A 56,987-nucleotide genomic window follows, 5' to 3' on the forward strand; every position below is an offset into this window, starting at 1 on the left:
ACGCCGGTCAGCCAGTACACGTGGCCGACCGAGCGCGCGACGGGCGCCGTGAGGTCGCCGTTGAACGCCGCATGAAACGCGAGCCACGCGAGCCCGAGCAACGCGATGCCGAACGCCTGGCCGAGCATTGCCGGCTGGATGTTCGCCAGCTGCAGCGCGTTGAAGAGCGACTGCCAGGGCGTCAGCACGAACAGCACGCCGAACGCCAGCAGCAGTACGGCATCGATGATCAGCACGGCTCGCAGTAGCGGTTTCATCGGCGATCAGTCCACGTGGTAGTTCGGCGCTTCCTTCGTGATCTGCACGTCGTGCACGTGCGACTCGCGCATGCCCGCCGCGGTGATCTGGACGAATTCGGCCTTGTCGTGCAGCTCGTCGATCGAACGGCAACCGCAGTAGCCCATGCTGGCGCGCACACCGCCGACCAGCTGGAACAGAATCGCGTTGACCGAACCCTTGTAGGCGACGCGGCCTTCGATGCCTTCCGGCACGAGCTTGTCGATGTTCGCCGAGTTGTCCTGGAAGTAGCGGTCCGCCGCGCCGTCCTTCATCGCACCGACCGAACCCATGCCGCGGTACGACTTGTACTGGCGGCCCTGGTACAGGAACACGTCGCCCGGCGCCTCTTCGGTGCCCGCGAACATGCTGCCCATCATCACCGCGTTCGCGCCGGCCGCGAGGGCCTTCGACACGTCGCCCGAGAAGCGCACGCCGCCGTCGGCGATGCACGGCACGCCCGTGCCCTTCAGTGCGTCCGCGACATTCGCGATCGCGCTGATCTGCGGCACGCCGACACCCGCGACGATCCGCGTCGTGCAGATCGAGCCCGGGCCGATACCGACCTTGACCGCGTCCGCGCCGTATTCGACGAGCGCCTTCGCGGCGGCGGCCGTCGCGATGTTGCCACCGATCACTTCGACGTGCGGGAAGTTCTGCTTGACCCAGCGGACGCGCTCGAGCACGCCCTTGCTGTGACCGTGCGCGGTATCGACGACGATCACGTCGACGCCGGCCTGCACGAGCAGTTCGACGCGCTCTTCGTTGTCGGCACCGACGCCGACCGCGGCGCCTGCGCGCAGCTTGCCGTGTTCGTCCTTGCACGCGTCCGGGTGCTCGGTCTGCTTCGTGATGTCCTTGACGGTCATCAGGCCGCGCAGTTCGAACGCGTCGTTGACGACCAGCACGCGCTCGAGGCGGTGGCTGTGCATCAGCGCCTTCGCTTCGGCGAGCGGCGTGCCTTCCTTGACCGTGACGAGACGCTCGCGCGGCGTCATGATCGACTTGACCGGCTCATCGAGGCGCGTTTCGAAACGCAGGTCGCGGTTCGTGACGATGCCGACGAGCTGCGGGCCTTCGACGACCGGGAAACCCGAGATGCCATGCTGGCGCGACAGCGCGATCACGTCGCGCACCTTCATTTGCGGCGGCACCGTGATCGGATCGCGGACGACGCCCGATTCGAAACGCTTGACCTTCGCGACCTCGCGAGCCTGTTCGGCCGGCGTGAGGTTCTTGTGGACGATACCGACACCACCCTGCTGTGCCATCGCGATCGCGAGGCGACCTTCGGTGACCGTATCCATGGCGGCGGACACGAGCGGCATGTTCAGGGAGATGTTGCGGGTCAGCTTGGTCTTGAGGCTGGTGTCGCGCGGCAGAACGTCGGAGAAGGCGGGAACGAGGAGCACGTCATCGAAAGTGAGTGCTTTTTGGATCAGACGCATGGCAAATCCTATGGGCGCAAAAGCGAATTATACGCGAAGCGCTGCGAATTTTCACAACACGAACAACGGCTTAGCCGTTTCCAGGCGTTCGGGGGCCGAATCGTTCGGATCGCCGTTCGGTTCGTTTTCGATCGCCTTTCGTTTCACCGCCGCATCGAGCCATTCGCGCAAGCGGCCGCGCCGCGGCACGCGTGGCTGTCGCGGCCGGGCCACGCGGCGGTGACGGCCGCGGTCGCACACGGGCCGGCGACGCACCGCAGCGGCCCGCAATACGGCTCGCTTCCCCGGTCTTACAGCAGCCCGGCCGCACGCGCGATCATCGCGATGCCGCCCCCGATCGCGACGCCGCCGACGATCCGCGCCACACGCCTGCCGGCCGGTACAAGACGCTCGGCGGCGATCGCGACCGTCACCGCGGCCATCACGCGCAGATCCATCACGCCGGCCGCCAGCGCGACCGCCATCAGGTTCCCGCAACAGGCGCTGCAACGCATGGCCGCTCGCACGCCGTGCCGCCATGCGGCGCCCGTATCCACGCTTGGCACGCACGCGTGCGGCGCCGCGTGCCGACAGCAAGCCAGCCGCCGCGCCTTCCACGCCGAGAACTGCAGCACGCCCGCGCCGGACACGACCGCGCCGGCCGCGAACGGCATCATGCGGGCCAGTGCCGGCAGCCGCGCCGCGGCAGCCGTCAGCGCGCCGCCGGCCGGAAAGGCAAGCGCGCCGAACGCCATCCACACCGCGAAATACCCGGCGCCCGCGACGACGACGAGCCAGGTCGAACGCGTCGCGGCCAGCGGACCGACGTGCTGCCGGTACTGCCAGAGCATCGGCGCGAGCACGGGCAGCATCATCGTCACCGTCATCGCGCCCCACATGGCGGCGAATGCCGCGAACGCGCGGCCGGCGCCCCAGCCGCACGGCCGCAGCCAGGTCGCCGAGATCATCCAGCCGCCGGGCATCGGTTCGCCGCCCATCGCGGCCATCGACGCGTGCTGCGCCAGCGTCGCCGTCGCGGCAACGGCGAACACGGCCACGAGCGCCACCGCGAACATCCGCGAATCGGGGCCCGTATCTCCAGTTGCCGGCCGTGTCATCGCACGCTCCCGCCCGTCGCCGGCACGCGCTCAGCCGCGCGCGTACTCGTCATGGCGGCGCCACCAGGCGCCCGCCTCGTTGCGCCCGAGCGGCGCGCGATCGAGCCACTGGTACATCCCCCACAACCCGTCGAGCCCGCGCGCATAGGTCGAGTACGTGTGATAGACAACGCCATCCTCGCGCACGAACGCGCTCATCCCTGGCCGGTCGAGCGCATACGTGGCCGCGTCGGTGCCGCAGGTCGCCGCGAACTGCGCGACCACCGGCGGCGGCGGATCCATGTCCATCGCATGGCCCGACCGCGCATAGTTGTATTCGACGTCGCCCGTGCGCTGCTGCGTTTCGGTGAACGACACGTTGAAGTCGAAGTTGAAATCGCTGCCGACCGACGACGCCCACGGAAAGGTCCACCCCATCCGCTGCCGGTAGGCGAGCAGCTTCGCGAGCGGTGCGCGCGACACGGCCGTGAGCGTCACGTCGTGGTTCGCCAGGTGCACGGCAAAGCCGGCGAAGCCGTCGGCAAGCGCCGAGCACGACGGGCAGCCGGCCTTGTAGTCGGGGCCGAACATGAAGTGATAGACGAGCAGTTGCGAACGGCCGCGAAACAGGTCGTCGAGCGTTGCCTGTCCGTCTTCGGTGTCGAACCGGTAAGTCTTGTCGACGCGCACCCATGGCAGTGCCTGGCGCCGCCGCGCGAGTTCGTCGCTTTGCCGCGTCAGCGCCTTTTCCGCGTCGAGCAGCGCCCTGCGCTCGGCCAGCCATTCGTTGCGTGTTCCGGTGAGATGGGTCGTCATTGCGGGTGCCTCCTTCCGTTGGGTATCCGGGCACGGCGTACGGGGCCGTGTGCGTGGTGCTAGATTAGTGCCGGGCATCGGACCGGAGGGAGTGACAAGTGTGTCGGGATTCGAATGGATTCGCTGATCACGGCAGCCGCGCGCGCGCTCGCGGCCGGTGACGCGCTCGGCGCGCTGAACCGTGTCGCGCTGCGCGACGATGCGCCAGCGCTCGCGCTGCGGGGCATCGCGATGGCGCAGCTCGGCGATTTCGAGCGCGCGCGCGTACTCGTGCGCAGTGCCGCGCGCGCGTTCGGCGCGAAGGAAGCCGTGGCGCGTGCGCGCTGCGTCGTTGCGGAAGCGGAGATCGCACTAGCGTCGCGCGATCTCCGCTGGCCGACACGCGCGCTCGATGCCGCCTGCGCGACGCTCGACACGCACGGCGACCATGCGAACGCCGCGCATGCCCGTTATCTCGGCGTGCGCCGGCTGCTGCTGATCGGTCATGTCGACGATGCCGAACGGATGCTCGCGAACCTCGATCCCGCGCCGCTGCCGGCCGCGTCGCGTACCGCCCACGAGCTGATCGCGGCCGGCATCGCGATGCGCCGCATCCGCACGCACGTGGCCCGCGCCGCGCTCGCCCGTGCGCGCGCGGCCGCCCGCGACGCCGGCATCGCCGCGCTGACGGCCGAGGTCGACACCGCGGCGCGCGTGCTCGACGCACCGGCCGCGCGACTCATCGCGCGCGGCACGTCGCGGCTCGTGCAGCTCGACGAAGTCGAAACGCTGTTCGCGTCGAATTCGCTCGTCGTCGACGCGTGCCGCCACACGGTGCGCGACGCCCGCACGACCGTGTCGCTCGCGCGGCGCCCCGTGCTGTTCGTGCTCGCCCGCGCGCTCGGCGAGGCATGGCCGACCGACGTGTCGAGAAACGCGCTCGTCGCCGCCGCGTTCCGCGCGAAACATGCGGACGAATCGCATCGTGCGCGCCTGCGCGTCGAGATCGGCCGGCTGCGCGCGGTACTGCGGCCGCTCGCAAATATCATCGCGACGCCGCGCGGCTTCGCGCTCGAACCGCTCGGCGTGCGCGAGACCGTCGTCCTCGCGCGCCCGGTCGACGATCGCCACGCGGCCGTGCTCGCCCTCCTCGCCGACGGCGAGGCGTGGTCGAGCTCCGCGCTGGCACTCGCACTCGGCGCGAGCCAGCGCACCGTGCAACGCGCGCTCGACGCGCTCGCCGAAGCGGACAAGGTGCAGGCGCTCGGCCGCGGCCGCGCGCGCCGCTGGCTGACGCCGCCGCTGCCCGGATTCGCGACCACCTTGTTACTCCCGGCGCCGCTGCCGGGAGATTAGGATGACCTCACCGAACCACGAGGTGACGAACATGAAACGCTCCAGCGCTGACATCATTCGCGAATACGGCCCGTTTCCGGGCGTCGACGGCGTGCACGGCGTCACGTTCGACGGGCAGCACGTGTGGTACGCATCCGGCGACAAGCTGAATGCGCTCGATCCGGAACGCGGCACGACCGTCCGCTCGATCGACGTCGCCGCGCATGCGGGCACCGCGTTCGACGGCCGCCACCTGTTCCAGATCGTCGAGGACCGCATCGAGAAGATCGATCCCGAATCGGGCCGCGTACTCGCGACGATCCCGGCCCCCGGCGGCGGCGCCGACTCGGGGCTTGCATGGGCCGAAGGCACGCTGTGGGTCGGCCAGTACCGAGAACGCAAGATTCATCAGATCGACCCGGAATCGGGCGCCGTGCTGCGCACGATCGAGTCGAACCGCTTCGTCACCGGCGTGACGTGGGTCGACGGCGAGCTGTGGCACGGCACCTGGGAGGCCGACCAGAGCGAGCTGCGGCACATCGATCCGCGCACGGGACAGGTGCTGGAACAGGTCGACATGCCGCCCGGCGTCGGCGTGTCGGGGCTCGAATCCGACGGCCGCGACCGCTTCTACTGCGGCGGCGGCAACAGCGGGAAGCTGCGTGCCGTGCGGCGGCCGGCGCACTCGCAGGCGCGTACGCCGGGCGACGGTGCCGCAGCAACGCCCGATCCGGCAGACGCCTGAGCCGCCGCCTGTCGCCGCGCCGCGCCGCCGTGCGCCAAGTGCAGGATTGAACAAGACACTGTCGGGACGGCGTCGCTAACATGCCCGCTCATCAGTCATTTGTTCGGAGCGATCGATGCAGCGCGGTGTGGTTTATGGTGTCCTGGCCGGTGCCATGTGGGGCATGGTGTTTCTCGTTCCGCGGCTGCTGACCGATTTCTCGCCGCTGCTGCTGAGCGCCGGCCGCTACACGATGTACGGCCTCGTCTCGCTCGCGGCTGCGCTACCGGCCGTCCGCTCGCTGCTCGCGCGGCTGACGCGCGAGGATCTCGTCGCACTCGTGAAGCTCGCCGTCGTCGGCAACGTCGCGTACTACATGCTGCTGTCCGGCGCCGTGCACCTGATCGGCATCGCGCCCAGCTCGCTGATCGTCGGCGTGCTGCCCGTCACCGTCACGCTCGCGGGCCTCGGCGACCACGGCGCCGTGCCGCTGCGGCGGCTCGCCGCGCCGCTCGGGCTGGTGATCGCGGGCATCGTCTGCATCAACGTCGACCTGTTCACGTCCGAGGCCGCGCACGCGACGACGCTCGGCCAGAAGCTCGCAGGGATCGCTTGCGCGGCGGGCGCGCTCGCGAGCTGGACCTGGTACGCGGTCGCGAACGCGCGTTACCTGCAGCGCCATCATCATTTCGGCGGCAACGAGTGGTCGGTGCTGTGGGGTGTCGTGACCGGCCTGATCGGCGGTCTCTGCTGGATCGCGATCCTCGCGCTGCCGGCCGGCACGGTGCAGGCGGCCGTCCCGGCCTCACGCTGGCAGCTGTTCTGGCTGCTGAACCTCGTGCTCGCGATCGGCGCGTCGTGGCTCGGTAACGGGCTGTGGAATGCCGCGTCGAAGCGGCTGCCTCTTACGTTGTCGGGCCAGTTGATCGTGTTCGAAACCGTGTTCGCAATGCTCTACGCGTTCGTGTACGACCAGCGGATGCCGCACGCGCTCGAGATCGCCGCGCTCGTGTTGCTGCTCGCCGGCGTCTACGGGTCGGTGCGACAGCACGGCGACACGCCCGCCGGCGGCAATACGCCGGGCAGCGCATCGGCAAACGCAAACGCCGCGGCCCACTGAGCGCCGCGGCGTTTGATCAGACGAATCGGAACGAAAGGCGCGAAACCGAGCGCGTCAGCGCGCGTCCTTGTGCATCCACTTGCGCCCCTCGACGGAGCCTGCGCGGCGGGATTTGTCGACGCGCCGCTGGCGCGCCAGTTTCGGATCGACGATCAGCGGGCGGTAGATCTCGACACGGTCGTGGTCGGCGAGCCGCGCATCGAGCGGTGCGAGCTTGCCGAACACGCCCGTCTTCGCGTGCGCGAGATCGATCTCCGGGTGCAACGTGAGCACGCCGCTCGCGTCGATCGCCGAGCGAACGGTCGCCCCTTCGGGCAGCGACAGCGGAATCAGCGCCTGGCGGTCCGGCAGCGCATAACAGACTTCGATCGACAGCATCGCGTCACCCCTTCCCGTAGCGCTGGTCGGCGCGCTTCACGAACGAATCGACGAACGTGTTCGCGATGTGGCTGAACACGGGCCCGATGATCTTCTCGAGCAGAATGCTCGAAAACTCGTAATGCAGCGCGAATTCGATCTTGCACGCATCGGCGCGCAGCGCCGTGAAACGCCACGTGCCCGTGAACTTCTTGAACGGACCGTCCGTGAACTCCATGTCGATCCGCGTCGGGCGCTCCTGCGTGTTGCGCGTCGCGAAATGCTGCTTGATGCCCTTGAAGTTGATGTCGATGCGCGCTTCCATCCCGCTCTCGTCCTGACGGCGAATCTCGACGCCGCCGCACCAGGGCAGGAAATTGGGGTAGTCGTCCACGTCGGTGACGAGGTCGAACATCTGTTCCGCCGAGTGACGGATCAATACGGTTTTCTGGACATCTGCCATAAATCGCGCGGCATCGCTTAAGGTGGGAACGCAAGCCGGGCGATTCTCGCCCCGCTTTGCTAAAATCGTGATTTTAAACGAGTTGGCCCAATCCATTCATGAGCATCATCGACAACAGGAAAGCGCACTTCGATTATCACATCGAGGAACGCTACGAGGCGGGGCTCGTGCTGGAGGGCTGGGAAGTCAAGGCGCTGCGCGCCGGGCGTGGCCAGATCAGGGAAGGCTACGTCGTGGTGAAGAGCGGCGAGATCTTCCTGATCGGCACCCACATCAGCCCGCTGCCCGAAGCCTCGACACACATCACGCCCGACCCGGTTCGCACGCGCAAGCTGCTGCTGCACCGCGACGAGATCAAGAAACTGATCGGCAAGGTCGAGCAGCGCGGCTACACGCTCGTGCCGCTGAACTTCCACTACAAAGGCGGTCGCGTGAAGTGCGACATCGCGCTCGCGAAGGGCAAGAAGCTGCACGACAAGCGCGAAACCGAGAAGAAACGCGACTGGGAACGCGAAAAGGCACGCATCATGCGCGCCGGCACCTGACGCGCGCAACCCGCATCACAAACGACACGGCCCGCTCGAAGCGGGCCGTGTTGCTTTGGGTTCCTGAATCGAGCGCGCCGGTCACCCGGAGGCTGCCAGCGGCATTCGGCGCGCAACGCCGGTGGTTTCGACTGGCGATTCGTGCCGAAGGCACCCTATGGGCCCCAGCCGAACTCGCCCGGCTGCGCGACGATTCGCCGCACGCGGATCGCCGCATACCGCGGCCACCCGCACACCGGGCGCACTGGCTCAGCCCTTCCCGCCCGCGGCCGGCGACGCGCTCTTGACGATCGTCAGCGCCGACGCGACCGCGGAACCGAGATCCGACAGGTTCGACGGCACGATCAGCGTATTGCCCTGCTTCGCGAGATTCGCGAACGCGCCGACATACTGCTCGGCGACCTTCAGGTTCACCGCATCCATGCCGCCCTGCGACTGCATCGCGTTCGCGATCTTCTGGATCGCCTGCGCGTTCGCCTCGGCCACGGCAAGAATCGCGGCGGCCTCGCCTTGCGCCTGGTTGATCGCGGCCTGCCGTTCGCCCTCGGATTTCTGGATCGCCGCCTCGCGTGCACCCGACGCGAGGTTGATCTGCTCCTGCTTGCGGCCTTCGGAGGCCGCGATCAGCGCGCGCTTTTCGCGCTCGGCGGTGATCTGCGCCTGCATCGCGTGCAGGATTTCCTTCGGCGGCGTCAGGTCCTTGATCTCGTAGCGCAGCACCTTCACGCCCCAGTTCGCGGCGGCGTCGTCGAGCGCCGACACGATGCTGTGGTTGATGAAGTCGCGCTCCTCGAAGGTCTTGTCGAGCTCCAGCTTGCCGATCACCGAGCGCAGCATCGTCTGCGACAGCTGCGTGATCGCGAACACGAAGTTGCTCGACCCGTACGACGCCTTCATCGGGTCCATCACCTGGAAATACAGCACGCCGTCGACCTGCAACTGCGTGTTGTCGCGCGTGATACAGATCTGGCTCGGCACATCGAGCGGAATTTCCTTCAGCACGTGCCGGTATGCGATGCGATCGACGAACGGCAGCACGATATTGAGACCGGGCGACAGCGTCGCGTGATAGCGCCCGAAACGCTCGAGCACCCACGCATGTTGCTGCGGCACGATCTTCACCGTCTTCGACACGATCACGATCGCGATGACGAGCAGGACAACCCAGATGATCAGCGAATCCATGAAGCGTTCCCTCCTTGTTTTATCAGCGGACAATCAGCCCGCGGGTTTCGCCACGACCACGAGACAGTTGCCTCGTACGGCGCTCACCTGATACACACGCGCGTCGTCGCGCTCGCCGTTCGCCAGCTCGACGTCCCAGTCGGCGCCGCGATACTGCACGCGCGCGCGGCCGTCACGCCACGCATCGACCATGACGGTCGAGCCGATATCGAGATTGACGTCGGGATTCGTCGACGTGTCGCGCTTCTGCTTGCGGCCGAGCCCCGAACGGCGCAGCACGATCATCGCAATGATCGCGACTGCGGCCGCCGCGCCGAACTGCACATGCGGCGCGAAACCGGCCAGCTGCAGCAACCCGCCCGCGAGAAAGCCGAGCGCGATCATCAGCAGGTAGAACGTGCCCGTCAGCAGTTCGGCCACGACCAGCACGCCCACCGCGACCCACCAGAACAGATGCCCCGACATCATTGTGGTCTCCAGAAAAACGTCCCCAACGCGCACCTGCGTTGCATGGGCCCGGATTATGCGCCGAAGCACGACTCCGGATCGACCCGTTCGCCGCCCCCGCGAGGACGGTCGGCACGTTGGGAGCGGCCCGGTGCGTACCCACAAACAAAAACACCCCGGTGCCTACCGGGGTGTTTATAGCATGAACCTTGCATTTTGCCTTCATCGAAAGCGCAGCGGTGCCGCCCTTTCGCCGAAGATGCATTACCGGCCATTACTTCCGGTTGGCCAGCGCCTGCCACGTTTCGATGATCGTGTCGGGGTTCAGCGAGATCGACACGATGCCTTCGTCGGTCAGCCATTGCGCGAAGTCCGGGTGATCGGACGGGCCCTGGCCGCAGATACCGACGTACTTGCCCATCCGGCGGCAGGTATCGATCGCGCGCTTCAGCAGGAACTTGACGGCCGGATCGCGCTCGTCGAAGTCGACTGCCAGCAGTTCCATGCCCGAATCGCGGTCGAGGCCGAGCGTGAGCTGCGTGAGGTCGTTCGAGCCGATCGAGAAACCGTCGAAGTGTTCCAGGAACTCTTCGGCGAGGATCGCGTTGGTCGGGACTTCGCACATCATCACGAGGCGCAGGCCGTTTTCGCCGCGCTTCAGGCCGAACTTCTCGAGCAGGCCGACCACACGCTCCGCCTGCTTCACGGTACGCACGAACGGCACCATGATCTCGACGTTGGTCAGGCCCATCTCGTCACGCACGCGCTTCAGTGCACGGCATTCCATCTCGAACGCCGGCGCGAAGTCTTCGGCGATGTAGCGCGAAGCGCCGCGGAAGCCCAGCATCGGGTTTTCCTCGTCCGGCTCGTAACGCGAACCACCGATCAGCTTCTTGTACTCGTTCGACTTGAAGTCGGACAGACGCACGATCACAGGCTTCGGATAGAACGCCGCGGCGATCGTCGCGACACCTTCCGTCAGCTTGTCGACGTAGAACTGACGCGGCGACGCGTGGCCGCGCGCGACGCTCTCGACCGCCTTCTTCAGGTCCTGGTCGATGTTCGGGTACTCGAGGATCGCCTTCGGGTGAACGCCGATGTTGTTGTTGATGATGAACTCGAGACGCGCGAGGCCCACACCGCCGTTCGGCAGTTGCGAGAAGTCGAACGCGAGCTGCGGGTTGCCGACGTTCATCATGATCTTGACCGGGATTTCCGGCAGTTCGCCGCGCTGCACTTCCGTGACTTCCGTCTCGAGCAGGCCGTCGTAGATCTTGCCTTCGTCGCCTTCCGCGCATGACACGGTGACGAGCGCGCCGTCCTTCAGGATGTCGGTCGCGTCGCCGCAGCCGACCACAGCCGGCACGCCGAGCTCACGCGCGATGATCGCCGCGTGGCAGGTCCGGCCGCCGCGGTTCGTGACGATCGCGGCCGCGCGCTTCATCACCGGCTCCCAGTTCGGGTCGGTCATGTCGGCAACCAGCACGTCGCCCGGCTGCACGCGTTCCATTTCCGACGGATCCTGGATCACGCGCACGGGGCCCGCGCCGATCTTCTGGCCGATCGCACGGCCCGTCGCCAGCACCTGCGACTGGCCCTTCAGCTTGAAGCGCTGCTCGGCCTTGCCGGTCGCCTGGCTCTTCACCGTTTCCGGGCGTGCCTGCAGGATGAAGATCTTGCCGTCGCGGCCGTCCTTGCCCCACTCGATGTCCATCGGACGCTGGTAGTGCTTCTCGATGATGACCGCGTACTTCGCCAGTTCGATCACGTCTTCGTCGGTGATCGAGTAGCGGTTGCGCTGTTCGTGCGGCACGTCGACCGTCTTCACGCGGCCCGGCTCGCCCGGCTGCGTGAATTCCATCTTGATCAGCTTCGAGCCGATCGAGCGGCGGATGATCGGGTACTTGTCCTGCGCGAGCGTCGTCTTGAACACATAGAACTCGTCCGGGTTCACCGCGCCTTGCACGACGGTTTCGCCCAGGCCATAGCTCGACGTGATGAACACGGCGTCCTTGAAGCCCGATTCGGTGTCGATCGTGAACATCACGCCGGCCGCGCCGACGTCCGAGCGGACCATGCGCTGCACGCCGGCCGACAGCGCGACCTCGGCGTGCGTGAAGCCCTTGTGCACGCGGTACGAGATCGCGCGATCGTTGTACAGCGACGCGAACACGTGCTTCATGCGGTCGAGCACGTCTTCGATGCCGACGACGTTCAGGTACGACTCCTGCTGGCCGGCAAACGATGCGTCCGGCAGGTCTTCCGCGGTCGCGGACGAGCGCACGGCAAACGACAGCTCGCTCGGCGAGCCGTTCTTCAGGACTTCGAACTGCGCGCGGATTTCCTGCTCGAGGCGCGCCTGCATCGGTGCGTCGACGATCCACTTGCGGATTTCGGCACCGGCTTCGGCGAGCGCCTTCACGTCGTCGATGTCGAGGGACTCGAGACGCTTGGCAATCCGATCGGTCAGGTCGTTGTGCGTGAGGAAATCGCGGAAAGCGAGCGCGGTCGTGGCGAAACCGGTGGGTACGCGAACGCCAGCCTCGGAAAGCTGGCTGATCATCTCGCCGAGCGACGCATTCTTGCCGCCCACGATCTCCACATCGGTCATCCGCAACTGCTCGAACGGAATTACATACGCCTGGTCCTTTGCGACGTTTGCTGCGTTAGTCATACAAGCCCCTAAGTGTGAAAAAAATGCTCGATTGCGCAAGTGGGCTCGGACGCGGGCGCCTGCAAAAAGGCGCGGCGCGTCTTGCGCAACCTGTTAGATAAACAATCGCAGCGGCGAGAATCTTCCGACCCGATTTGCAAAAATCCCGGCAGAAGGGCGATATTTTCAGACAAATCGCCGAACTTGCCGGGAATTTTGGAATCGAGCGGGCAAGCCTGAGGCGCCGATCGCGCCCTGCCCCCGCAATTGCTTATCCAACAGGTTGCCGCTATTCTACCGTGCCGGCTGCCGGATGTGGCGCGACCTTGTCACTGCGTCTGGAGGCGAACCTCCAGCCCCCGCGCAACCGCCCTTCACGTTCGACGCCCAGATTCATGCTGCCTACCGTATTCATCGTCTCCGACGGCACCGGGATCACTGCCGAAACCTTCGCGCACTCGATCCTCTCCCAGTTCGACCAGAAATTCCGTCTCGTGCGCGTGCCGTTCATCGACTCGCCCGACAAGGCCTACGCGACCGTCGAGAAGATCAACGACGCCGCCGTGCACGACGGCCGCCGCGCGATCGTGTTCACGACGCTCGTCGACAGCGAGTCGAACGACATCGTCAAACGCTCGAACGCGCTCGTGCTCGACATGTTCCAGCGCTTCGTCGAGCCGCTCGAGCAGGAACTGGAGCTCAAGTCGAGCCACGCGATGGGCCGCGGTCACCAGAATGCGGACACCGAGGAATACAAGACGCGGATCGAGGCGATCAACTTCTCGCTCGCGCACGACGACGGCCAGTCGAACCGCAACCTGTCGGAAGCCGACGTGATCCTCGTCGGCGTGTCGCGCAGCGGCAAGACGCCGACGAGCCTATATCTCGCGATGCAGTACGGCGTGAAGGCCGCGAACTATCCGCTGATTCCGGAAGATTTCGAACGCGGCAAGCTGCCGTCGTCGCTCTCCACGCACCGCGAGAAGCTGTTCGGGCTGTCGATCGACCCGCAGCGCCTGTCTGAGATCCGCAACGAGCGCCGGCCGGGCAGCAAGTACGCGGCGCCCGAGAACTGCCGCTACGAGATCAACGAAGCCGAAGCGATGATGCGCCGCGAAGGGATCAAGTGGCTGTCGTCGACGCACAAGTCGATCGAGGAAATCGCGACGACGATCCTGCAGGAAATCCGCCTCGACCGGCAGTCGTACTGAGCATCCGCGCGCGTGCGGCCCCTGGCCGCCGCCGGAAACAAAAAGGCCGCGTTCGACGCGGCCTTTTTTCGTTGTGCGGGTTTCGCGTGCGGCAGTGCACGCCCGGGCATCATGCGTGCCGCTGCTGTCGCACCTGTTCGAACAGGCACACCGCCGCGGCAGCGGCAACATTCAGCGACTCCATTCCGCCCGGCTGCGGAATCGTCACGCGATGCGTCGCCGCATCGCGCCAGAACGCCGACACGCCGGCGCCCTCGTTGCCGAACACCCATGCGACCGGCCCCGACAGGTCGCAATCGTAGATCGCCTGCGCGCCGTGCGAATCGGTCAGCGCGACCGGTACGTCGAGCCGCCCGGCGAGCGCGTCGGGCGCCACATCCTCGTGGATCGACAGCAGGAAGTGCGCGCCCATGCCCGAACGCAGCACCTTCGACGACCACGCGTAGGCCGTACCCGGCGCGCAGAACACATGGCGCACGCCGGCCGCGGCCGCACTGCGCAGGATCGAGCCGACGTTGCCGGCATCCTGCACGCCGTCGAGGACGACCGACGTGTGCGTCACGCGCTCCGGCAGCGGATGTGCCGGCCGGTCGACGAGCAGCAGGAAACCGACGCCGTTGACGACGCTCGACAGCTGGCCGAACAGCGCATCGGGCAGCGTGACGACACGCTGCGCGTCGACGCGCGCGACGATCGCCTGTGCCTCGACATGGCCGAGCGCGCCTTCGGTGGCGACGCACAGCTCGGGCGTGGCACCCGTATCGAGGTACGCGCTGGCGAGGTGGAACCCTTCGAGCAGTGCCTGACCGCCGCGGCGCTGCTGGGACGTCGAACCCGCGAGCGCCTTCAGGCGCTTGTACAGCGGGTTGTCGCGGGAAGTGATGCTTTTCATCGAATCAGGTCGAGTGCAGCGCGAACCGGTGCGAACGTGCGCCGATGCGCTTCGCACGGGCCGTGCTCGCGCAGCGCGGCAAGGTGTTTCGCGGTGCCGTAACCCGCATGCACGTTGAAGCCGTACACCGGGAAGCGTTCGTGTAGGTCGACGAGCATGCGGTCGCGCGTGACCTTCGCAAGGATCGACGCGGCCGAGATGCTCGGCACGAGCGCGTCGCCGCTGACGATCGCCTCGGCGCGCACCGTCAGCGTCGGGCAACGGTTGCCGTCGATCTGCGCGAGCGTCGGCAGCACCGACAGGCCTTCGACGGCCCGCTTCATCGCCAGCATCGTCGCGTGCAGGATGTTCAGCGTATCGATTTCGTCGACGCTTGCCGACGCGACGCAATACGCGCGCGAGCGCGCGACGATCAGGTCGTACAGCGCGTCGCGCTTCTTCGCGGACAACGCCTTCGAATCGTCGAGTCCGTCGATCGGCTGCGCCGGATCGAGGATCACCGCGGCGGCCACCACCGGCCCCGCGAGCGGGCCGCGGCCGGCTTCGTCGACACCGCAGACGATCTCGTCGGGCCGGCTGAAGTCGAAGCCGCCCTGCACGTCGCTCGATGCGCGGCGACGCGTTGCACGGACTGCCGTCATGCGCGCCCCTTGCGTTGTTCGAGCACGCGCACGACCGCTTCGGCCGCCTTCGCGGCCGTGTTCTGCCGCAGCGAAAGATGCATTTCGGTAAACACTTCGGTCAGCGTGCGGCGGTTCGCGTCGTCGCGCAGCTGCGTGAGCGTCGCGTCGGCCAACGCCTCGGGCGTCGCGAAATGCTGCAGCAGCTCGGGCACGACGAAGCGCCCCGCCAGGATGTTCGGCAAGCCGACGTAAGGCAGGTAGCCCTGCCGGCGCATGATCTGCCCGGTCAGCCAGGGCACCTTGTACGAGATCACCATCGGCTTCTTCAGCAGCGCGGCTTCCAGCGTGACGGTGCCGCTCTTCACGAGGATCGCGTCGGCGGCCGTCATCGCGACCTGCGAGCGGCCGTCGGTGATCGTCAATGCCAGCTGCGGATGCGCGTCGACGAGCGGCTGCAGCAACTCGCGCAGCGCAGGCGTCGCCGCCGGCATCACGAATCGCACGCCGGGCTCGCGTTGCTGCATCAGCGCCATCGCCGCGAAGAACGTCGGGCCGATCAGCGCGATCTCCGAGCGCCGGCTGCCCGGCAGCACCGCAATCACGGGGCCGTCGGCCGGCAGTCCCAGCGCGATGCGCGCGCCATGCGTGTCTGGCTCGAGCGGAATCTCGTCGGCCAGCGGATGGCCGACGTAGGTCGATGCGACGCCTGCCTTGTCGAGAATCGCCGGTTCGAACGGGAACAGGCACAGCATGTGGTCGACGGACTTGGCGATCTTCTTGATCCGGCCGCCACGCCATGCCCAGATCGACGGGCATACGAAGTGGATCGACGGGATGCCCGCGTCGCGCGCGGCCTGTTCGACGTTGAAGTTGAAGTCGGGTGCGTCGACGCCGATGAACGCGTCCGGCCGCTCGGCGAGCAGTTGGCGCTTCAGTTCGCCGCGAATCCGCAGGATCTCGGGAATCTGGCCCAGCGCCTCGACATAACCACGCACGGTCAGCTTGTCCATCTGCCAGTGCGAGTCGAAGCCCTGCGCGATCATTCGCTGCCCGCCGATCCCGTAATACTGGGCCGATTCAGGCAGCCGCTCGCGCAGACCGCCGAGCAGCGACGCCGCGAGCAGGTCGCCCGACGGCTCGCCGGCCACCATCGCGAGCCGAAGCTGATTGGTCGGAAGCGGCATCGCTTAGCGGATGATGCCGCGTTGAGACGCGTCGATGAACTCGACGAGCGCCTTCACGGGCGCATCGCCCTCGCCGCCCGCCTCCGCCAGCTCGCGCAGTTGCACCTTCGCTTCCTCGAACGACAGGCCGTTCTTGTACAGCAGGCGGTACGCGCTGCGCAGCGCCGAGATCGCGTCGGCCGAGAAGCCGCGCCGGCGCAGCCCTTCGACGTTGATCCCGTGCGGCTCGGCCTTGTTGCCTGCCGCGATCACGAACGGCGGAATGTCCTGGACGAGTGCCGACGCGCCGCCCAGCATCGAGTGCGCACCGATGCGCACGAACTGGTGAACGCCCGACATCCCGCCGACGATCGCCCAGTCGCCGATCTCGACGTGGCCGGCCATCTGCGCGTTGCTCGACAGGATCACGTGGTTGCCGACCCGGCAGTCATGGCCGATGTGCACGTAGGCCATGATCCAGTTGTCGTCGCCGAGCGTCGTCACGCCGACGTCCTGCACGGTGCCCGTGTGGATCGTCGTGAATTCGCGGATCGTGTTGCGATTGCCGATCACGAGCTTCGTCGGCTCGTCCTTGTACTTCATGTCCTGCGGACGGCCGCCGACCGACGCGTAATGGCCGATGCGGTTGTCCTCGCCGAGCGTCGTATGGCCTTCGATCACGCTGTGCGAGCCGATCGTCGTGCGCGCGCCGATCGTGACATGCGGACCGACGATCGCGTACGGGCCGATCTCGACCGACTCGTCGATCTGCGCGCCCGGTTCGACAATCGCGGTGGGATGAATCCTGGTCATGCGCCGTTGCCTCTCGATGTGATGTGTCGCGTTGCGTTGCCCATGCGTGCCGCGTCGCTCAGGGCGCCGCGTCGGTCGTCTTGACCGTGCACATCAGCTCGGCTTCCGCCGCCACCTTCCCGTCCACTTCCGCCACCGCCTTGAATTTCCAGATGCCGCGGATGTAGCGTTCGAACGTCACGTTCAGAATCAGTTGATCGCCCGGTTCGACCACCCGCTTGAAGCGTGCGCCGTCGATCCCGACGAAGTAGTACAGCGTGTTCTCCGGATCCTTCGGCTGCTCTTCCGCGAAGGTCAGCAGCGCCGCGGCCTGCGCGAGCGCCTCGAGGATCAGCACACCCGGCATCACCGGCCGCTTCGGGAAATGCCCCTGGAAGAACGGCTCGTTGATCGACACGTTCTTCAGCGCTTTGATCCCTTTGTGCGGCTCGAGTTCGAGCACGCGATCGACGAGCAGAATTGGGTAGCGATGCGGCAGCAGCGTGAGGATCTTGTGGATGTCGAGATTGATTTTTTCAGTGCTCATGATGGTTCGTCTCACGCAGATGCTGCGCGGTGGTGATGCAAAGGCTGAAGCGGGCCGCCGCGCGGCCCAGTCTGGCAAACCGGGCCGGTTGCGCTGGCCGTGCCCGGTTCGTGGTCTCGCATGGTGCGCTCAGGCGTCCGTGCCGCCCTGGGCGGCAAGCGTGGCTTCGAGCGCCTTGATGCGATCACGCAGCTTGTCGAGATTGCGCACGAGCGCGGCGCTCTTGTTCCATTCGCCGTGGTCGACGGCCGGGAACGCGCTGGTATAGATGCCGGCCTTCGGCAGCGACTTCGACACGCCCGAATTCGCGGTGATGATGACATAGTCGCCGAGCGTCACGTGGCCGGCGATCCCGGCCGCGCCGCCGATCATGCAGTGGCGGCCGATCGTCGTGCTGCCCGCGATGCCTGCCTTGCCGGCGATCACCGTGTAGGCGCCGATCCGGCAGTTGTGGGCGATCTGCACCTGATTGTCGATCTTCACGCATTCCTCGATGACGGTATCCGCCATCGCACCGCGATCGATCGTCGTGTTCGCGCCGATCTCGACGTCCGGGCCGATCGATACGCCACCGACCTGCGGGATCTTGACCCAGCTGCCGGTGCGCGCGTCGCCGTCGCCGACGAAATCCGGCGCGAAGCCGAAGCCGTCGGAGCCGATCACGGCACCCGAATGGATGATCGCGCGCGGGCCGACCTTGCAGCCGTGGTACACCGATGCGTTCGGATAAAGATGCGAGCCCGCGCCGATCGTCGTGCCGCGGCCGACGAATACGTTCGCGTCGAGCTGCACGCCGTCTTCGATCACCGCGCCGGCCTCGACCGTCACGTGCGGGCCGATCACCGCGCTCGCGGCGACCTGCGCGGCCGGATCGATCGTCGCGCTCGGATGCACGCCGACGGCGCGCTGCGGCGTGGCCAGGTCGATGAACAACTGCGCGACGCGCGCGAAGTACGCGTACGGATTCGGCGTCACAACGAAAGTGCGGCCGTTAGCGGCCGCGCCCAGCTTTTCCAGATCCTTCGGTGCGATCAACACCGCGCCTGCGCGGGTCGACTCGACCTGCGACAGGTACTTCGGATTCGCGAGGAACGCGAGCTGCTGAGGGCCTGCCTGGTCGAGCGGTGCGAGCCCGCTCACCTTGCACTGTGCGTCGCCGGCGATATCGCCGCCGAACCGCTTTACGAGTTCCTCAAGCGTCAATGCCATTCGTCGTCTGCTCCGTTCAGTTCGTCGAGCCGGACGCGAGCGCCTTGAGCACCTTGTCGGTGATGTCGATGCGCGGGCTGACGTACACGGCTTCCTGCACGATCAGGTCGTAATTCTGCTGCTCGGCAATCTGCTTGATGACCTTGTTCGCCCGCTCCAGCACGGCCGCCAGTTCCTCGTTGCGACGCTGGTTCAGGTCTTCGCGGAACTCGCGCTGCTTGCGCTGGAAGTCGGTATCGAGCTGCGCGAGATCGCGCTGCTTCTGCGCACGATCGGCCGCCGACAGCGACGTGCCGTTCTTGTCGAGCGAATCGGACATCGACTTCAGACGCGCCGCCAGGTCCTGCAGATCCTTGTCGCGCTTCGCGAACTCGGCTTCGAGCTTCGTCTGCGCCGCCTTCGCGGGCGCCGACTCGCGCAGGATCCGATCCGAATTGACCGCCGCGATGCGGGCGACGTCCTGTGCGTGCACCGTTGCCGCGCCCAAGGCCAGCGCAACGGTCAGCGCGCACATCACTCGTTTCGAAAACTTACCGGTTAGCAAAATTACCCTCTCGTTGCTGTTGTCATGCGTTCGATCAGAACGCCGTCCCGATCTGGAACTGGAATTTCTGATACTGGTCGCCTTCGTGCTTCTGCAGCGGGAAACCGAGGCTCAGCTTCAGCGGGCCGATCGGCGAGATCCACGCCAGACCCACACCATAGCCGTAACGCAGGCCGTTGGCGCCCGTACTCGTGCCGCCCGGCGCGTTGCCCCACACGTTACCGCCGTCGAGGAACGTGAACACGCGCAGCGTGCGGTCGTAGCCCGTGCCCGGCAGCGGGAACGTCAGTTCGATGTTGCCGACCAGCATCTTCGAACCGCCGATCGGGTCGTTCGTCTTCGTGTCGCGCGGGCCCAGCGAGCTCGGCTCGTAGCCACGCACAGAGCCGATACCGCCCGCGTAGTAGTTCTTGAAGATCGGGTACGGGTTGCCGATACCGTTACCGTAGCCACCCTGCAGGTTCATGCCCAGGATGAAGCCGCGCGAGAACGAATAGTAGTACTGCGCCTGCAGGTCGGCCTTGTAGTACTGGATCTTGCCGACCGGCACGCCGTACTCCATGTTCGCCTGCGTGAAGTAGCCGCGGCTCGGAATCAGCGCGCTGTCACGCGCGTCGCGCGACCACGCGACGGTCAGCGGCACCGTGTTCGACACGCGGCCGAACTGGTTCACGTAATCCTGGTAGCTCTGCGGCGTGTTCGAATCGACGTCGAGGCGGTTCTGCTCGAAGCCCGCGCCGAAGTAGACGGTGTCGACTTCCGAGAACGGAATGCCGAACTTCAGGTTGCCGCCCGCGCTGATGATCCGGAAGCTCGAGCTCGTCGAATAGTAGAGCGGCTGGTACGTGCGGTAGTAGACGTCCGTGATCCGCTTGATGCCGTCGACCGTGAAGTACGGGTCGACCTGCGTGACGGTCAGCGTGCGGTAGCTCTTCGCGGTGTTGACGTTCACCGACAGGCTGGTACCCGAACCGAACACGTTGTCCTGCGACACACCGGCCGACAGCACGACCTTGTCCGTCGACGAGAAGCCGGCACCCAGCGTGATCGCGCCGGTCGGCTTTTCGTCGACCTTCACGTTCACGTCGACCTGGTCGTTCGTGCCTTCGACCGGCACCGTCGTCACGTCGACGTTGGTGAAGTAGCCGAGACGGTTCACGCGGTCCTTCGACAGCGCGAGACGGTTCGAATCGAACCACGAGCTTTCGAGCTGGCGCATTTCGCGGCGCACCACTTCGTCGCGCGTACGCGTGTTGCCGACGACGTTGATGCGGCGCACGTACACGCGGCGGCTCGGATCGACGACGAGGTTCAGGTTCACCTTGTGGTTCGCCTGGTCGATGTCCGGCTGCGCGTTGACGGCCGCGAATGCATAGCCGTATTCGCCCAGCTTGTCGACGATCGACTTGGTGGTCTGCTGCAGCTTTTCGGCCGAGAAGCGGTCGCCCGGCTTGATCTTGATCAGCTTGTTGAGTTCGGCCTCGCGATCGAGCAGGTTGCCCGACAGCTTGATGCCCGACACCGTGTACGGCTCGCCTTCGTGCAGCGTGACCGTCAGGTACATGTCCTTCTTGTCGGGCGAGATCGACACCTGGGTCGACTCGATGTTGAACTCGAGGTAGCCGCGATTCAGGTAGTACGAGCGCACGGCCTCGAGGTCGCCCGTCAGCTTTTCCTTCGAGTACAGGTCGTTCTTCGTGTACCAGGAGAACCAGTTCGGCGTCGACAGCTGCATCTCGTCGCGCAGCGTGCTGGTCTTGAACGCCTTGTTGCCGATGAAGTTGATCTGGCGGATCTTCGCGCTCGGGCCTTCGGCCACCGCGAACAGGATCGACACGCGGTTCGCGTCGACCGGCGTGACCGTCGTCTTGACCTCGGCCGCGTAGAAGCCGCGCGTGAGGTACTGGCGCTTGAGCTCCTGCTCCGCCTTGTCGACCAGCGCCTTGTCGTAGTAGCGGCCGTCGGCGAGGCCGACTGCGCGCAGCGCCTTCGTCAGGTTGTCCTTGTCGAATTCCTTCGTGCCGGTGAAGTCGATCGACGCGATGGCCGGACGCTCCTGCACCTGCACGATGACGACGTTGCCCTGCGTGGCGATGCGAACGTCGTTGAAAAAGCCCGTCGCGTACAGCGCGCGGATTGCTTCGGATGCCTTGTCGTCCGTGAAGGTATCGCCCTGCTTGATCGGCAGATATGCGAACACCGAACCCGCTTCGACGCGCTGCAGCCCCTCGATCTTGATGTCTTGCACCACGAACGGTGCCGCTGCGTGCGCCGCGAGGCCGTGAGCGGCAAGCGCGGCCGCCGCAACTGTCTTAGGTACAAAGCGATGAGGTTTGAACAACATGCATCCCCAATATTTAGCTGCATCAAATCGGGCGGCTGCCGAGCGGCCGCCGCCTGACGCTTCAGAAATGGATTAACCGAGCCAGATCGTTGAACAGCGCGATCGCCGACAACGCGACGATGCAGATCAACCCGGCTCTTTGCAGAATCAGCTGCCAGCGCTCCGAGACGGCTTTCCCGGTCGCGGCTTCAACCGCATAATATAACAGATGCCCCCCGTCCAAAACGGGAATCGGCAACAAGTTCAGGACGCCAAGGCTAATGCTGACAAGGGCGAGGAACGACAGGAAGGCCGACGGACCGAGCCGTGCACTCTTGCCCGCGTAGTCCGCGATCGTCACGGGGCCGGATAGATTCTTCAGCGACGCGTTGCCCGTGATCATCCGCCCGAACATTCGCAGCGAATACACGGAGATGTCCCACGTGCGGTGCACGCCGAGCTGCAGGCTCTCGATCGGCCCGTAGCGCACGTCGACCGACGGCGTGTGCATCGACAGCGCCGCGCCGATGCGACCGACCTGCTGCCCCGATTCGTCGTCGCGCTGCATCTGCGGCACGATCGATACCGTTTGCGCGGCGCCGTCGCGCTCGATCTTCAGGTCGAGCTGCTTGCCCGCATGGTGCTTCACCGAATCGATGAACCGCGACGCGCCGCCGATCGGCTTGCCGTCGAGCGCGACCAGCTTGTCGCCGGCCTTCAGGCCCGCCTGCTCCGCCGCGCTGCCGGGCTGCACCGACGCGACCGACAGCGTGCCGCCGCCGGTCTCGAAGCCCAGGTGGGCCATGAAATCGTCGTCGAGCTGACTTTCGGGAACATTGCGGAGGTCGACGCGGAAATCGAACGTCGCGCTGCCGTCGCGCGCGCCGAGCACGATCTCGCGGTGATCGAACGCGGCCGCCAGCAGCTTCCAGCGCAGGTCCGACCACGATCGCACCGGCTCCGACTCACCGCCCTGCGCATCGCGGATCGACACGATCGTCTCGCTGCCGTCGAAACCGGCGCGCGCCGCCGCCGTACCGGCGGCCGGCGGCGCGACGACCGCGGCCGGCTCGGTCACGCCGGTGGCGAATACGACGGAAAACAGTGCGATTGCCAACAGGAAGTTCGCGATGGGCCCGGCCGCGACGATCGCGATGCGCTTGTAGACCGACTGCCGGTTGAACGCCTGCCCGAGCTCCTCGGGCTTGATGCCGGGGCCCGGATCGCGCTCGTCGAGCATCTTCACGTAGCCACCGAGCGGCAGCGCGGACAGCGTCCACTCGGTGCCCGTCCTGCGGCTGACCCAGCGCGCGACGGGCTGGCCGAAGCCGATCGAGAAACGCAGCACCTTCACGCCGCACCAGCGCGCGACGCGATAATGTCCGTACTCATGCACGACGACCAGCACCCCGATCGCCACCGCAAACGCGATCAGTTCGACCAGCACGTTCATGAGCACTCCATTCAGACAGTACGTTCCACGCGGGGCGCAGGCGCTTTTGCAATGATCGCGGCGGCGAGGCGGCGTGCCTCGGCATCCGCCGCCAGGACGTCGTCGAGCCCGTCGGGTGCACGGTTCGGCAGCGCGTTGAGCACGGCGTCGACCGTTGCGGCGATCGCCATGAAGCCAATCCGGCGCTCGAGAAACGCTTCGACCGCAACTTCGTTCGCCGCGTTCAATGCCGCGCTCGCGATACCGCCTTCCTCAAGCGCCTTCAGCGCCAGCGCGAGGCACGGGAAGCGCGCGTAATCGGGCTTTTCGAACGACAGCTGGGCGATCTGCGCGAGGTCGAGCTGGTCGACGCCCGCATCGACGCGATCGGGGAACGCGAGCGCGTGCGCGATCGGCGTGCGCATGTCGGGGTTGCCGAGCTGCGCGAGCACCGAACCGTCGCGGTACGACACGAGCGAGTGGATCACGCTCTGCGGGTGGATCAGCACGTCGATCCGGTCGCCCGGCAGCCCGAAGATCCAGTGCGCCTCGATCACCTCGAGGCCCTTGTTCATCATCGTCGCGGAATCGACCGAGATCTTGCGGCCCATCACCCAGTTCGGGTGCTTGCACGCCTCGTCCGGCGTCACATCGACGAGCGTGGCCGGCTCGCGCGTGCGGAACGGGCCGCCCGACGCGGTCAGGATGATCTTCGAGATCCCGCCGTGCTCGGCCGCATCGCGCGGCATGCACTGGAAAATCGCGTTGTGTTCGCTGTCGACCGGCAGCAGGATCGCGCCATGGTCGCGCACGGCGTCCATGAAGATCGCGCCCGACATCACGAGCGCTTCCTTGTTCGCCAGCAGGATCCGCTTGCCCGCACGCGCGGCCGCGAGGCTCGGCGCGAGGCCGGCCGCGCCGACGATCGCCGCGACCACCGTGTCGCAACCGTCGCTCTTCGACACGTCGACGAGCGCCTGCGGCCCGTGCAGCACGGTCGTCTTGCTGCCCGCCGCGCGCAGCTTCGCGTCGACCTGCGCGGCCGTCGCGGCATCGCCGACCACCGCCACTTCAGGCGCGAAGCGCAGACACTGCTCGACGAGCTTGTCGCCGTTGCGGTGCGCGGTCAGCGCGTAGACCGAGAATCGTTCGGGGTGGCGCGCGACCACGTCGAGCGTGCTGTCTCCGATCGAGCCCGTGGAACCGAGCAATGTCAGACGTTTTTGCATAACAGAGATAGTGGTTTAACCAAGCAGCAGCATCGCGAGCGGCAACACCGGCAGCAGCGCGTCGACACGGTCGAGCACGCCGCCATGGCCAGGCAGCAGTCCGCTCGAATCCTTCACGCCCGCCTGCCGCTTCAGCAGCGACTCGAACAGGTCGCCGATCACGCTGTACGCGACCAGCAGCGTCAGCGCGGCCCATGCACCGGGCATACCGTAGCGCGCGGCGAATGCAGAAAACAGGGTCGGCTCGAACGCGTGCGCAACCATCGCGACGCCGGCGACGAGCATCACCGCGAGCCAGCCGCCGATCGCGCCTTCCCAGCTCTTCCCGGGACTGATCGTAATGGCCAGTTTACGCTTTCCGAAGGCTTTGCCCGCGAAGTATGCACCGATATCGGCCAGCCAGACGACCAGAAGCAGCGACAGCACGAACGGCACGCCCTGCGCGCGCGCCGCGACGAGCGCATGCCAGCAGGCCGCGAACATCACGAGGCCGGCTGCCAGCAGGAACGGCCGCCATACGCCGCCCGCGAGTTCGGGCTTGCGCCGCAGCGCGAACGGACCGACCAGCAGCCAGAACACGCCGGCCGCCATGAAAAGGGGACGGGACGAAGCCACGTCAATGCCGAGCGGCGTGGTGGCCGCCAGCGCAAGCGCCGCGACGACCGCATAGACGACCGGGCCGGCGCCGCCGAGCTTCAGCAGGCGCGCCCACTCCCACGCGGCAAACACGAGCACGGCGCCGATCAGCGCCCCGAACGCGCCGAGCGGCGCAAACAGCGTCACCGGCAGCAGCACCGCCAGCATCACGAGCGCCGTGATCACACGGGTTTTCAGCATGAAAGGGAATCGGCGTTCTGCGATTGCGGTTCGAGCTGCGCACTCGTGCGCCCGAAACGGCGCTCGCGCTCGGTATACGACGCCATCGCGTCGGCCAGCGCAGCGCCGTCGAAATCCGGCCAGTATTTGTCGGTGAAATAGAATTCGGCGTACGCGAGCTGCCACAGCAGGAAGTTGCTGACGCGCTGCTCGCCGCCGGTACGGATGAAGAGATCCGGCTCCGGCGCATAGGCCATCGCCAGGTGCGGCGCGAACGCGTCCTCGGTCACTTCGACCTCGCGACCCTCGCGCACGGCCTGCTCGACGAGTTTCTTCGTCGCCTGCAGGATGTCCCACCGGCCGCCGTAGTTGGCCGCGATGGTGAGCGTCAGACGGGTATTGCGCGCCGTCTTGGTTTCGGCGCGGCGAATCAGTTCGCGAATGCGCGGCTCGAAGCGATCGAGATCGCCCACGACACGCAGGCGGATCCCGTTCGCATGCAGCTTGCCGACCTCGCGCTCGAGCGCGGTGATGAACAGCCGCATCAGGAACGACACTTCGTCGTTCGGCCGGCGCCAGTTTTCCGAACTGAACGCGAACAGCGTCAGGTATTCGACACCGGCGCGCGCACAGCCTTCGACCACCGCCCGCACGGCATCGACGCCGCGGGTATGCCCCGCGACGCGCGGCAAGCGGCGTTCGGTCGCCCAACGGCCGTTGCCGTCCATGATGATCGCGATGTGACGCGGCACGACGCCGACGTCAGGCACGCGAACGGTAGAGCTGGTATAGGTCATGGCCGTTGAGACAGTAATGCGGGAAGAAGGCGGCGCGCGAGGACGGTCGTCAGACCGTCATGATCTCGGCTTCCTTGCTTTGCACGAGCTTGTCGATTTCGGCCACGTGCTTGTCGGTCAGCTTTTGCACGTCGTCGCTCGCACGGCGCTCGTCGTCTTCCGAGATTTCCTTGTCCTTCACGAGCTTCTTGAGCGCTTCGTTCGCGTCGCGGCGCAGGTTGCGGATCGCGACCTTGGCCGTTTCGCCTTCGCTCTTGACGACCTTGGTCAGCTCGCGGCGGCGCTCTTCCGTCAGCGCGGGCATCGGCACGCGGATCAGGTCGCCGGACGTTGCCGGGTTCAGGCCGAGATCGGCTTCGCGAATGGCCTTCTCGACCTTCGCGACCATCGGCTTTTCCCACGGCTGCACACCGATCGTGCGCGCGTCGACGAGCGTCATGTTGGCGACTTGCGAGATCGGCACCATCGACCCGTAGTAGTCGACCTGCACGTGATCGAGCATGCCGGTGTGCGCACGGCCCGTACGGATCTTCGCCAGATCGCTCTTGAATGCATCGATCGAGCGCTGCATCTTCTGCTCGACGCCCTTCTTGGTATCAGCGACACTCATTTCAACCTCCGAACCTTCAAACCTTCAAAAAACGCGGGCACTGCCCGGCGCACCATGCGCACCAGGGCCGACGACCCGCATCCGCGGGAGTTTACACGTGGACGAGCGTACCTTCGTCCTCGCCCAGCACGATGCGCTTGAGCGCGCCCGGCTTGTTGATCGAAAACACGCGAATCGGCAGCTTCTGGTCGCGGCACAGCGCAAAGGCCGTCGCGTCCATCACCTGCAGGTTGCGGCTGATCGCCTCGTCGAAGCTGATCGTCGTGTAGCGCGTGGCCGCCGGATCCTTCTTCGGATCGGCAGAATATACGCCATCGACCTTGGTCGCCTTCAGTACGACCTCGGCGCCCACTTCCGAACCGCGCAGCGCGGCGGCCGTGTCCGTCGTGAAGAACGGGTTGCCCGTGCCGGCCGCGAAGATCACGACGCGGCCTTCCTCGAGCTGACGGATCGCGCGCGGACGGATGTACGGCTCGACGACCTGGTCCATCCGCAGCGCGGACTGCACGCGCGCCTCGATGCCGGCGTGGCGCATCGCGTCCTGCAGCGCCAGCGCGTTCATCATCGTCGCGAGCATCCCCATGTAGTCGGCGGTCGCGCGGTCCATGCCGGCTGCGCCACCCGCGACACCGCGGAAAATATTACCGCCGCCGATCACGACCGCAAGCTGCGTCCCGAGACGCACGACTTCGGCGATATCGGCCACCATCCGTTCGATCGTCGCGCGATTGATGCCAAAGGCATCGTCGCCCATCAGCGCTTCGCCGGAGAGTTTGAGGAGGACGCGTTTATAGGCATTGGACATAGGGGCTTCCGAGCGACGAGAGGATGACAACCACGAACTGTAGGGGCGAAATACTGATTCGGGCAAGCGCCGCCGGTCGGACCGGGTTTCCCGGCCGGCCGGCGGCGGCGCCGACCGCGGCGGAGCGGACGCCCGCCGCGGATACTGCCTGACTGCTTACTGCTGCTTTGCTGCTGCGACTTGCGCGGCCACTTCGGCGGCGAAGTCGTCCTGGCGCTTCTCGATGCCTTCGCCGACGACGAACAGCGCGAACTTTTGCACTGCGGCATTCGCTGCCTTCAGCATCTGTTCGATCGTCTGCTTGTCGTTCTTCACGAACGTCTGGTTCAGCAGCGACACTTCCTTCAGGTACTTCTGGACGCTACCGTCGACCATCTTCGCGACGATCTCGGCCGGCTTGCCCGATTCCGCAGCCTTCTGCTCGGCCACGCGGCGCTCCGTCTCGATCAGCTCGGCCGGAACATCAGCCGACGACAGCGCGACCGGCTTCATTGCCGCGATGTGCATCGCGACGTCCTTGCCGACTTGCTCTTCGCCGCCCGTGTACTCGACGATCACGCCGATACGCGCGCCGTGCAGGTACGTCGCGATCTTGTTCGCGGTTTCGAAGCGGACGAAACGGCGGATCGACACGTTCTCGCCGATCTTGCCGACCAGTGCCAGGCGCACTGCGTCGACCGTCGAGCCTTCGAGCGGCAGCGCCGACAGCGCGGCCACGTCGGCCGGGTTCTGCGTCGCGACGAGTTCGGCGACCGTCTTCGAGAACGCGAGGAAGTCGTCGTTCTTCGCGACGAAGTCGGTTTCGCAGTTCAGTTCGACCAGCGCGCCTGCGTTGCCGCCGACGAACGATGCGACGACGCCTTCGGCCGTCACGCGCGATGCCGCCTTGCTCGCCTTGTTGCCGAGCTTGACGCGCAGCAGCTCTTCAGCCTTGGCCAGATCGCCGTCGGCTTCCGTCAGCGCCTTCTTGCACTCCATCATCGGTGCGTCGGTCTTTGCGCGCAGTTCTGCCACCATGCTTGCGGTAATTGCCGCCATCATTCGCTCCTTGAGTCTGTATTCACAACGCCGCCCGCTTTGACGCGGACGGCCGAGATTCGTTTCCGGACCCGCGCCGATTCGGCGCGATCAGGTCCGGCGCACAAGCTTAAAAAAAGGGGGCCTGTTGAGAGCCCCCTTTTTGCGCCGGCTCGGGGCCAGTTACGCGTTTTCCTCGACGTACTCGTCGTCGCCGCGCGCTGCCTGGACCACTTCGTTGACCGCGTTCGCACGGCCTTCGAGGATCGCGTCGGCCACGCCTTCAGCGTACAGCGCGACTGCCTTGCTCGAGTCGTCGTTGCCCGGGATCACGTAGTCCACACCTTCCGGCGAGTGGTTCGTATCGACCACGGCGATGACCGGCACGCCCAGCTTGTTCGCTTCCGTGACGGCAATCTTGTGGTAGCCGACGTCGACGACGAAGATCGCGTCCGGAATGCCGCCCATGTCCTTCACGCCACCGATCGACTTTTGCAGCTTGGCGATCTCACGTTCGAACAGCAGCGCTTCCTTCTTGCTCATCTTCTCGGTTTCGCCCGATTCGACGGCTGCTTCCATGTCCTTCAGGCGCTTGATCGACACCTTCAGCGTCTTGAAGTTCGTCATCATGCCGCCGAGCCAGCGTGCGTTGACGTACGGCATGCCTGCGCGCTGCGCTTCCTGAGCGATCGTGTCGCGCGACTGGCGCTTCGTGCCGACGAACAGGATCGTGCCGCGGTTCGCTGCCAGCTGACGCACGTACTTCTGTGCGTCCGTGAACATCGGCAGCGTCTTTTCGAGGTTGATGATGTGAATCTTGTTGCGGTGACCGAAAATGAACGGAGCCATCTTCGGGTTCCAGAAGCGCGTCTGGTGACCGAAGTGGACACCCGCTTCCAGCATTTGGCGCATCGTAACTGCCATGTAAATTCTCCACGAGGGTTGGGTCTTAAGCCGGCTGCCGTACCGCCGCGCGAACCTGCCCCGAAGGGCGTCGAATTCAGCGCGGCCGGCACCCTGGTTGCGCCGGCTTGCGATTCGGCACGTGCGGAATGCCCGTGCCGTAAGCCTTTCACCGCGATGCCGCCCCAAGATGGGGAAAACTCAGCATTTGGATATCGACTTAGCCAAAGAGTATAGCACGCCGATTTGTCCGCTCTCAAGTCGCGCACCACTTTCGCTTGCCGCGCGGCAGCCGGCCGGACAATCCGCGAAAACCCGCATCCGCGCGGCCGGCAGGGGCTGCGAGGCCCGCCATAAGGTGCGATAATCCGTCAATTCACCGCATTCCAGGCATACCTCGATGGCTATTACGCTCAAAAACGAACACGATATCGCCGAGATGCGCGTCGCCTGCCGTCTCGCGAGCGAAGTGCTCGACTTCATCACGCCGCACGTCGTCGCGGGCATCACGACCGCCGAACTCGACCGCCTCTGCCACGAGTTCATGCTCAACGAGCAGGGCACGATCCCCGCGCCGCTGAACTACCAGCCGCCCGGCTACCCGCCGTACCCGAAGGCCACCTGCATCTCCGTCAACGACGTGATCTGCCACGGCATTCCCGGCGAGAAGGTGATCAAGAACGGCGACGCGCTGAACATCGACGTCACCGTGATCAAGAACGGCTACTTCGGCGACACGAGCCGGATGTTCATCGTCGGCGAGGGTTCGATCCTCGCGAAGCGCCTCGTGCAGACCACCTACGAGTGCATGTGGCTCGGCATCGACCAGGTGAAGCCCGGCGCGCACCTCGGCGACATCGGCTACGCGATCCAGAAGCACGCGGAAGCACAGGGCTACAGCGTCGTGCGCGAATACTGCGGCCACGGCATCGGCACGGTGTTCCACGAGGATCCGCAGGTCGTCCATTACGGTCGGCCGGGCACGGGCATCGAGCTGAAGCCCGGGATGATCTTCACGATCGAGCCGATGATCAACGCCGGCAAGCGCGACATCCGCACGATGCCCGACCAGTGGACGGTCAAGACGCGCGACCGCAGCCTGTCCGCGCAGTGGGAGCACACGGTGCTCGTCACCGAAACCGGCTACGACGTGCTGACCGTGTCGGCCGGCACGCCGGCGCGCCCCGTGTTCGCGCAACCGACCGCCGCGGTCTGAGCGCCGTCGCGCCCGCCCGCCCCGCCCGCAACTGACCGGCCGCCCATGAGCGCTCACGCTGCCCCCTCTCCCGAAGCGCTGTCGCGGCGCGCCGAATTCAAGGCCGCCAAGACCGACATGCTCGAGCGCTTTCGCCGCGCGACGAACGTCGCGTCGCTGATGCACGCGCTGTCGAAACTCACCGACGACGCATTGAAGCGCGTGTGGGACGAATGCGGGCTGCCCGCGACACTCGCGCTCGTCGCCGTCGGCGGCTACGGGCGCGGCGAGCTCGCGCCCTATTCCGACGTCGACATCCTCGTGCTGCTGCCCGATGCGCACGACCCGGCGCTCGATGCGCGCATCGAACGCTTCATCGGGATGGCGTGGGATCTCGGCCTCGAGATCGGCAGCAGCGTGCGCACGGTCGCGCAGTGCATCGAGGAGGCATCGCAGGACGTCACGGTACAGACGTCCCTGCTGGAAGCACGCCGCATCGTCGGCAGCACCGCGCTGTTCGAGCGCTTCACGGTGCGCTACCACGAGGCACTCGACGCCCGCGCGTTCTACACCGCGAAAGTGCTCGAGATGCGCCAGCGCCATGCGAAGTTCCAGGACACGCCGTACAGCCTCGAACCGAACGTGAAGGAAAGCCCCGGCGGGCTGCGCGACCTGCAGACGATCCTGTGGATCGCACGCGCGGCGGGTTTCGGCAGCAGCTGGCGCGAGCTCGACACGCGCGGCCTCATCTCCGAACGCGAAGCGCGCGAGCTGCGCCGCAACGAAGGCTTCCTGAAGACGCTGCGCGCACGGCTGCACGTGATCGCCGGCCGCCGCCAGGACATGCTCGTCTTCGACCTGCAGACGCAGGCGGCCGAGAGCTTCGGCTACCAGCCGACGCAGGCCAAGCGCGCGAGCGAACAGCTGATGCGTCGTTATTACTGGGCCGCGAAGGCCGTCACGCAGCTCGCGACGATCCTGATCCAGAACATCGAGGCGCAGCTGTTCCCCGCGACGAGCGGCATCACGCGCGTGCTGTCGCCCGATCGCTTCGTCGAGAAGCAGGGGATGCTCGAGATCGTCGACGACAGCGTGTTCGAGCGCCATCCCGACGCGATCCTCGAAGCGTTCCTGCTGTACGAAACGACCCGCGGCGTGAAGGGCCTGTCCGCACGCACGCTGCGCGCGCTGTACAACTCGCGCGAAATCATGAACAACGCGTGGCGCCGCGATCCGCAGAACCGCCGCACGTTCATGCTGATCCTGCAGCAGCCCGAAGGAATCACGCACGCGTTCCGGCTGATGAACCAGACGAGCGTGCTCGGTCGTTACCTGCTGAACTTCCGCCGCATCGTCGGCCAGATGCAGCACGACCTGTATCACGTGTACACGGTCGATCAGCACATCCTGATGGTGTTGCGCAACATCCGCCGCTTCGCGGTCGCCGAGCATGCGCACGAATATCCGTTCTGCAGCCAGCTGATCGGCAACTTCGAGCGCCCGTGGGTGCTGTATATTGCGGCGCTGTTCCACGACATCGCGAAGGGCCGCGGCGGCGACCACTCGACGCTCGGGATGGCCGACGCGCGGCGCTTCTGCCGCGAACACGGCGTCTCCGGCGACGACGCGGCGCTGATCGTGTGGCTCGTCCAGCATCACCTGACGATGAGCCAGGTCGCGCAGAAGCAGGACACGAGCGACCCCGAAGTCATCAAGCGCTTCGCCGAACTCGTCGGCAACGAGCGACGCCTCACCGCGCTCTACCTGCTGACCGTCGCCGATATCCGCGGCACGAGCCCGAAGGTGTGGAACACGTGGAAGGGCAAGCTGCTCGAGGACCTGTACCGCATCACGCTCGCGGTGCTCGGCGGCGCCAACCCGGACGCGCATTCGGAACTGAAGTCGCGGCAGGAACAGGCGCTCGCGCTGCTGCGCCTCGAGACCGTGCCCGACGACGCGCATCGCGCGCTATGGGATCAACTCGACATCGGCTTCTTCCTGCGTCACGATGCGGCCGACATCGCGTGGCAGACGCGTGTGCTGTACCGGCACGTGAACGCCGAAACCGCGATCGTCCGCGCGCGGCCGTCGCCGATCGGCGACGCGCTGCAGGTGCTCGTGTACGTGAAGGACCGCCCCGACCTGTTCGCGGGCATCTGCGCGTATTTCGACCGCAACGGGCTGTCGGTGCTCGACGCGCGCGTCAGCACGACGCGGCACGGCTATGCGCTCGACAACTTCATCGTCACGCAGACCGAACGTGACGTGCGGTACCGCGACATCGCGAATCTCGTCGAGCAGCAGCTCGCGACGCGGCTCGCCGAAACGGCACCGCTGCCGGAGCCGTCCAAGGGCCGCCTGTCGAGGCTGTCCCGGACGTTTCCGATCACGCCGCGCGTCGACCTGCGGGCCGACGAGCGCGGCCAGTACTACATCCTGTCCGTGTCCGCCAACGACCGGCCGGGCCTTCTCTATTCGATCGCGCGCGTACTCGCCGAGCATCGGATCGGCGTCCATGCGGCGCGGATCAATACGCTCGGCGAACGCGTCGAGGACATCTTCCTGCTCGCGGGTGCCGGCTTGTCCGACAACCGCCTGCAGATCCAGCTCGAAACCGAATTGCTGCGCGCGATCGCAGTCTGAATGAATCCCAGCGTTTATGCGCACCAAACTCACCGTCAAGAATCCGCAGCCGGCGTCGCCGACCCGCGCACCCGTCCGCTCCGGCAGCCACGTTGCCCGCAAGGCGGTGCGCCCCGCCCCGCCGCCCGCGGCAGACAAGCCGGCGCGCCCGAAAAAGGCGGCCCCGGCTGCCGGCGGCGAACGCACGTTCAAGCCGCGCGGCGCCGCGGGCGCCGAGCGCCCGGGCGCGGATCGCGCAACGGCCAAGCGTGCGCCGCGCGACGGCGGTGCCGAACGCAGCAGCTATCGCGGCGCTGACGGCAAGCCCGCGGCGCGTGGCGAGCGCAGCGAGTCCCGCCCGTATCGCGGCGCCGATGCCCGGCCGGCCGGCAACCGCAGCAGCGGCGACAAGCCGTTCAGCCGCGGCAATCCCGACGCGCGCCCGCCCCGTCGCGGCGATGACGATGCACGGCCGCGCCGCGCAGGTGCCGAAGGCGGCCCGCGTGCGCCCTATCGGGACAACGCAGCCGGTGAAGGTGCGAAGCGCAGCTATGGCGACCGCCCACCGCGCCGCAGCGACGACGACGCACGTCCGCGCCGCGCAGGTGCCGAAGGTGGCCCGCGCGCACCCTATCGCGACAAGGCAACTGGCGACGGCCCGAAGCGCAGCTTCGGCGACCGCCCGCCGCGCCGCAGCGACGACGACGCACGGCCGCGCCGTGCAGGTGCCGAAGGCGGCCCGCGCGCACCCTATCGCGACAAGGCAACTGGCGACGGCCCGAAGCGCAGCTATGGCGACAGCCGTACGCCGTCCGACCGTCCGCCCCGCCGCAGCGATGACGATGCACGTCCGCGTCGCGCAGGCGCAGAAGGCGGCCCGCGCGCACCCTATCGCGACAAGGCAACTGGCGACGGCCCGAAGCGCAGCTATGGCGACAGCCGTACGCCGTCCGACCGTCCGCCCCGCCGCAGCGATGACGATGCACGTCCGCGTCGCGCAGGCGCAGAAGGCGGCCCGCGCGCACCCTATCGCGACAAGGCAACCGGCGACGGCCCGAAGCGCAGCTTCGGCGACAGCCGTACACCGTCCGACCGCCCGCCCCGTCGCAGCGATGACGATCGTCCGCGCCGCGCAAGCACTGGCGAAGGCGGCGCGCGCGCACCCTATCGTGACAAGGCAACCGGCGACGGCCCGAAGCGCAGCTTCGGTGACCGCCGTACGCCGTCCGACCGTCCGGCTCGCCGCAGCGAAGACGATGCACGTCCGCGCCGCGCAAGCACCGGCGAAGGCGGCGCACGCGCACCCTATCGCGACAAGGCAGCCGGCGAAGGCGCGAAGCGCAGCTTTGGCGACCGCCCGGCTCGCCCCGCACGCGCTGGCGAGCGTAGCGGCACCGAGCGCCGCTCGACCGGTGCAGGCCTGAAGACCTCGCAACCCGTCAAGCGCCAGGCGGCCGACATCGACTACGGCGACGAAACCGGCCTGATGCGCCTGTCGAAGCGGATGTCCGAACTCGGCATGTGCTCGCGCCGCGAAGCCGACGAGTGGATCGAAAAGGGCTGGGTGCTCGTCGACGGCGAACGCATCGACACGCTCGGCACCAAGGTGCGCGCCGACCAGAAGATCGAGATCGACGAACGCGCGAGCGCCGAGCAGGCCGCGCAGGTGACGATCCTGCTGCACAAGCCGGTCGGCTATGTGTCGGGTCAGGCTGAAGACGGTTATGAACCGGCGGCCGTGCTGATCACGCGCGGGAACCACTGGAGCGGCGACCATTCGCCGCAGCGCTTCTCGCCGCAGCACCTGCACGCGCTCGCGCCGGCCGGCCGGCTCGACATCGATTCCACCGGCCTGCTCGTGCTGACGCAGAACGGCCGGATCGCGAAACAGCTGATCGGCGAGCAGTCGGACATCGACAAGGAGTACCTGGTGCGGGTGCGTTTCGGCGAACGGCTGCTCGACATCGACCAGCACTTCCCCGCGGAATCGCTCGCGAAGCTGCGCCACGGCCTCGAACTCGACGGCGTTGCGCTGAAGCCCGCGATGGTGAGCTGGCAGAACGGCGAGCAGCTGCGCTTCGTGCTGCGCGAAGGCAAGAAGCGCCAGATCCGGCGCATGTGCGAACTGGTCGGCCTCGACGTGATCGGCCTCAAGCGCGTGCGGATGGGGCGTGTGATGCTGGGCGCGCTGCCGCAGGGGCAATGGCGCTATCTGTCCGCCGACGAGACGTTCTGACCGCGGGCACGCGATGTGTGCCACGCAATGAAAAAGCCCGCGCATGCGGGCTTTTTCGTTTCCGGCGAACCGGACAGGGCAAACCGCGCGCCGGCAACACACCGGCCGCGTCGCATCTCGATCAGTCGTCGGCAGCCGGATCGAGCCCCGGGAACAGCACCTCGGTGAAGCCGAAGCGCGTGAAGTCGGTAATCCGCATCGGATACAGCTTGCCGATCAGGTGATCGTATTCATGCTGGACGACGCGCGCATGAAAATCGTCGGCGACGCGATCGATCTTCTGGCCGAACTGATCGAAGCCGCTGTAGCGCACCTTCGCGTAGCGGCTGACGACGCCGCGCATGCCCGGCACCGACAGGCAGCCTTCCCAGCCCTCTTCCATGTCCGGCGGCATGTACTCGATCTTCGGATTGATCAGCACGGTCTCGGGCACCGGCGGTGCATCCGGGTAGCGGTTGTTGTTGCCGAAGCCGAAGATGATGATCTGCAGCCCGATGCCGATCTGCGGCGCGGCCAGGCCGGCACCGTTCGCGTGGTGCATCGTCTCGAACATGTCCGCGACGATCTCGTGCAGTTCGGGCGTGTCGAACCGCTCGACCGGTTTGGCGATTTCGAGCAGGCGCGGATCGCCCATCTTCAGGATCTCGCGAATCATGGCGTATTGCCCTCCAGGAGTTGGTGCAGGCCGTCTTCGTCCAGCACGGGGATGCCGAGTTCCTCGGCCTTCACGAGCTTGCTGCCGGCTTCGGCGCCCGCGACCACATAATCCGTCTTCTTCGATACCGAGCCCGCCACTTTCGCGCCCGCCGCTTCGAGCATCTCCTTCGCGGCATCGCGCGTAAGCGTCGGCAGCGTGCCCGTCAGCACGACCGTCTTGCCGGCCAGCACGCCCTGCGGCGCCTTCGGCGCAGGCGGCCCTTCCGGCCATGTGACCTTGCCCGGCGCACGCAACTGCTCGATCACGGTCCGGTTGTGCTCTTCCGCGAAAAACTGGTGGAGCGATTCGGCGACGATCGGCCCGACGTCGTTGACTTCGAGCAGTTCGTCGAGGGATGCGTCCATGATCGGCGTCAGCGAGCCGAAATGCTTCGCGAGATCCTTCGCGGTCGATTCGCCGACATGGCGGATACCGAGCCCGTAGATGAAGCGCGCGAGCGTCGTGTGCTTGGCCTTCTCGAGCGAATCGAGCAGGTTCTGCGCGGACTTCTCGGCGAACCGGTCGAGCTCCGCGAGCGTCGCGAAGCCGAGATTGAACAGGTCGGCCGGCGTGCGCACGAGATTCAGGTCGACGAGCTGGTCGATGATCTTCTCGCCGAGCCCGTCGATGTCGAGCGCGCGGCGCTGCGCGAAGTGCCACAGCGCCTGCTTGCGCTGCGCCGGGCAGAACAGGCCGCCCGTGCAGCGCGCGATCGCTTCGTCCGGCAGGCGCTCGATCTTCGAGCCGCACACCGGGCACTCGGTCGGCATCACGAATTCGGCCGCATCGTCCGGGCGCCGGTCGAGCAGCGCGCCGACCACTTCAGGAATCACATCACCCGCACGCCGCACGATCACGGTATCGCCGATCCGGATGTCCTTGCGGCGCACTTCATCCTCGTTGTGCAGCGTCGCGTTGGTCACGGTCGCGCCGCCGACGAACACGGGCTCGAGTCGCGCGACCGGCGTGATCGCGCCGGTACGGCCGACCTGCACGTCGATCGCGACGAGCTTCGTCAGCGCTTCCTGCGCGGGGAACTTGTGCGCGAGCGCGAAGCGCGGCGCGCGCGACACGAAGCCCAGGCGCTCCTGCTCGTCGCGCCGGTTGACCTTGTAGACGACGCCGTCGATGTCGTACGGCAGCGACTCGCGCTTCTCGCCGACCTTGCGGAAGAAGTCGAGCAATCCCTCGGCACCGTGCACGACCGCGCTCTCGCGGTTCACGGGCAGGCCGAGCGTCTCGTACCAGTCGAGCAGCGCGCTGTGCGTGTCGGGCATCGGCATCCCGTCGAGCACGCCGATTCCGTATGCGAAGAACGACAGCGGACGCTGCGCGGTGATCTTCGAGTCGAGCTGGCGCAGGCTGCCGGCCGCCGCGTTGCGCGGGTTCGCGAATTCACGCTGCTCGGCCTCGCGCTGGCGTTCGTTCAGGCGCGCGAAATCGCGCTTGAACATCAGCACCTCGCCGCGCACGTCGAGCACGGCCGGCACGTTCGCCCCCTTCAGCTTCAGCGGAATCGAACGGATCGTGCGCACGTTCCCGGTCACGTCCTCGCCGGTCGTGCCGTCGCCGCGCGTCGACGCCTGCACGAACACGCCGTTCTCATAGCGCAGCGAGATCGCAAGGCCATCGAACTTCAGTTCGCACGCGTATTCGACGGGCTCCGTCACCGAGCCGGCGAGATCGGTCGTCTTGTCGAGCGCGTCGGCGACGCGCTTGTCGAACGCGGCGATGTCCTCGTCGGCGAAGCCGTTGTTCAGCGACAGCATCGGTGCGTCGTGAACGACCGGCGTGAAACCGCCGGCCGCCTCGCCGCCGACGCGCTGCGTCGGCGAGTCGGGCGTCACGAGTTCGGGATGGTCGGTTTCGAGCTGCTGCAGTTCGCGGAACAGCCGGTCGTATTCGGCGTCGGGCAGATCCGGCTGGTCGAGCACGTAGTAGGCGTAGTTCGCCCGCTCGAGTTGATCGCGCAGCCACGCGGCACGCGCGTCGGGCTGGCTGGCTGGCGGTTCGGCTTGGGTTCGGGCCATGCTGGCGGCAGATTCGTTCTGAGAAAATCGGATGCCCGATTATCTCAGTTTGGCGCCGTGGCGGGGCGTGCAATGCGCGCCCGACAAGCGTGCTGCAGCGCACACGGAAAGGTGTGCGCTGCAACGGCGAACGACGGCGCCGCAGGCCGTGGCGCGCAATCGCGTTACTGGCTGAAGAGGCGGCGCGTGACCGGCGAACCGGCCGGAATGCCGGCTTCCTCGAGCTTCGCGTACAGCTTCATCAGTTGCTGCTCGATCGCCAGCAGCGTCGACTCCGGCAGCGGCCGGCGCGAATCGTCGACGACCCGCGCGCCGATCCTCTCCGACAGCGACTTCGCGTAATCGCACATCAGCCGGAACGGCAGGATGTCCTCTTCGGCGACCGGCACGTCGAGCACCAGCGTGATCATGTTGCCGCCCTTGTACGTGAGGTCGTCGCGCAGGAAGTTCGTGTCGCCGAACTGCAGCATGAACACGGGGTTCTGCTTCGCATCGAGTTTCACGAAACGCGTGCCGTCGCGCGACAGCAGCAGCCCGTCCTGCGACGCGACGGCCTGCACGTAGTTGGCCGACCACGGTGCGCCGTCCGACATCACGTTGATCGACAGTTGCGCGTCGCACTGCGCGGCAAAGGCGTCGAGTTCGCGCGCCATCGCCACCGTTTCCATCATGTCCGGGAATTCCGGCGCGCCGTCGATCGCGTCGGCGAACTGCTGGACGCCCGTCACGAATTCGGAGAATTCGAGTTCGTTCAGCGCGCCGCTGCGGTTCGCGAGCTGCGCGGCCGCGCGCAGTTCGTCGTAGCGCACGCCGTTCTGCAGCAGTTCCCACTGGCCGCCGTCCGGCTTGCCTTCGATGTGCACCGGCTTGCTGCCGGCACGGCGCAGCCGCTGCGCGGCCGGCAGGATCTTGTCGCCCGGCAGCGGCCCGGCGAGGCGGATCGGCACGATGCAGTCGATCCGGCGGTCGACGATCGCGGGCGGCGCCGACGAGATCGTCGTCGCGGCCGGCAGCACGGGCTCGGATGCGTCGGCCGGTTCGGCGGACGCTTCGTGCACCGCGGCGGGCACGGCGTTTTCACCGGCAGCCGGCTCAGCCGTTTCGAGTGGCGTGTCGACACCGGTCGCCTCGGCCTGCAGATCGGCCGGCATGTCGGCAGGTGCCGCGCCACCGAACGTCGGCTCGACGCGCGCGGCCTCGGCCGGCGTGACGGCCGCCGCGACCGGTGCCGCGGGTTCGCGCCGCACCGGCTGACGCACCGGCTCGATGAACGGCAAATCTTCGTCGCGCTCGGGGCGATTCATCGCCTCGGCCGCTTCCTCCGGCATCGGGCGCGGCATCCTGCGCCGCACCTTCGCGCCCTGCCATGCGTTGTAGACCACGACGCCGCCCACCACGACGGCGCCCGCGCCGATCAAACCGAGTGTCAACTCGTCCATGCACGCTCCATCAGCAATTCTTTTTCGTCGGAACCGCGAACGGGCGCCCATGCGCCGCGCGAACGCGGTCCGGTTTCGTCAAACGTCAATTCTGGGCAAAACCCGCGGCGGTTTCCATGTCCACCGCAACGATCCGCGACACGCCCTGCTCCTGCATCGTCACGCCGATCAGCTGCTGCGCCATCTCCATCGCGATCTTGTTGTGCGAGATGAACAGGAACTGCGTCTTGTCGGACATCGCGCGCACCAGGTTCGCGAAACGTTCGGTGTTCGCGTCGTCGAGCGGCGCGTCGACCTCGTCGAGCAGACAGAACGGCGCCGGGTTCAACTGGAACATCGCGAACACCAGCGCGGTCGCGGTCAGCGCTTTCTCGCCGCCCGACAGCAGGTGGATCGTCGCGTTCTTCTTGCCCGGCGGCTGCGCCATCACCTGCACGCCGGCATCGAGGATCTCGTCGCCCGTCATGATCAGCTTCGCCTGGCCACCGCCGAACAGGCGCGGGAACAGGTCGCTGAAGTGACGGTTGACCTCGTCGAAGGTGCCCTGCAGCAGCGTGCGGGTTTCCTGGTCGATCTTGTGGATCGCGTCCTCGAGCGTCGTGATCGCGTCGATCAGGTCGGCCGACTGCGCATCGAGGAACACCTTGCGCTCGCTCGCGGCCTTCAGCTCGTCGAGCGCGGCCATGTTCACCGGGCCGAGCGCGTTGATCGCGTTGTTGAGCCGCGTGACCTCGCCCTGCAGGTACGACGGTTTCAGATCCGGCGTCAGCTTCTCGGACAGCGCGGCCTCGTCGACCTCGGCCGTCGCGAGCTGCTCGGCGAACTGCTCGACGGCCAGGCGCGCGGCCTGCTCCTTCAACTGCAATTCGGTAATGCGGTCGCGCAACGGCTGCAGCGACCGCTCGGCAACGAGACGCTGCTCGTCCGACGCGCGCAGCTTCGCGGTCAGGTCGTCGAGCTCGATCCGCGCGGCCTGCAGCGCTTCTTCCTTCACCGCGCGAATCTCGAGCGCGTCCTGCAGGCCCGTGTGTGCGGTCTGCTCGTTGATCGTCTCGAGCTCGGCGCGCGCGTCTTCCAGCGACGCGGCGACGCGTTCGCTCTGTTCGTGCGCGACCTGGATGCTGCGCTTAAGTTCGTCGATCCGGGTCACCGCGTTGCGTGCCGCGAAGCGCGCGTCGTTCGCGCCGCGCTCCAGGTCACGCGCTTCCTGACGCGCCTGCGTCAGCGATTCGTCGAGCGATTCGAACGCGAGCTGGTTGTCCTCGAAGCGCGCCTGCAGTTCCGCGAGTTCGCCGTCGAAGCGCTCGAAATTCGCTTCCGACTCCGCACGCATCGCGCGCTGCTCTTCGATCTGCGCGCCGATTTCCTCGAGTTCCTCGCGGATCTGCGTGCTGCGCTGCGTGTAACGTTCGTGCGCCTGCGCGAGCTTCAGCACATCCATCTGCAGCGCGTGCACGCGCTGCGTCGCACGCTCGGCCTGCGCGCGCACGTCGCCGAGCGCCTGCGTGGCCTGCGTGTGCGCGGCTTCCGCGCGCACGGCTGCCGTGCGCGCCTCGTCGGCGAGCAGCGCCTGCGCGCGCACCTGCCGTGTCAGGTTTTCGATTTCCTGCTGGCGGGCCAGCATCCCGGCCTGTTCCGAATCGGCCGCGTACAACTGCACGCCCACGCGCGTGACGATATGGCCGGCCTTGACGACGAACGCGCCGCCTGCCGGCAGTTGCGTGCGCGTCGCGAGCGCCTGCGCGACGTCGTCGGCGACGTACACGTTGCCGAGCCAGTCGTTCAGCACCGCACGAATGCCCGCGTCATCGATGCGCACGAGCGACAGCACCGGGCGCAGCCCGGCCACCGCCGCGGGCGGTTCGCCGGCCGCGGGCGGTGCGTAGAACGCGAGCTTCGCGGGCGGCGCATCGGTCGCGAACGCCTTCACCCAGTCGAGATTCGATACTTCGAGCGCGGCGAGGCGCTCGCGCAGCACGGCCTCGAGCGCCGCTTCCCAGCCGGCTTCGACGTGCAGCTTCTTCCACAGGCGCGGCAGCGCGCCGAGCTCGTGCTTGTCGAGCCACGGCTGCACCTTGCCTTCCGTCTGCACGTTTTCCTGCAGCTGCTTCAGCGCGGCCAGGCGCGCCTCGAGCTGGTGGATCTGTGCGGCTTCGGCCTGCACGCGCTCCTGCGCGGCACGGCGCTCGCCATCGAGACGCGGCACCGTTTCCTGTGCGTCGGCGAGGCGCGCCTGCGCTTCGGCCAGGATCTCTTCCTGCTCGGCGAGCTGCATGCGCAACTCCTCGAGCTGCGCCTCGTCCGGCGCATCGAGCCCGCCCGCTTCGCTCTTCAGGCGCTCATGGCGCTGCTGAAGCTGCTGGAGCTGCTGATCGGCATTGCGCTGGTGCGCGGCTTCGAGCTTCAGCGACTGTTCGGTCTGCGCGATCCGCGCGCGCTCGTCGTTGAGCTGCGCCTGCGCATCGCGCCACTTCGCTTCGAGCGCCGGCAGCGCGTCGTGCTTCGCGGCCGCGTTGTCCTCGGCGAGCGCGGCCTTCTCGTCGGCCATCGCGCGCGCCTCTTCGGCTTCCTCGAGCTCGTCCTGCGACTTCTCGGCCTGCGCGCGCCATTGCTCGCGCTGCGCGTTCAGCGCGGCAATCTGCGCCTGCACGCGGTTGCGCGATTCGACGATGAACTTGATCTCGGCTTCGAGGCGGCTCACCTCGGCGTTCGCCTCGTAAAGCGAACCCTGCGCGCCCTGCATCGCATCGCTCGCCGCGTAATGCGCGACGCGCAGCGTCTCGAGCTGCGACTCGACTTCACGCAGCTTCGCGGTCTGCGCCTCGAGGTCGATCTGCGCCTGTTCGATCGCGCGCTGCTGCTTCTGCTGCTCGCCGGCGGCCTCGTTCTTGCGCAGCAGCCACAACAGGCGCTGCTTCTCCTCGCCATCGGCGACGAGGTCCTTGTACTTGGTCGCGACGACGGCCTGCGCCTCGAGCTTCTCGAGGTTCGCGCCGAGTTCGCGGACGATGTCCTCGACGCGCGTCAGGTTCTCGCGCGTGTCGTGCAGGCGGTTCTCGGTCTCGCGGCGGCGTTCCTTGTACTTCGACACGCCCGCGGCTTCCTCGAGGAACACGCGCAGTTCTTCCGGCTTCGCCTCGATGATCCGCGCGATCATGCCCTGCCCGATGATCGCGTACGCACGCGGCCCGAGGCCCGTGCCGAGGAAGATGTCCTGGATGTCGCGGCGGCGCGCCGGCAGGTTGTTGATGTAGTAGCTCGACGTGCCGTCGCGCGTGAGCACGCGCTTCACGGCGATTTCGCCGTACTGGCCCCACTGCCCGGCCGCGCGGCCGTCGGAGTTGTCGAAGATCAGCTCGACGCTGGCCCGGCTGCCGGGCTTGCGAGCGGTCGAGCCGTTGAAGATCACGTCCTGCATCGACTCGCCGCGCAGCTCGGAAGCGCGCGACTCGCCGAGCACCCAGCGCACGGCGTCGATGATGTTGGACTTGCCGCACCCGTTCGGGCCCACCACGCCGACAAGCTGGCCCGGAACCTGGAAATGCGTGGGATCGACAAAGGATTTGAAGCCAGCGAGTTTGATCGAGCTCAGACGCACGGCGGTATCGGATGTGAAGAAGGTGTCAAACGGACGGTGCCGCGATGCGCGGGGCCGAACGGCCCATGCGCAAGACGCGACCCGGAATTCAAAAACGGGGCCGCGCGCATACAGCGTTGGGCCCCGCAAACGGCTTCCATCATACCATCGCGCGTGCGCCGTCCCGACCGTCGCCGGGTTTGTCCGGTGCCGGCGCCGAACGATGGACCCGGCTCGACAGCAGCGTCGCCAGCACGATGCACACGCCGCCCGCCCACTCGCGCGCGGTCGGCAGCTCATTCGCGAACACCCACGCCGACAGCGCGGTAATCACGATCTCGAACAGCATGATGATCGACGCGCGGTTCGCGGGCACGCGTGCAAGACCGTATTGCACGAGCAGGTTGTTGGCCGCCATCGTCACGCCGATCGCGGCGATGATCAGCGCCGCGACGCCGAGCTGGCCGCCCGCCGGTGCGGCCGGCAGCCCCTCGAACAGCGACGCGATCGCGCCAAACACGGCGGCGCCGCCGAACAGCGTCGCGGTGCGCATCTCCGCGCGCATGTCGGGCAGCTCGCGGCTCGCCTTGATCACGAGCACGTTGCTCATCGCGAAGCTCAGCCCGGCCGCGAGCCCGGCCCATTCGGCCGGGTTGGCCGGCAGCGGCAAGCCGAGCTTCGGCGACCACAGCATCAGCATCGCGCCGCCGATCGACAGCGCCGCCAGCCCCGCACCGGCCCAGGTCAGCCGCTCGCGCAGCAGGAAGTGCGCGTAGATCGCGGTCCATGCGGGGGTCAGGTAGAACAGCAGCATCACGCGCAGCACCTCGCCGTGGATCGTGCCCCACACGAAACCGAGGTTCGTCACACCGGCCGTCACCGCGATGCCCGGCAGCACCCAATGCCAGCACAGCGTCGCGATCGTGCGGTGCCGCGCGACGATCACGAACAGGAACGCGACGAGGCTCGTCAGCGCGCTTGCCAGCGTGCCCGTCACGCCGAGCGACGCGAGGATCCGCAACGGATACCAGATCAGGCCCCATACCGATGCGCCGACCAGGATGGCCAGCGTCGGCAGGCTGCCGCGTACCGCGTTATTCATTTGGTTCAATACCCTTTATTCCACTGGCCCGGCCACCGTTCCGGCGGGCCGTGACCGCATTCCGTCACGCTATAATGATCCGTTGCGACCCGGGCGCCGTGGGCTCCCGTTCGCAGCCGCGCGGCGCGCCCGCCGCTTCTTTCGCTCCAACCGGCCGCGATGGCCGCTTCGCCCGTGAACCCTCGACTCGACTCGCTCCAGCCCTATCCCTTCGAAAAGCTGCGCGCCCTGTTCAAGGACGTGACGCCCTCCGGCGACCTCAAACCGATCAGCTTCGGCATCGGCGAGCCCAAGCACCCGACCCCGGCGCTGATCCGCGACGCCGTGGTGGCCGCGCTCGACGGCCTCGCGTCGTATCCGGCCACGACCGGCTCGGACGCGTTGCGCACGTCGATCGCGCACTGGCTCGAGCGTCGCTACGGGCTGCCGGCGATCGATCCGGCCACGCAGGTGCTGCCGGTGTCGGGGTCGCGCGAGGCACTGTTCTCGCTCGCGCAGACCGTGATTGACGCGGGTCCGTCCGACCGGGGCGAGAAGGCGATCGTACTCTGTCCGAATCCTTTCTATCAAATTTACGAAGGCGCGGCGCTGCTGGCCGGTGCCGAACCCTATTTCGCGAACAGCGACCCGGCCCGCAACTTCGCGTGCGACTACGCGGCCGTGCCCGACGAAGTCTGGGCGCGCACGCAGTTGCTGTACGTGTGCTCGCCGGGCAACCCGACGGGCGCCGTGCTGACGCTCGACGACTGGCGCGAGCTGTTCGCGCTGTCCGACCGCCACGGGTTCGTCATCGCGTCCGACGAGTGTTATTCGGAAATCTATTTCGACGAAGCGGCGCCGCCGCTCGGCGGCCTCGAGGCCGCGCACCGCCTCGGCCGCGGCTTCGAGCGGCTCGTGATGCTGTCGAGCCTGTCGAAGCGCTCGAACGTGCCGGGCATGCGCTCGGGCTTCGTGGCCGGCGACGCGGCGCTGCTGAAGAAATTCCTGCTGTACCGCACGTACCACGGCGCCGCGCTGTCGCCGGTCTGGCAGCACGCGAGCATCGCCGCGTGGAACGACGAGGCGCACGTGCGCGAGAACCGCGCGCTGTACCTGCAGAAGTTCAATACGGTCACACCGATGCTCGCCGACGTGATCGACGTGAAGCTGCCCGACGCCGCGTTCTACCTGTGGGCCAACGTATCGCGCACCGGGCTGTCGGACACCGAGTTCGCCCGCCGCCTGTACGCCGACTATAATGTGACGGTTCTGCCCGGCTCGTACCTGGCGCGCGATGCGCACGGGTCGAATCCGGGCCGCGATTTCATCCGGATCGCGCTCGTCGCGGGCACCCCCGAATGCGTCGAGGGCGCGCAACGCATCGTCGATTTCTGCCGCTCTCTCGCGCGGTAATCGTCCATCCCGATCAATTCCATCCATCTCCTGCGAAAACGAACATGTCGCAACAACTTCAGCAAATCATCGATACCGCCTGGGACAACCGCGCCGAGCTGTCGCCGAAGGCCGCCCCCGCCGACGTCCGCGAGGCCGTCGCGCACGCGATCGAGCAACTCGACAAGGGTGCGCTGCGCGTCGCCGAGAAAATCGACGGCAACTGGACCGTGCACCAGTGGCTGAAGAAGGCCGTGCTGCTGTCGTTCCGCCTGGAGGACAACGCGCCGATGGCAGCCGGCGGCTACTCGCAGTTCTACGACAAGGTGCCGTCGAAGTTCGCGAACTACACGGCTGAAGACTTCGCCGCGGGCGGCTTCCGCGTCGTCCCGCCGGCCATCGCGCGCCGCGGCTCGTTCATCGCGAAGAACGTCGTGCTGATGCCGTCGTACACCAACATCGGCGCGTACGTCGACGAAGGCACGATGGTCGACACGTGGGCCACGGTCGGTTCGTGCGCGCAGATCGGCAAGAACGTGCACCTGTCGGGCGGCGTCGGCATCGGCGGCGTGCTCGAGCCGCTGCAGGCGAACCCCGTCATCATCGAAGACAACTGTTTCATCGGCGCGCGCTCGGAAGTCGTCGAAGGCGTGATCGTCGAGGAAAACTCGGTGATCTCGATGGGCGTGTACCTCGGCCAGAGCACCAAGATCTACGACCGCGAGACGGGCGAGGTCAGCTACGGCCGCATCCCGGCCGGCTCGGTCGTCGTCGCCGGCAACCTGCCGTCGAAGGACGGCTCGCACAGCCTGTACTGCGCGGTGATCGTCAAGAAGGTCGACGCGAAGACCCGCGCGAAGGTCGGCCTGAACGAGCTGCTGCGAGGCGACTGATGGCAAAGCCGCACACCGTGGTCGTCTACGGCATTCCGAACTGCGACACCGTGAAGAAGGCCCGCGTGTGGCTTGACGATCACGGCGTCGAATTCGAGTTTCACGATTTCAAGAAACTCGGCGTCAGCGTGCCGCTGCTGGAAGACTGGCTGAAGGACGTGTCGCTCGACGCGCTCGTGAACAAGCGCGGCACCACGTGGCGCGGCCTGGACGACGCAATGAAGGCAGCCGCCGAAACGAAGTCCGGCGCGGTCGCGCTGATGATCCACAAGCCGTCGGTCATCAAGCGCCCCGTGCTGGTCGTCAACGGCCGGGTAAAATCGCTCGGCTTCGTGGCCGATCAATACGCGGCACTGTTTGCCGCATAGGGCCGCCCGCGCTGCGCCAATCGGCGCAGCCCGACGTCTTGTCGCTGCCGGCCACCGCGCCGGCATTTTTTATCGAAAGTGGTCCGAACCATGTCCGCCACCCTAGCCCTTACCGAACAGCTGATCGCCCGTGCGTCCGTGACGCCCGACGACCAGCATTGCCAGCAGATCATGACCGAGCGCCTCGTCGCGCTCGGCTTCGAATGCGAGACCATCGCGTCGCACGGCGTGACCAACCTGTGGGCCGTCAAGCGCGGCGCCGACGGCCGCGACGGCAAGCTGCTCGCGTTCGCGGGCCACACCGACGTCGTGCCGACCGGCCCGCTCGAACAGTGGACCTCGCCGCCGTTCATCCCCGCCCATCGTGACGGCAAGCTGTACGGCCGCGGCGCGGCCGACATGAAGACCTCGCTCGCGGCGTTCGTCGTCGCCTCCGAGGAATTCGTCGCGGCCCATCCCGGCCACCGCGGCACGCTCGCGTTCCTGATTACCAGCGACGAGGAAGGCCCGGCCACCGACGGCACCGTGAAGGTCGTCGAACTGCTGCAGGCGCGCGGCGAACGCCTCGACTACTGCATCGTCGGCGAGCCGACGTCGACCGCCGAACTCGGCGACGTCGTCAAGAACGGCCGCCGCGGATCGATGTCGGGCGAACTGATCGTCAAGGGCGTGCAGGGTCACATCGCGTATCCGCATCTCGCGAAGAACCCGATCCACCTGCTCGCGCCGGCGCTCGCCGAGCTCGCCGTCGAGCAGTGGGACGAAGGCAACGAATACTTCCCGCCGACCACCTGGCAGGTGTCGAACCTGCACGCAGGCACCGGCGCGACCAACGTGATCCCCGGCCACATCGACCTGCTGTTCAATTTCCGCTTCTCGACCGCCAGCACGGTCGAGGGTCTGCAGGCACGCGTGCACGCGATCCTCGACAAGCATGGCCTCGAATACACGCTGAAGTGGTCGGTGAGCGGCCTGCCGTTCCTCACGCCGCGCGGCGAGCTGTCGAACGCGCTGGAAAACGCGATCCGTACCGAGACCGGCATCACGACCGAACTGTCGACGACGGGCGGCACGTCGGACGGCCGTTTCATCGCGCGCATCTGCCCGCAGGTGATCGAGTTCGGCCCGCCGAACGGCAGCATCCACAAGATCGACGAGCACATCGAGGTGCGTTTCGTCGACCCGCTGAAGAACGTGTACCGCCGCGTGCTCGAACAACTGATCGCCTGATGGAGCCTCGCATGACGACACCTTTTGCAACTGTTCGCGATCTGCTGCGCTACGCAGTCACGCGCTTCTCGAAAGCGAAGCTCGCGTTCGGCCACGGCTCCGACAATGCGTACGACGAAGCCGCCTATCTCGTGCTGCGTACGCTCGACCTGCCGCTCGACACGCTCGAGCCGTTCCTCGACGCACGGCTGCTGCCCGACGAAATCGAGGCCGTGCTCGCGGTGATCGAACGACGCGCGACTGACCGCGTGCCGGCCGCGTACCTCACGCATGAAGCGTGGATGCATGGCCACCGCTTCTACGTCGACGAGCGCGTGATCGTGCCGCGTTCGTTCATCGGCGAACTGCTCGACGACGGACTGCAGCCGTACGTCGCCGATCCCGAGCAGGTCGGCGCGGTGCTCGAACTGTGCACGGGCTCGGGCTGCCTCGCGATCCTCGCGGCGAGCGCGTTCCCGAACGCCGAGATCGACGCGGTCGACCTGTCCGACAAGGCACTCGAAGTCGCCGAGATCAACGTGCGCGACTACGGCCTCGAAGACCGCATCGCGCTGCACCGCGGCGACCTCTACGCGCCGCTGCCCGCGTTCCGTACCGACCCCGGCGCACGCTATGACGTGATCCTGACGAATCCGCCGTACGTGAATGCGTCGTCGATGGCCGGGCTGCCGCCCGAATACCGGCACGAGCCGGAAATGGCGCTCGCAGGCGGTGACGACGGGATGGACATCGTGCGGCGCATCGTCGCCGAAGCGCACCGCTGGCTGCACGACGACGGCGTGCTCGTCGTCGAGATCGGCAACGAGCGCGAGCACGTCGAAGCCGCGTTCGGCGGCCTCGAACTCACGTGGCTGCCCACCAGCGCGGGCGACGACGCCGTGTTCCTGATCCAGGCGTCGGACCTGCCGCGCAAGTCCTGAGCCTCCCCGGCTCCCCAACCGTGCGGCACGGCGTACCGCTGCGCCGCACGGTTGGGTAAGATGCGCGTAAGCGGCCGCCGCGCCGCACGACTTCAGGAGTCCGTCACGCGCCCATGACCCTCGACTGGCTACATCTCGGTACCCTGCTCCTGACGATCCACGTGCTCGGGATCGTCGCGGCGTGCCATGCGATCATGAACACACGCACGTCGCAAGGCGCGATCGCGTGGGCCGTCTCGCTCGCCGCGATGCCGTACCTGACGCTCGTTCCGTATCTGTTCCTCGGCCGCAGCAAGTTCTCCGGCTACGTCGACGCACGGCGCCAAGAGCTGGAAATGGTGCGCATGCACACACCGCGCTCGCCCTGGCTCGACACCGGCGCGACCGACGGGCCGGCCGCCGACGCGCTCGGCCAGGCCGCCGTGCTCGCGCTCACGCGGCTCGGCGGCATGCCGTTCCTCGGCGGCAATTCGGTGCGCACGCTCGTGAACGGCGACGCGACGTTCTCGGCGATCCTGTCGGCGATCGACGCCGCGCGCGACTACGTGGTCGTCCAGTTCTTCATCGTGCGCGACGATGCGCTCGGCCAGATGCTGCGCGACTCGCTGCTGGCGCGTGCGGCGGCCGGCGTGCGTTGTTGCCTGCTGTACGACAGCATCGGCAGCTTCGACCTGCCGCACAGCTACGTCGACACCTTGCGCCGGGGCGGCGTCGAGGTGCATCCGTTCGCGACCAATCGCAAGTTCGTCAACCGCTTCCAGCTCAATTTCCGCAACCATCGCAAGATCGTCGTCGTCGACGGCAATCGCGCGTTCGTCGGCGGCCATAACGTCGGCGTCGAATATCTCGGCGCGAAACCACGCCTGTCGCCGTGGCGCGATACGCACATCGAGATACGCGGCCCCGTGGTCGCGAGCATCCAGTACGTGTTCGCCGAAGACTGGCACTGGGCGACGCAGAAGCTGCCGCCGCTCGCGCTGCCGCCGCCCGCGCTGCCCGGCGACGACATGCATTGCCTCGTGGTGCCGATGGGGCCGGCCGACAAGCAGGAAACCGGTTCGTTGTTCTTCGTCGAGGCGATCAATGCCGCGCGCGAGCGGATCTGGATCACGTCGCCGTACCTCGTCCCCGACGAAGCCGTGGTCTCCGCGCTGAAGCTCGCCGTGATGCGGGGCGTCGACGTGCGCATCCTGATCCCGAGCCGGCGCGATCACTACGTGGTGTTCGAGGCATCGAAGCTGTACGCGCGCGATCTGGTCGACGCGGGCGTCAAGGTGTTTCGCTACCGGCCCGGCTTCCTGCATCAGAAGGTCGTGCTGATCGACCGCATCGCGGCGGCGATCGGCAGCGCGAATCTCGACAACCGCTCGTTCCGCCTCAATTTCGAGATCATGATGCTGACCGTCGACCGCGCCTTCGCGGACGAGGTCGAGGCGATGCTCGATGCCGACTTCGCGCAGGCGTACGAGGTCGACGCGAACGAATACCGCCATTCGCCCGCATGGCGGCGAATCGCGATGCACGTCGCGCGGCTGTTCGCGCCGATCCTGTAGCGGCCGGGACGACGGCGGCACCGGTGCGATCCGCACCGGCGCTGCGCACGCCGTCCCCCGCCATCACAGCAGCTTGTCGATATCCGCGGCGATTTCGTCGGGCTTGGTCGACGGCGCGTAGCGCTTGACGATGCGCCCTTCGCGGTCGATCAGGAATTTCGTGAAGTTCCACTTGATCGCCTTGAGACCGAGAATGCCGGGCGCCTCGTCGGTCAGATAGCGGTACAGCGGATGCGCATGGTCGCCCTTCACGTCGATCTTCCCGAACATCGGGAACGTGACGCCGTAATTGCGCTCGCAGAACGCGCCGATCTGCGCGGCGTCGCCGGGCTCCTGCTTGCCGAACTGGTTGCACGGGAAGCCGAGCACGAAGAAACCGCGCGCCGCGTACTGGTCGTACAGCTTCTGCAGGCCCGCGTACTGCGGCGTGAAACCGCACTCGCTCGCCGTGTTGACGATCAGCAGCACCTTGCCGCGATACGCATCGAGCGATACCGGCGCACCGGCAAGCGTCTCTGCGTTGAACGAATACAGGGTGGACATCGGGCACTCCTTTTACGTAACCGGATCGACGTGGAGTCTAGGCGAAAATGCACCGTTGCGGCATCCGCCGAGCGGCCGATGTCCGGCGCGAGCGGCGCGCAGTCTAGAATAGCGGTTTTGGCCAGCCATTTCCGCCGTGATCCGTTTCAATCAGTTCAGCCTTGCGCGCGGCACCAAGCCGCTGTTCGAGTCGACCTCGTTCGTGCTCAACCCCGGCGAGAAAGCCGGCCTGATCGGCGCGAACGGCGCCGGCAAGTCGACGCTGTTCTCCGTCCTGCGCGGCGAGCTGCACTCGGACGCCGGCGATTTCTCGATGCCGCCGTCGTGGCGCATCGCCCATGTGTCGCAGGAAACGCCCGCCGTCGACCGCTCCGCGCTCGACTACACGCTCGACGGCGACGCCGCGCTGCGCGAGATCGAGGCGCGCATCGCCGCCGCCTCGGCCGCGCATGACGGCGCCGCGGAGGCCAACGCGCACGCCGCTTTCGCCGACGCCGACGGCTACACCGCGCCCGCCCGCGCCGAAGCGCTGCTGCTCGGCCTCGGTTTCACGCTCGCCCAGACACGCGAATCCGTCGCCAGCTTCTCCGGCGGCTGGCGCATGCGCCTGAACCTCGCGCAGGCGCTGATGTGCCGCTCCGACCTGCTGCTGCTCGACGAACCGACGAACCACCTCGACCTCGACGCGATCGTCTGGCTCGAAGACTGGCTGCACCGCTACCCCGGCACGCTCGTCGTGATCTCGCACGACCGCGAATTCCTCGATTCGATCTGCAACGTCACGCTGCATCTGGAAAACCGCCAGGTGAAGCGCTACGGCGGCAACTACTCGCAATTCGAAGTACTGCGCGCGCAGCAACTGGCGCTGCAGCAAAACGCATACGAAAAGCAGCAGAAGACGATCGAGCACCTGCAGAGCTTCGTCGACCGCTTCAAGGCCAAGGCGACCAAGGCCAAACAGGCGCAAAGCCGGATGAAGGCGCTCGAGAAGATGGAGCTGATCGCGCCCGCGCACATCGCGTCGCCGTTCACGTTCGAATTCCGCACGCCCGACGCCGCGCCGAACCCGATGATGGTGATGGAAGACGTCCGCTGCGGCTACCATGCCGACGACGGCGCGGAAATCCCGATCGTCGAGCGCGTGGCGCTGTCGATCCAGAACGGGCAGCGCATCGGCCTGCTCGGCGCGAACGGCCAGGGCAAGTCTACGCTGATCAAGACGCTGGCCGGCACGCTCGTGCCGCTGTCGGGCCAGGTCCGCGACGGCAAGGGGCTGACGATCGGCTATTTCGCGCAGCACCAGCTCGAAACGCTGCGCGAAGACGATTCGCCGCTCGCGCATCTGGCGCGGCTCGCGCCCGACACGCGCGAGCAGGAGCTGCGCGACTTCCTCGGCGGCTTCAATTTCTCGGGCGACATGGCGACGAGTGCCGTGGGCCCGTTCTCGGGCGGCGAGAAAGCGCGCCTCGCGCTCGCGCTGATCATCTGGCAGAAGCCGAACCTGCTGCTGCTCGACGAACCGACGAACCACCTCGACCTCGAAACACGCCACGCGCTGACGATGGCGCTCGCGCAGTTCGAAGGCACGCTGATTCTCGTATCGCACGACCGCCATCTGCTGCGCGCGACGACCGACCAGTTCATGCTCGTCGCGAAGCACCGGCTGCAGCCGTTCGACGGCGACCTCGACGACTACCGCGACTGGCTGCTGCAGCACGCGGCAGAGCAGCGCGCGGCCGCGAAGGCCGACAGCGCGGCTTCGCCGGGCGCGGGTGCCGCGGCCAACCGCAAGGACCAGAAGCGTCAGGCCGCCGAGGAGCGGCAGCGCCTGTCGGTGTTGAAAAAGCCGCTGCAGACGCGCATCACGAAGCTCGAAAAGGAAATGGAGACGCTGCACGCGGAGAAGGCGCGCCTCGACGCGTTCGTCGCCGATCCGGCGAGCTACGACGCCGCGCGCAAGACGGAACTGACCGACGCGATCCGCAAGCTCGGCGACGTCAACACCCGGCTCGAAACGATCGAGGCCGACTGGCTCGCCGCGCACGAAGAACTCGAGCAGATCGGCTGAACGCGGTCGCGGTTTCGACAAGCCATCAAGCCAACGGGCCCGCGCCGGGCCCGGATGCGACAAGGCCGGGCACGCTGGCCCGGCCTGTCTGTTGCCGTTGTTCGTCGCTGCGTCGGTTCGTCGGCCGCTCGCCGTGTTGCCGGCTCAACGGCGCGGCAGCGTGTCGCGCGGCATCTGCTCGTCATCGCCCATCAGGTGCCGGCGCCCTTCGGTCGGCCGCCGGATCGCCTCGGCGACCTCCGCTTCCGTCACGTCCTCGGACACCACCTTGCGCGCCAGGCGCCCTTCTTCGTCGATCCATTCGACGATCCGGCATCCGCCGCCCCAGGGCTGGCGAATCGGCTCCGACACGCGGCAGCCGCGCAGGTTGTAAAGACGTCCGCTTGGCACTTCCACGTACGATTTCAACATAGGTACCCTTCGTATTCGCGGTTCGACAATCCGGCAAAGGATAGGGAAAAGCGATGTCCGGCGGGTTACAGAAGCCTACATATTCTTTACAGCGAATTACGTGACAGATCGCCGACAGGCCCAGCCCGCGCGGCTGCCGGGTCGATCACTCGAGATCGCGCACGCGGTCGATCGCCTGCTCGATCCGCTCGACGGCCATCACGTTCAGCCCTTCGATCGGCTGTTTCGGCGCATTCGCCTTCGGGATCAGCGCGGACGTGAAGCCGAGCTTCGCCGCCTCGCGCAGCCGCTCCTGCCCGCGCGGGGACGGCCGGATCTCGCCCGCCAGCCCCACCTCGCCGAACACGAACAACCCCTTCGGCAGCGCCTTGTTGCGCATCGACGAATGGATCGCGAGCAGCACCGCGAGATCGGCGGCCGGCTCGGTGATCTTCACGCCGCCGACTGCATTGAGGAAGACGTCCTGGTCGAAGCACGCGATGCCCGCGTGCCGGTGCAGCACCGCGAGCAGCATCGCGAGCCGGTTCTGCTCGAGGCCGACCGCAAGCCGGCGCGGGTTCGGCACATGCGCGGTATCGACGAGCGCCTGGATTTCGACGAGCAGCGGACGCGTGCCTTCCTGCGTGACGAGCACGCACGAGCCAGGCACGACCTGCTCGTGCTGCGACAGGAACAGCGCGGACGGATTCGCGACGCCGCGCAGCCCGCGCTCGGTCATCGCGAACACGCCGAGTTCGTTGACCGCGCCGAAGCGGTTCTTGAACGCCCGCACGAGCCGGAACGACGAATGCGTGTCGCCCTCGAAATACAGCACCGTGTCGACGATGTGCTCGAGCACGCGCGGGCCGGCGAGGTTGCCCTCCTTCGTCACGTGCCCGACCATGATGATCGCGGTGCCCGACTGTTTCGCGATACGCGTGAGCTGCGCCGCGCATTCGCGCACCTGCGCGACCGAACCCGGCGCCGACGTGAGCGCCTCCGAATAGACGGTCTGGATCGAGTCGATCACCGCCACGTCCGGCCGTTCCGCGTCGATCGCGGCCTGGATCTTTTCGAGCTGGATCTCGGCGAGCAGCTGCAGCTCGGCCGCCGGCGTGCCGCCGTCGAGCAGCGCAAGCCGTTGCGCGCGCAACGCGATCTGCGCGGCCGATTCCTCGCCGCTGATATAGAGCGCGCGCCGTTCGCTGGCGATGTCCGCGAGCGACTGCAGCAGCAGCGTCGACTTGCCGATGCCCGGGTCGCCGCCGATCAGCACGACGCCGCCGGGCACCAGCCCGCCGCCGAGCACACGGTCGAATTCGCCGATGCCCGTCGAGAAGCGCGGCACGTCGGCCGCTTCGATGTCGACGAGCCGCTGTACCGGCGCCCGCTTCGCGAGCGACTGGAAACGGTGGGCCGACGGCGTCTCGGGAACCGATTCGACGAGCGTGTTCCAGGCCTGGCACGACGGACACTGCCCCTGCCACTTCGGGGACTGCCCGCCGCACTCGCTGCAGACATAGATGGTTTTCTGTTTGGCCACGCGTGACGCCCTTATTCCGCGCGCACGGGCACGCGGCCGGCGACCGCACACATCAGCTCGTAGCCGATCGTGCCGCAGTGGCGGGCGACGTCGTCGATCGGCAGTGCGTTGCCCCACAGCTCGACGCGCGCCCCGACGCCCGCCTGCGGGCACGGGGTCAGGTCGACGGTAATCATGTCCATCGACACGCGGCCGACGATCCGCGTACGGATGCCGTCGACGATCACGGGCGTGCCTTCGGGCGCGACGCGCGGATAACCGTCCGCGTAGCCGCACGCGACGACGCCGACCCGCATCGGCGCCTGCGCGGAGAACGTCGATCCATAACCGATCGCCTGGCCCTTCGCGATCGTCTGCACCGCGATCAGCTCGGACGCGAGCGTCATCGCGGGCTTCAGCCCCGTGTCGGCGATATCGGACGACAGCCCGGACGGCGACGCGCCATACAGCACGATCCCCGGCCGCACCCAGTCGAAGTGCGTATCCGGATGCCACAGCACGGCGGCCGAGTTCGCGAGACTGCGCGCGCCGGCGATGCTTTCGGCACCGCGCTCGAACGTCGCGAGTTGCTCGGCGACGCCGCGCTCGTTATCGGCGTCCGAAAAATGGGTCATCAACGTGATCTGGCCGATGCCGGGGCACGCGCGGGCGCGCTCCCATGCAGCGCGGTATTTTTCCGGCACGTAGCCGAGCCGGTTCATCCCGCTGTTCATCTTGAGCTGCACGTTGACGGGCTTCGACAGCCGCGCGGTTTCCAGCATCCGCATCTGCTCGTCGTTATGGACCGTCGTCGTCAGGCTGTAGCGGTCGATCACGTCGATGTCGGTCGAGCGGAAGAATCCTTCGAGCAACAGGATCGGGCCGGCCCAGCCGAGCTCGCGCAGTTTCACGGCCTCGTCGAGGTCGAGCAGGCCGAAACCGTCGGTGCCGCGCAAGCCCGGAAACGCGCGGGCGAGACCGTGGCCGTACGCGTTGGCCTTGACGACCGCCCAGACCTTGGACGGGCCGGCAAAGCGGCGGACGACGGAGAGATTGTTCGCGAGAGCGGCGGTGTGGATGGTGGCGGAGATCGGGCGCGGCATGGGAAATTTACGTAAAGACGCTTGCGAATCATCAGCTTACCGCGCCTTTTGAGCACCGAAGCCGACAATTTGCGGAACGATCGGGGAATCTTGCTAGTCCGAATTGCTGTATTTTCATGTTATAAAGCCGTGCGCACAACCCATTTCGAACGGAATAAGCCGATCGCATATCAGGCGGCCTACGCGGCCCTGCCGCAGCGACGAAAGCATCGCATCAGATGAAAAAAGGTTTTTACACCATCATGGCCGCGCAGTTTTTCTCGTCGCTGGCCGACAATGCGCTCCTCATCGCCGCCATCGCCCTGCTGAAAGACCTCCACGCTCCCAACTGGATGACACCGCTGCTGAAGCTGTTCTTCGTGTTGTCGTACGTGGTGTTGGCGGCGTATGTCGGTGCTTTCGCGGATTCGCGCCCGAAGGGGCGCGTGATGTTCATCACCAACTCGATCAAGGTGGTCGGCTGCATGATCATGCTGTTCGGCGCTCACCCGCTGATCGCATACGGGATCGTCGGATTCGGCGCGGCGGCCTACTCGCCCGCGAAATACGGCATTCTCACCGAGCTGCTGCCGGCCGACCGGCTGGTCGCCGCGAACGGCTGGATCGAAGGCACGACCGTCAGCTCGATCATCCTCGGCACCGTGCTCGGCGGCGCGCTGATCAGCCCGCACATCGCGTCGCACGTGATCGCGCACACCCCCGACTGGATCAGCACGCCGGCCGAAGCGGCGATGGCGATCATCATGGCGATCTACGTGATCGCCGCACTGTTCAACCTGCGCATTCCCGAT

Annotated in this window: 50 protein-coding genes (2 of these 50 only partly in view); 16 read left to right on the top strand and 34 right to left on the bottom strand. The window is 66.9% G+C overall.

Translation table 11 applies throughout. The features are described from left to right. From ACTRWB_RS21995 to ACTRWB_RS22010, 4 genes are all read right to left on the bottom strand, one after another. Positions 1-257, bottom strand: partial view of a hypothetical protein gene (locus ACTRWB_RS21995; RefSeq protein WP_446903216.1) — the 5' portion only. It extends 346 nt beyond the left edge of the window; the window shows 257 of its 603 coding nt (coding positions 1-257); the start codon lies at positions 255-257; the stop codon falls past the left edge of the window. A 6-nt stretch (positions 258-263) separates the two neighbouring features. After that, a complete protein-coding gene (guaB, locus tag ACTRWB_RS22000; RefSeq protein WP_048248592.1) occupies positions 264-1,724 on the bottom strand; it encodes an IMP dehydrogenase in 1,461 nt (486 codons plus the stop codon). 290 nt (positions 1,725-2,014) lie between these two features. Then, positions 2,015-2,821 (bottom strand): DUF2182 domain-containing protein, encoded by an 807-nt coding sequence (locus tag ACTRWB_RS22005; protein ID WP_446903217.1) that lies wholly within the window; start codon positions 2,819-2,821, stop codon positions 2,015-2,017. Between the two features lie 30 nt (positions 2,822-2,851). Then, positions 2,852-3,616, bottom strand: a complete 765-nt coding sequence (locus tag ACTRWB_RS22010) for a DUF899 domain-containing protein (protein WP_129512411.1) — start codon at positions 3,614-3,616, stop codon at positions 2,852-2,854. A 114-nt stretch (positions 3,617-3,730) separates the two neighbouring features. Between ACTRWB_RS22010 and ACTRWB_RS22015 the strand changes: the two genes are divergently transcribed. The 3 genes from ACTRWB_RS22015 to ACTRWB_RS22025 all read left to right on the top strand — a co-directional run bounded on the left by ACTRWB_RS22015 (position 3,731) and on the right by ACTRWB_RS22025 (position 6,774). Then, on the top strand, positions 3,731-4,951 hold the full coding sequence (locus ACTRWB_RS22015; protein WP_446903218.1) for a helix-turn-helix domain-containing protein: 1,221 nt from the start codon (positions 3,731-3,733) through the stop codon (positions 4,949-4,951). Between the two features lie 31 nt (positions 4,952-4,982). After that, positions 4,983-5,675, top strand: coding sequence for a Vgb family protein (locus ACTRWB_RS22020; protein WP_446903219.1), 693 nt, complete (start codon positions 4,983-4,985; stop codon positions 5,673-5,675). 115 nt (positions 5,676-5,790) lie between these two features. Beyond that, a complete protein-coding gene (locus ACTRWB_RS22025; protein ID WP_419684281.1) occupies positions 5,791-6,774 on the top strand; it encodes a DMT family transporter in 984 nt (327 codons plus the stop codon). A gap of 54 nt (positions 6,775-6,828) precedes the next feature. Here the strand turns inward: ACTRWB_RS22025 and ACTRWB_RS22030 are convergent, their stop codons facing one another. Next, entirely contained in the window at positions 6,829-7,152 is a 324-nt protein-coding gene (locus ACTRWB_RS22030) for an RnfH family protein (RefSeq protein ID WP_446903220.1), read from the bottom strand. A gap of 4 nt (positions 7,153-7,156) precedes the next feature. Then, on the bottom strand, positions 7,157-7,594 hold the full coding sequence (locus tag ACTRWB_RS22035; RefSeq protein ID WP_446903221.1) for a type II toxin-antitoxin system RatA family toxin: 438 nt from the start codon (positions 7,592-7,594) through the stop codon (positions 7,157-7,159). A gap of 98 nt (positions 7,595-7,692) precedes the next feature. Here ACTRWB_RS22035 and smpB point away from each other — a divergent pair, with 98 nt between their 5' ends. Then, positions 7,693-8,139 carry an SsrA-binding protein SmpB gene (gene smpB, locus ACTRWB_RS22040; RefSeq protein WP_048248603.1) on the top strand — a complete coding sequence of 149 codons (447 nt, stop codon included), beginning with the start codon at positions 7,693-7,695 and terminating at the stop codon, positions 8,137-8,139. A gap of 249 nt (positions 8,140-8,388) precedes the next feature. Here the strand turns inward: smpB and ACTRWB_RS22045 are convergent, their stop codons facing one another. From ACTRWB_RS22045 to ppsA, 3 genes are all read right to left on the bottom strand, one after another. Beyond that, positions 8,389-9,324: an SPFH domain-containing protein gene (locus ACTRWB_RS22045; RefSeq protein WP_048248604.1), complete on the bottom strand. Its 936-nt coding sequence runs from the start codon at positions 9,322-9,324 to the stop codon at positions 8,389-8,391. 33 nt (positions 9,325-9,357) lie between these two features. Then, positions 9,358-9,792: an NfeD family protein gene (locus tag ACTRWB_RS22050; protein ID WP_048248606.1), complete on the bottom strand. Its 435-nt coding sequence runs from the start codon at positions 9,790-9,792 to the stop codon at positions 9,358-9,360. Positions 9,793-10,045: 253 nt separating this feature from the next. Next, on the bottom strand, positions 10,046-12,445 hold the full coding sequence (gene ppsA, locus ACTRWB_RS22055; protein ID WP_129512419.1) for a phosphoenolpyruvate synthase: 2,400 nt from the start codon (positions 12,443-12,445) through the stop codon (positions 10,046-10,048). 374 nt (positions 12,446-12,819) lie between these two features. On the opposite strand from ppsA, the gene ppsR reads away from it, so the two are divergent. After that, a complete protein-coding gene (ppsR, locus tag ACTRWB_RS22060) occupies positions 12,820-13,635 on the top strand; it encodes a posphoenolpyruvate synthetase regulatory kinase/phosphorylase PpsR (protein ID WP_048248608.1) in 816 nt (271 codons plus the stop codon). Between the two features lie 109 nt (positions 13,636-13,744). On the opposite strand, the gene ACTRWB_RS22065 is transcribed toward ppsR, so the two are convergent. The 16 genes from ACTRWB_RS22065 to rpsB form a co-directional block, all read right to left on the bottom strand. Continuing rightward, positions 13,745-14,527 (bottom strand): TrmH family RNA methyltransferase, encoded by a 783-nt coding sequence (locus ACTRWB_RS22065; protein WP_446903222.1) that lies wholly within the window; start codon positions 14,525-14,527, stop codon positions 13,745-13,747. Further along, a complete protein-coding gene (gene rnhB, locus ACTRWB_RS22070) occupies positions 14,524-15,168 on the bottom strand; it encodes a ribonuclease HII (RefSeq protein WP_129512421.1) in 645 nt (214 codons plus the stop codon). The genes ACTRWB_RS22065 and rnhB overlap by 4 nt, the downstream gene beginning before the upstream one ends. Beyond that, positions 15,165-16,334 (bottom strand): lipid-A-disaccharide synthase, encoded by a 1,170-nt coding sequence (gene lpxB / locus ACTRWB_RS22075; protein WP_043888491.1) that lies wholly within the window; start codon positions 16,332-16,334, stop codon positions 15,165-15,167. Before lpxB ends, rnhB begins: the two co-directional genes overlap by 4 nt. A gap of 3 nt (positions 16,335-16,337) precedes the next feature. After that, positions 16,338-17,126, bottom strand: coding sequence for an acyl-ACP--UDP-N-acetylglucosamine O-acyltransferase (lpxA, locus tag ACTRWB_RS22080; RefSeq protein ID WP_129512423.1), 789 nt, complete (start codon positions 17,124-17,126; stop codon positions 16,338-16,340). A 58-nt stretch (positions 17,127-17,184) separates the two neighbouring features. Next, the gene (gene fabZ, locus ACTRWB_RS22085) at positions 17,185-17,652 is read right to left on the bottom strand and encodes a 3-hydroxyacyl-ACP dehydratase FabZ (RefSeq protein ID WP_017331951.1); all 468 of its coding nucleotides are present in this window, start codon (positions 17,650-17,652) and stop codon (positions 17,185-17,187) included. Between the two features lie 129 nt (positions 17,653-17,781). Beyond that, the gene (gene lpxD / locus ACTRWB_RS22090) at positions 17,782-18,861 is read right to left on the bottom strand and encodes a UDP-3-O-(3-hydroxymyristoyl)glucosamine N-acyltransferase (protein WP_446903223.1); all 1,080 of its coding nucleotides are present in this window, start codon (positions 18,859-18,861) and stop codon (positions 17,782-17,784) included. 16 nt (positions 18,862-18,877) lie between these two features. Continuing rightward, positions 18,878-19,375 carry an OmpH family outer membrane protein gene (locus ACTRWB_RS22095; RefSeq protein WP_048248617.1) on the bottom strand — a complete coding sequence of 166 codons (498 nt, stop codon included), beginning with the start codon at positions 19,373-19,375 and terminating at the stop codon, positions 18,878-18,880. Between the two features lie 64 nt (positions 19,376-19,439). Next, positions 19,440-21,749: an outer membrane protein assembly factor BamA gene (bamA, locus tag ACTRWB_RS22100; RefSeq protein ID WP_446903224.1), complete on the bottom strand. Its 2,310-nt coding sequence runs from the start codon at positions 21,747-21,749 to the stop codon at positions 19,440-19,442. Between the two features lie 61 nt (positions 21,750-21,810). Beyond that, positions 21,811-23,181: an RIP metalloprotease RseP gene (rseP, locus tag ACTRWB_RS22105; RefSeq protein ID WP_446903225.1), complete on the bottom strand. Its 1,371-nt coding sequence runs from the start codon at positions 23,179-23,181 to the stop codon at positions 21,811-21,813. 11 nt (positions 23,182-23,192) lie between these two features. Further along, positions 23,193-24,389 (bottom strand): 1-deoxy-D-xylulose-5-phosphate reductoisomerase, encoded by a 1,197-nt coding sequence (locus ACTRWB_RS22110; RefSeq protein WP_129512427.1) that lies wholly within the window; start codon positions 24,387-24,389, stop codon positions 23,193-23,195. A gap of 15 nt (positions 24,390-24,404) precedes the next feature. After that, positions 24,405-25,226 (bottom strand): phosphatidate cytidylyltransferase, encoded by an 822-nt coding sequence (locus tag ACTRWB_RS22115; protein ID WP_129512428.1) that lies wholly within the window; start codon positions 25,224-25,226, stop codon positions 24,405-24,407. Then, positions 25,220-26,002 carry a polyprenyl diphosphate synthase gene (gene uppS, locus ACTRWB_RS22120; protein ID WP_006478494.1) on the bottom strand — a complete coding sequence of 261 codons (783 nt, stop codon included), beginning with the start codon at positions 26,000-26,002 and terminating at the stop codon, positions 25,220-25,222. The genes ACTRWB_RS22115 and uppS overlap by 7 nt, the downstream gene beginning before the upstream one ends. 49 nt (positions 26,003-26,051) lie before the next feature. Then, entirely contained in the window at positions 26,052-26,612 is a 561-nt protein-coding gene (frr, locus tag ACTRWB_RS22125) for a ribosome recycling factor (protein WP_048248629.1), read from the bottom strand. 91 nt (positions 26,613-26,703) lie between these two features. Next, the gene (pyrH, locus tag ACTRWB_RS22130) at positions 26,704-27,417 is read right to left on the bottom strand and encodes a UMP kinase (protein WP_128848396.1); all 714 of its coding nucleotides are present in this window, start codon (positions 27,415-27,417) and stop codon (positions 26,704-26,706) included. Positions 27,418-27,573: 156 nt separating this feature from the next. Beyond that, positions 27,574-28,455, bottom strand: coding sequence for a translation elongation factor Ts (tsf, locus tag ACTRWB_RS22135; protein WP_048248633.1), 882 nt, complete (start codon positions 28,453-28,455; stop codon positions 27,574-27,576). 162 nt (positions 28,456-28,617) lie between these two features. Then, positions 28,618-29,358: a 30S ribosomal protein S2 gene (gene rpsB / locus ACTRWB_RS22140; RefSeq protein ID WP_011352461.1), complete on the bottom strand. Its 741-nt coding sequence runs from the start codon at positions 29,356-29,358 to the stop codon at positions 28,618-28,620. A 379-nt stretch (positions 29,359-29,737) separates the two neighbouring features. On the opposite strand from rpsB, the gene map reads away from it, so the two are divergent. From map to ACTRWB_RS22155, 3 genes are read left to right on the top strand one after another with little or no spacing between them, the layout of a single operon-like run. Then, positions 29,738-30,553, top strand: a complete 816-nt coding sequence (gene map / locus ACTRWB_RS22145) for a type I methionyl aminopeptidase (protein WP_129512429.1) — start codon at positions 29,738-29,740, stop codon at positions 30,551-30,553. A gap of 45 nt (positions 30,554-30,598) precedes the next feature. Beyond that, positions 30,599-33,175 (top strand): [protein-PII] uridylyltransferase, encoded by a 2,577-nt coding sequence (locus ACTRWB_RS22150; RefSeq protein WP_193098630.1) that lies wholly within the window; start codon positions 30,599-30,601, stop codon positions 33,173-33,175. A 16-nt stretch (positions 33,176-33,191) separates the two neighbouring features. Further along, positions 33,192-35,390, top strand: coding sequence for a pseudouridine synthase (locus ACTRWB_RS22155; RefSeq protein ID WP_446903226.1), 2,199 nt, complete (start codon positions 33,192-33,194; stop codon positions 35,388-35,390). 121 nt (positions 35,391-35,511) lie between these two features. Here ACTRWB_RS22155 and def read toward each other — a convergent pair whose 3' ends face one another. The 5 genes from def to ACTRWB_RS22180 form a co-directional block, all read right to left on the bottom strand. Beyond that, complete coding sequence (gene def / locus ACTRWB_RS22160) at positions 35,512-36,045, bottom strand: peptide deformylase (RefSeq protein WP_048248639.1); 534 nt, start codon at positions 36,043-36,045, stop codon at positions 35,512-35,514. Further along, entirely contained in the window at positions 36,042-38,117 is a 2,076-nt protein-coding gene (gene ligA, locus ACTRWB_RS22165) for an NAD-dependent DNA ligase LigA (RefSeq protein ID WP_446903227.1), read from the bottom strand. The genes def and ligA overlap by 4 nt, the downstream gene beginning before the upstream one ends. 164 nt (positions 38,118-38,281) lie before the next feature. Continuing rightward, a complete protein-coding gene (locus ACTRWB_RS22170; protein ID WP_446903228.1) occupies positions 38,282-39,556 on the bottom strand; it encodes a cell division protein ZipA C-terminal FtsZ-binding domain-containing protein in 1,275 nt (424 codons plus the stop codon). Positions 39,557-39,641: 85 nt separating this feature from the next. Further along, positions 39,642-43,154, bottom strand: a complete 3,513-nt coding sequence (gene smc, locus ACTRWB_RS22175; protein ID WP_129512434.1) for a chromosome segregation protein SMC — start codon at positions 43,152-43,154, stop codon at positions 39,642-39,644. 139 nt (positions 43,155-43,293) lie between these two features. Further along, a complete protein-coding gene (locus tag ACTRWB_RS22180; protein ID WP_446903314.1) occupies positions 43,294-44,235 on the bottom strand; it encodes a DMT family transporter in 942 nt (313 codons plus the stop codon). A 159-nt stretch (positions 44,236-44,394) separates the two neighbouring features. Between ACTRWB_RS22180 and dapC the strand changes: the two genes are divergently transcribed. From dapC to cls, 6 genes are all read left to right on the top strand, one after another. Further along, positions 44,395-45,627 carry a succinyldiaminopimelate transaminase gene (dapC, locus tag ACTRWB_RS22185; RefSeq protein ID WP_446903229.1) on the top strand — a complete coding sequence of 411 codons (1,233 nt, stop codon included), beginning with the start codon at positions 44,395-44,397 and terminating at the stop codon, positions 45,625-45,627. Positions 45,628-45,671: 44 nt separating this feature from the next. Further along, the gene (dapD, locus tag ACTRWB_RS22190; RefSeq protein WP_129512436.1) at positions 45,672-46,499 is read left to right on the top strand and encodes a 2,3,4,5-tetrahydropyridine-2,6-dicarboxylate N-succinyltransferase; all 828 of its coding nucleotides are present in this window, start codon (positions 45,672-45,674) and stop codon (positions 46,497-46,499) included. After that, the gene (locus ACTRWB_RS22195) at positions 46,499-46,867 is read left to right on the top strand and encodes an ArsC family reductase (RefSeq protein WP_048248647.1); all 369 of its coding nucleotides are present in this window, start codon (positions 46,499-46,501) and stop codon (positions 46,865-46,867) included. The genes dapD and ACTRWB_RS22195 overlap by 1 nt, the downstream gene beginning before the upstream one ends. Before the next feature lie 90 nt (positions 46,868-46,957). After that, a complete protein-coding gene (dapE, locus tag ACTRWB_RS22200; protein ID WP_048248648.1) occupies positions 46,958-48,097 on the top strand; it encodes a succinyl-diaminopimelate desuccinylase in 1,140 nt (379 codons plus the stop codon). Between the two features lie 11 nt (positions 48,098-48,108). Then, complete coding sequence (prmB, locus tag ACTRWB_RS22205; RefSeq protein ID WP_446903230.1) at positions 48,109-49,017, top strand: 50S ribosomal protein L3 N(5)-glutamine methyltransferase; 909 nt, start codon at positions 48,109-48,111, stop codon at positions 49,015-49,017. 113 nt (positions 49,018-49,130) lie between these two features. Then, positions 49,131-50,570, top strand: coding sequence for a cardiolipin synthase (gene cls / locus ACTRWB_RS22210; RefSeq protein ID WP_446903231.1), 1,440 nt, complete (start codon positions 49,131-49,133; stop codon positions 50,568-50,570). Between the two features lie 63 nt (positions 50,571-50,633). Here the strand turns inward: cls and ACTRWB_RS22215 are convergent, their stop codons facing one another. Next, positions 50,634-51,113: a glutathione peroxidase gene (locus ACTRWB_RS22215; protein ID WP_446903232.1), complete on the bottom strand. Its 480-nt coding sequence runs from the start codon at positions 51,111-51,113 to the stop codon at positions 50,634-50,636. A 136-nt stretch (positions 51,114-51,249) separates the two neighbouring features. Between ACTRWB_RS22215 and ACTRWB_RS22220 the strand changes: the two genes are divergently transcribed. Beyond that, a complete protein-coding gene (locus ACTRWB_RS22220) occupies positions 51,250-53,181 on the top strand; it encodes an ATP-binding cassette domain-containing protein (RefSeq protein WP_129512441.1) in 1,932 nt (643 codons plus the stop codon). 144 nt (positions 53,182-53,325) lie between these two features. Here the strand turns inward: ACTRWB_RS22220 and ACTRWB_RS22225 are convergent, their stop codons facing one another. From ACTRWB_RS22225 to alr, 3 genes are all read right to left on the bottom strand, one after another. Next, positions 53,326-53,592: a DUF2866 domain-containing protein gene (locus tag ACTRWB_RS22225; protein ID WP_193098639.1), complete on the bottom strand. Its 267-nt coding sequence runs from the start codon at positions 53,590-53,592 to the stop codon at positions 53,326-53,328. Positions 53,593-53,737: 145 nt separating this feature from the next. Beyond that, a complete protein-coding gene (gene radA / locus ACTRWB_RS22230; RefSeq protein ID WP_129512443.1) occupies positions 53,738-55,114 on the bottom strand; it encodes a DNA repair protein RadA in 1,377 nt (458 codons plus the stop codon). An 11-nt stretch (positions 55,115-55,125) separates the two neighbouring features. Further along, positions 55,126-56,196, bottom strand: a complete 1,071-nt coding sequence (gene alr, locus ACTRWB_RS22235) for an alanine racemase (protein ID WP_129512444.1) — start codon at positions 56,194-56,196, stop codon at positions 55,126-55,128. Between the two features lie 218 nt (positions 56,197-56,414). Between alr and lplT the strand changes: the two genes are divergently transcribed. Continuing rightward, positions 56,415-56,987 carry the 5' portion of a lysophospholipid transporter LplT gene (gene lplT, locus ACTRWB_RS22240; protein WP_048248660.1) on the top strand. The gene runs 735 nt beyond the window's last position, so the window shows 573 of its 1,308 coding nt (coding positions 1-573); its start codon is at positions 56,415-56,417; its stop codon lies beyond the right edge, outside the window.

The organism is Burkholderia sp. YIM B11467 (genome assembly GCF_052952715.1).

Excerpts from the sequence above, each read along its gene's own strand:
- rseP (WP_446903225.1), bottom strand. The coding sequence starts at position 23,181 with ATGAACGTGCTGGTCGAACTGATCGCGTTTGCGGTGGCGATCGGGGTG.
- ACTRWB_RS22045 (WP_048248604.1), bottom strand. The coding sequence starts at position 9,324 with ATGGATTCGCTGATCATCTGGGTTGTCCTGCTCGTCATCGCGATCGTG.
- rnhB (WP_129512421.1), bottom strand. The coding sequence starts at position 15,168 with ATGACGGCAGTCCGTGCAACGCGTCGCCGCGCATCGAGCGACGTGCAG.
- ppsA (WP_129512419.1), bottom strand. The coding sequence starts at position 12,445 with ATGACTAACGCAGCAAACGTCGCAAAGGACCAGGCGTATGTAATTCCG.
- rpsB (WP_011352461.1), bottom strand. The coding sequence starts at position 29,358 with ATGGCAGTTACGATGCGCCAAATGCTGGAAGCGGGTGTCCACTTCGGT.
- uppS (WP_006478494.1), bottom strand. The coding sequence starts at position 26,002 with ATGACCTATACCAGCTCTACCGTTCGCGTGCCTGACGTCGGCGTCGTG.
- ppsR (WP_048248608.1), top strand. The coding sequence starts at position 12,820 with ATGCTGCCTACCGTATTCATCGTCTCCGACGGCACCGGGATCACTGCC.
- ACTRWB_RS22115 (WP_129512428.1), bottom strand. The coding sequence starts at position 25,226 with ATGCTGAAAACCCGTGTGATCACGGCGCTCGTGATGCTGGCGGTGCTG.
- def (WP_048248639.1), bottom strand. The coding sequence starts at position 36,045 with ATGATTCGCGAGATCCTGAAGATGGGCGATCCGCGCCTGCTCGAAATC.
- ACTRWB_RS22035 (WP_446903221.1), bottom strand. The coding sequence starts at position 7,594 with ATGGCAGATGTCCAGAAAACCGTATTGATCCGTCACTCGGCGGAACAG.
- lpxA (WP_129512423.1), bottom strand. The coding sequence starts at position 17,126 with ATGACCAGGATTCATCCCACCGCGATTGTCGAACCGGGCGCGCAGATC.
- pyrH (WP_128848396.1), bottom strand. The coding sequence starts at position 27,417 with ATGTCCAATGCCTATAAACGCGTCCTCCTCAAACTCTCCGGCGAAGCG.
- dapC (WP_446903229.1), top strand. The coding sequence starts at position 44,395 with ATGGCCGCTTCGCCCGTGAACCCTCGACTCGACTCGCTCCAGCCCTAT.
- ACTRWB_RS22095 (WP_048248617.1), bottom strand. The coding sequence starts at position 19,375 with ATGTGCGCGCTGACCGTTGCGCTGGCCTTGGGCGCGGCAACGGTGCAC.
- ACTRWB_RS22020 (WP_446903219.1), top strand. The coding sequence starts at position 4,983 with ATGAAACGCTCCAGCGCTGACATCATTCGCGAATACGGCCCGTTTCCG.
- ACTRWB_RS22015 (WP_446903218.1), top strand. The coding sequence starts at position 3,731 with ATGGATTCGCTGATCACGGCAGCCGCGCGCGCGCTCGCGGCCGGTGAC.
- smpB (WP_048248603.1), top strand. The coding sequence starts at position 7,693 with ATGAGCATCATCGACAACAGGAAAGCGCACTTCGATTATCACATCGAG.
- ACTRWB_RS22050 (WP_048248606.1), bottom strand. The coding sequence starts at position 9,792 with ATGATGTCGGGGCATCTGTTCTGGTGGGTCGCGGTGGGCGTGCTGGTC.
- guaB (WP_048248592.1), bottom strand. The coding sequence starts at position 1,724 with ATGCGTCTGATCCAAAAAGCACTCACTTTCGATGACGTGCTCCTCGTT.
- ACTRWB_RS22005 (WP_446903217.1), bottom strand. The coding sequence starts at position 2,821 with ATGACACGGCCGGCAACTGGAGATACGGGCCCCGATTCGCGGATGTTC.
- ACTRWB_RS22180 (WP_446903314.1), bottom strand. The coding sequence starts at position 44,235 with ATGAATAACGCGGTACGCGGCAGCCTGCCGACGCTGGCCATCCTGGTC.
- fabZ (WP_017331951.1), bottom strand. The coding sequence starts at position 17,652 with ATGAGCACTGAAAAAATCAATCTCGACATCCACAAGATCCTCACGCTG.
- ACTRWB_RS22225 (WP_193098639.1), bottom strand. The coding sequence starts at position 53,592 with ATGTTGAAATCGTACGTGGAAGTGCCAAGCGGACGTCTTTACAACCTG.
- cls (WP_446903231.1), top strand. The coding sequence starts at position 49,131 with ATGACCCTCGACTGGCTACATCTCGGTACCCTGCTCCTGACGATCCAC.
- ACTRWB_RS22010 (WP_129512411.1), bottom strand. The coding sequence starts at position 3,616 with ATGACGACCCATCTCACCGGAACACGCAACGAATGGCTGGCCGAGCGC.
- bamA (WP_446903224.1), bottom strand. The coding sequence starts at position 21,749 with ATGTTGTTCAAACCTCATCGCTTTGTACCTAAGACAGTTGCGGCGGCC.
- lpxB (WP_043888491.1), bottom strand. The coding sequence starts at position 16,334 with ATGCCGCTTCCGACCAATCAGCTTCGGCTCGCGATGGTGGCCGGCGAG.
- frr (WP_048248629.1), bottom strand. The coding sequence starts at position 26,612 with ATGAGTGTCGCTGATACCAAGAAGGGCGTCGAGCAGAAGATGCAGCGC.
- alr (WP_129512444.1), bottom strand. The coding sequence starts at position 56,196 with ATGCCGCGCCCGATCTCCGCCACCATCCACACCGCCGCTCTCGCGAAC.
- ACTRWB_RS22215 (WP_446903232.1), bottom strand. The coding sequence starts at position 51,113 with ATGTCCACCCTGTATTCGTTCAACGCAGAGACGCTTGCCGGTGCGCCG.
- ligA (WP_446903227.1), bottom strand. The coding sequence starts at position 38,117 with ATGGCCCGAACCCAAGCCGAACCGCCAGCCAGCCAGCCCGACGCGCGT.
- tsf (WP_048248633.1), bottom strand. The coding sequence starts at position 28,455 with ATGGCGGCAATTACCGCAAGCATGGTGGCAGAACTGCGCGCAAAGACC.
- lpxD (WP_446903223.1), bottom strand. The coding sequence starts at position 18,861 with ATGGCATTGACGCTTGAGGAACTCGTAAAGCGGTTCGGCGGCGATATC.
- ACTRWB_RS22110 (WP_129512427.1), bottom strand. The coding sequence starts at position 24,389 with ATGCAAAAACGTCTGACATTGCTCGGTTCCACGGGCTCGATCGGAGAC.
- prmB (WP_446903230.1), top strand. The coding sequence starts at position 48,109 with ATGACGACACCTTTTGCAACTGTTCGCGATCTGCTGCGCTACGCAGTC.
- map (WP_129512429.1), top strand. The coding sequence starts at position 29,738 with ATGGCTATTACGCTCAAAAACGAACACGATATCGCCGAGATGCGCGTC.
- dapE (WP_048248648.1), top strand. The coding sequence starts at position 46,958 with ATGTCCGCCACCCTAGCCCTTACCGAACAGCTGATCGCCCGTGCGTCC.
- ACTRWB_RS22195 (WP_048248647.1), top strand. The coding sequence starts at position 46,499 with ATGGCAAAGCCGCACACCGTGGTCGTCTACGGCATTCCGAACTGCGAC.
- ACTRWB_RS22155 (WP_446903226.1), top strand. The coding sequence starts at position 33,192 with ATGCGCACCAAACTCACCGTCAAGAATCCGCAGCCGGCGTCGCCGACC.
- dapD (WP_129512436.1), top strand. The coding sequence starts at position 45,672 with ATGTCGCAACAACTTCAGCAAATCATCGATACCGCCTGGGACAACCGC.
- ACTRWB_RS22025 (WP_419684281.1), top strand. The coding sequence starts at position 5,791 with ATGCAGCGCGGTGTGGTTTATGGTGTCCTGGCCGGTGCCATGTGGGGC.
- ACTRWB_RS22150 (WP_193098630.1), top strand. The coding sequence starts at position 30,599 with ATGAGCGCTCACGCTGCCCCCTCTCCCGAAGCGCTGTCGCGGCGCGCC.
- ACTRWB_RS22170 (WP_446903228.1), bottom strand. The coding sequence starts at position 39,556 with ATGGACGAGTTGACACTCGGTTTGATCGGCGCGGGCGCCGTCGTGGTG.
- ACTRWB_RS22030 (WP_446903220.1), bottom strand. The coding sequence starts at position 7,152 with ATGCTGTCGATCGAAGTCTGTTATGCGCTGCCGGACCGCCAGGCGCTG.
- ACTRWB_RS22065 (WP_446903222.1), bottom strand. The coding sequence starts at position 14,527 with ATGAAAAGCATCACTTCCCGCGACAACCCGCTGTACAAGCGCCTGAAG.